Raw genomic sequence first — 56,797 nt, forward strand, 5'->3', positions numbered from 1 at the left:
TAAAGAGTATTCTTTTAAAACAGCCAAAAAGAATGGCGATGTTATTCAAATGAAAGATAAAATTTATAATGTAAAGAAAATGAATAGTTTTATCGATAAATATAATAGTAACAAGGGTGGCTCGGTAAGATTAACAAAGTATAATGAGAAAAGTGAGCCAGTTATCATTGACTTAATGGTAAACCTGGATTCAGATCCACATCGTGTTCATTATGACATTGACTATTCGCATTCTAAAATTAAGGGTAATAATGGAGAAATGCTTTCAAATACCCAATGTAAGAGTATTAAAAAAGTTGAAGATTCAAGTTATATCAACTATTCACTATATGGTTGCAACGAAATTCATGATACTGTTTTATTATTTAAATATCCTAAATAATATAGAGTGAAGTTATAGTTCGATTCTTAGCCGTTCATACTAATTTTTGATAATAAATAAATAATCTATAAAGAAAACAGTTGTTCACTTTGAACAACTGTTTTCTTATGAATACTATTAACTGTATTCAATAACACAATAAATTATAAATTTCAATTGCTTCGCCTATTTAGGTTCATCTAAAGAATTAAGTATTTCTAAAAGCTCTTCAGATGTAAATTCTCCTTCAACTTTTTCGCCAATTAAACAATAAAATAAATTGGTTTTTGGATCATTGAAAGATAGAGTTTGCATTCTATTGTCCGATGCATATGTAGCTTCTACTCCATTTGATAAAATAATTTTTTTTTGGTAAGGTACCCCTTCAAGATCTACTTCAGTTGGTCTATTAATAACATTAAATGTAATTTTTTGTTTACCATCATCACTTTTATATTGATGTCTATAATCTCTAGTTCCAGTTGGTAAAACATCTAATAGAGTCGCCACAAAGTCACTTCTCTTATTAATTCCCGGTGTATTACTTCCATTCTCTTTAAATTTAACTACTTTAGGTAATTTAATATTAGGAGATAATTTTTTATATAACTCTTTGTCAGTAGTAATCGATGTGCCTTCTATAACGTTTTTTTCAGCAAAAGCAGTATTGTTTTTGTTTTTGACTACAAATCCGCCTATTAATCCTGCCGAAATTGCAATAATAATAAGTTTATTTCTCAATTTCATCCGAAAACCTCCTTATTTAAATAATTAATTTAGTATTTAAAAATGGTAACATATCGATATTGAGTCCCAATATCACTACCAGCTTCGGCATAATCAGACATTATATAACAAGTCGTAGACATGATATTACCAAAAGATGGAGAAGGTGTCCAAGTAACAGTAGGATTAGTTTTTAGAAATTTATCATTAAAATAGTAACGAATTACAGCACCTTGAGTGCTCTCTGCAAATAAATGTTGATAGTAGGGTTTTCCGGAATATACTGTAGTTGAAATATATACTTTAGAAAGTTTTTTAGCCCCATACGAATCTACTATAATTGTAGATTTCTTAGATAAATATCCATTACCACCATAGGTCCCAGTAAAACCCTTTGCGTTTTCATAAGTACCACCATACTGACCTACATTAAATTGCTTGTAAGCATCTACATAATCTGCATTAGCAATTGAAAAAGAAGCTAAACCTAAACCAATTGTCATAGTCAAAGTCATCAGTATGGATTTGAATTTTTTGGTGATTTTTAGTTTCATAGTCTTATTCTCCTTTTCTCAAAATATATAAAATGGCACACATGAGTATAAATACTCCATTATTTATTAAAATATTCTAATAATATTTGATGTAGTGAAGACGAATATATTAGGAAACCATAGTTAATTAAGGTATGAATCAGTTTGAACAAGCAATACAACAATGGGGAATCATATGTTTTTAGGTGATTATGTATATACGTTCATTATTTATGGAGTACCAATAATTATATTAATTTCACTGTTTTTCTTTCTTAGAAAAAGAAAAATTAAATAAGGCAATAAAAAGATTGTTCTATGAAATCTTATTATGATTCAACAGAACAATCTTTTTTTATTGCCGGTAATGGTGTTTATGTAAATGGGATATATGTAGGTAAGAGGTTGAGGAAGATCAGTTTTATTTAGGATGTATGGGTAACGTGGTCTTCGTTATCCATGCAGAGAAGATAAAACTTCCAGGCCGTAACGAAGTGGAGGGCTTATGATTTTATAAATATATAAAACCAGTAAAAGGGATATAGGATTGTAAAAAAATGACGTCTGAGATTCAGGTTTTGATGCATTGAAACACAATAGTATCAAGGGTTTATAAATTTATAAAGGCTATAACTTCCAAATTTCCCACCATTTTTTAGTGGTTTTTTGAGTGGCTGCAACTTCTAACATTAATTGTTTTTGCTCTTGGATTGCCCTCATAGTTTCCATAAGTACCTGATCACGATTTGTTGTAGCTTTTCTCTGCTCCACTAATTCTTCCTTGATCTCTTTATTTTCCTTCTCTAGTTGTCCCATACGCTCATTTGTAATTCTTAATTCTTCTAGAATTGTATCAAGCTTATCATTCATTATAGATGGTGTTATAGGATTATAAAGGCTTACTGAATTTTCTTTTATAACTTGTTTTACGGCTTCTTCGACCTTCATAACTCCTTTAAGTGCTATCACTTGCTCAAATCGTTCTAAATCCTTATCAGTAAAGAGTCTAGAACCATTTTCTCCATCTGTTATAAATTTGTAATCATGTTTAACAAACAGTAAAGCGTACAGTCGATTATTTATCTATGGTCCTGCTAAAATGGTCACGGAATATCGCTCCGTTTTTCCGTGACCATTCTTAAAACGCCTCATCAAGAACCAAAACTCTAGCTTTTCACTTTTTACTGCATCATAAACTTCCATCCAAAAGAAGCACTATTTATTGATCATTATTGGACAATGTTTAATCCTCAAACTTGTTTTTCTTAATTAAATTGTCAAAATCTCTTTATAAAATTTTCTTTTTCCTTATGATACACTTTACTAAAAAGGAGGCGTTTTATTTATGGCTAGAGCAGAACAATTGTTAAAGGATAGATTTGTTTGTTCGAAATGTAAACATACACACGCTAAAACGAAAGAAGTATCAATGTCTGGTTCAGGTTTAAGTAAGTTATTAGATATTGATTATAATCATTTTTTATTTGTTTCTTGTTTAAATTGCGGTTTTGTTGAGGTTTACAATCCTTCCATTTTAGAAGGTAAAACACGCGGTGAGTTAACTACCATTCTTGATATTCTTTTTGGATAGAGAGTAGTGGTTCTATTATGATGATTTGGCTTGTTGTAGCTGTTCTTTTTCTTATTTATTTTATTGGAGTTGGCTTATTTTTTACACAACAAGTTTTGTTTATGAAAACTAATTCACTTGAGTTTATTTATCAGCGCGAGTTGGAAAATTTTCGATTTGATGAAGGATTATATCGTTCTGTCCAAAAACACCCCTTTTCTATTCAATCTCGCTATGGGTATGAATTAAGAGGGTACTTGTTTGAGCCTTTTGATACAAATAAATGGGTCATAATTACACATGGTGTTACGGTTAATAAAAATAACTCAATTAAATATGCTGAACTATTTTTAAAGCTTGGTTTTAATGTTCTTACTTATGATCATAGACGACATGGGGAGTCAGGTGGACAGACAACTAGCTATGGCTATTATGAGAAATACGACTTACAATCTGTTGTTCATTATTTAAAGGATTTAAGAGGTGAGATTATTCTTGGCATTCATGGGGAGTCAATGGGAGCATGTACAATGTTACAATATGCTGGTTTTGTTGAGGATTCAGCAGCTTTCTATATTTCAGACTGCGCATTCTCTACATTCGAGGAACAGCTTACATATCGTTTGAAAATGGATTATAAACTTCCTAAATGGGCCATCCTTCCAGTTTCTAGCATTTGGTTAAAACTTCGGAATGGATTTTTCATTAAGGATATTTCACCTTTACTAGCAACACATCATATTAAAAATCCAGTTTTATTTGTTCATAGTAAACCAGACCCATATATTCCGTATACACATACTCTTAAATTATTTGAAGCGAAAAGTCAAAATAAAAGAGAACTATTCATTGCTAAAAATGGTGTACATGCTATGAGTTTGAATGAAAACAAAGATGAATACTATTCGATTGTTTCATCTTTTTTAAATGATATTGGCGTTAATCATCGTTCAATATAAAAAACTGGACAGCGTTATTTTTCTGTCCAGTTTTTATTTATTAAAGAGCTGCCTCTAAAATTTTCAATGCATCTTCTTGATCTAATTTTTTAAAATTACCAAATGGGCCGTATTTAACTGTTTTAGCTGCCATTGCAGGTAGTTGCTCTTTTGTAATGCCGTACTCACTTAAACGACTTGGCGCACCGATTTGGTTCCAGAATGTGCGTAAAGCTTTAATACCAGCTAATGCCCATTCTTCTTTTGACATTGATTCTTGCTTAATATCAAATACTCTATCTGCAAATTGACAGAAACGATCTATATTTTCGCTCATTACATATTCCATCCAATGAGGGAAAATAATTGCTAACCCTCCGCCGTGTGGAATATCTGTTACTGCAGAAACTGCATGCTCAATATTATGTGTAGCCCAATCTCCTTGGACACCCATACTTAAGATTCCATTTAATGCCATCGTTCCACTATATAATAGCGTTTCACGTGCTTCATAATCATCCAATTTCTCCACTGCGATTGGAGCAGTTTCAATAACTGTTTTTAAAATACCTTCACAGAAACGATCTTGAATTTTTGTATTTGTTCCATGGTGGAAATATGATTCAATAACATGTGACATGATATCCACTGATCCATAAACTGTTTGATCACGAGGAACTGTAAACGTATTTTGAGGATCTAGTATTGAAAACGTTGGGTAACTAAATTTACTTCCCCAACCTAATTTTTCATTTGTTTCCCAATTTGTAATAACTGACCCAGCGTTCATTTCTGAACCAGTTGCTGCAAGCGTTAAGACTGTTCCAAATTTTAATGCATCTGTTGGGACTGCTTTACGTGTGATAACATCCCAAATCTCACCATCAAATTTTGCACCTACTGCAATAGCTTTTGTACAGTCAATTACAGAACCACCGCCAACAGCTAAAATAAAGTCAATATTTTGGTCTTTACAAATTTGTATACCTTTATGAACTGTTGATAATTTCGGATTTGGTTCAACTCCGCTTAGTTCATAAACTGTCTTGTCAGCTTCATTAAGAATACCTACTATTTGATCGTATAGGCCATTTCTTTTAATACTTCCACCGCCGTATACAAGTAAAACATTCTTTCCAAAGCTCGTAGCCTTTTCTTTTAACTTTTGTACACTATCTTTACCAAAAATTAATTCAGTCGGATTTGCAAATGTAAAAAATTTCATATGTATCCCTCCTATTGTTCAAACTTAATTTTAACTTAAACAATCGAAAGGATGCATCTTAAACGACTTTTGTTTCGAATATTTTATTATTTAGTGGGAATACTAAATAATCGTATGAATGATCCATTATTAATCTAACTTTCTCATATTTAAATCCTACTTTTTCATATAACTTGCGAGCAGAAGGTTTGTCTTGATCAACATTTAACGAAACTCGTGTAATCCCTTTATTTTTGGCAAAAGAAAGTAATCCTTCTAATAATTCAGTTCCAATTCCTTTGCCTTGATAATCTGGATGCACTGACAATGTATCGATATAAAAATCTTCATCATCTGCTTCCTTATCTACTTTAACATCTTGAATATTTAAATTACGACTTATTATTTCAAGCATTTCACGATCAAGTACTGATAATTCCAAGGGATGGTAGGCTATAATGACTCCTACAATTTTCCCTTCAAATTCTTTCACTAAACAATTACGGTAACTTAGTCTATTTTGTTCAGATTGAACATAATATTCTAAAATTGGTGTTGCTTGTTCATAGGATGATGTCCCTGTTAACATAAATACAATATCTTCAATCGCTTGTACAATTAGAGGGACAATTTGTTTGGCATCTTCTTTTTTGGCTATTCGAATCATGAATTGTCACTCCTTACCTTAAATTCTTCATAGTTGATCATTAACATCTTTTAGTATAAAAAGAATAACTTTATTATTTTACAATAGTTTCATGATAATTTCATGTTAAAAATTAATATTTTATTAAAACATTCCATTTATTTTAACATAAATGTAATATATAATAATTTAAAGATGTGTAGGAGGAAATTTAATATGTCTGATGTTCAAATTAAGGTTTTAGATAATGGTCCTTTACGTGTTACTGGAACTGTTGAGTTAGTTGATGCTGAAGGGAATACATATCCGCAAAAAGCAGCTTTCTCATTATGTCGATGCGGCATGTCAAGTAAGTTACCATATTGTGACGGTACTCATAAAGGAAAATTCGAATCTGTCGTTCGAGCTCCAAAAGAATCAGAATAATTTTATTTTTCTGGCGCCGATTATTGGGTAATTCTAAATAATCGGCTTTCTTATGCCCTCATACCTTTTTTACATCTGAATCATTCATAAAACTGTTCTAATCACATTTCTTTTTGGGAACGCACTATTTAAGGGGGAAAAAGTATGAAAAAGGCATTAGCTTCAGTTGTTTTATCTGCGGCGTTAGTTGTACCAGGTGTAACGGCATATGCTGCGCCAGATGCAAATGAATTAAAAACTTATTTAGTTAGTATCGATCTAACTCAACAGCAATTAGAGGAGTATTTAACCTCTTACTACGGTGAGTCGATTTCTGATTTCGATTCAGTTGATGAGTTAAAAGATACATTAGGTGAAAGACTTACTCAAAAAACATTAGATGCTCTTCTAGATGAATACGGTTACACTGAAGATGAAATAATCGATTTAGCAGTTTACTATGATGATATGGACGAAAATGCATCATTACTAGATACATATTATTTTACTTCTGATATCGAAAACTTAATTTATTTAGATGAAGATGAGTCAGGTAGTGTAGAAGATGAATTCCCTTCTATGGAAGAGATTTATTCTGCCCTTTCAGAGATCGGAATTACTGAAGCAGAGATTAATAATATATCTACACACTTTGAAAAAGTTGTGAATGATGATCCTGCTGTTGAAGCAAAATTAGAAGCATTATCAGAACGTGCATCTGCTTTAGTAGAAAATTATCCTGAATTTTTCTCAATGGATACTGAGGCTACTCCAGAAGAATTACCAGCTGCATTAAAAGTAGAATTAATGAATATCGTAAAAGAGCTTCAATCTACTTTAAAGATTGATATTAAAATTGCAATTGAACAAAATGGCGTTAAAACTCCTTTAACTTTTGCTAAATTACTTACAATGGACGATTCTTTAGAGTCTCTGGAAAATATAAAAGTATATTTAGAGATTGATGATAACGCTGGTAATCTATTATTAGACGCTTTCTTCTCATCAGATGAATTGATTGCTGATGAAGAAATCGTAGAGATCGTTAAAGATACTCAAAAAGCAATTAAAAATCCAAAACCAACTGTTACAGTAAGAACGGAAAATGGCGGTAAACTTCCAAATACTGCAACTCATACAACTGAATGGACAATCGCTGGTATGTTAATGATGTTAACTGCTGTTGTTTTACGTAAAAAGGTAATTGTTAAACGATAAGCTATGAATCGAAAACGAAAAGTTCTACTTATATTATTAGCACTCTTTTTTCTTGTCGGATTATTTTTTGCTTCAACAAATGCTTATTCTTTAATTAAAACCTATGTACTGTACAAACAGTCAAAGGATGATTTCAAAAAAGAAATCAAAACAGAAACTCAAACTAAATTGAAGCAAATGAAAAGAGACGAACCGCTTTACAAGACTTATCCTAAATTTGGCGATGAAATGGGTTCATTAACGATTCCTCGAATTCAAGCAACTCTACCAATCTTCCATGGGACAGATGAGGATGAACTTGCAAAAGGTATAGGTCATTATGCTAAATCTGTGATGCCAGGTGAAAGAGACAATAGTGTTCTTGCTGGACATCGAGATACTGTATTTCGTGGGCTTGGCAAAGTAAAAGTGGGCGATTTATTAATTGTTAAAACTTCGGCTGGTACATTTACTTACAAAGTTCATAAGATTCGTATCGTGGATAAAGATGATCGCACGGTTATTATCCCTAAACCAAGACCAACTTTAACGGTAAGCACTTGTTATCCGTTTAATTTTATTGGACATGCACCACAGCGTTATATACTTGTAGCTAGTTTAGTCAAATCAGAAGTAAATAAATAAACAAAAAATGCTTACTATTTAATAGTGAGCATTTTTTATTAGCGTTTCATATTTTTTATTAAATTTTTAGTGCAGCCCAAAATTTTTCGTTATTTAAATTACGAACACTCCACTTATAGTGTCCATCACTACAAGTTTTGGAAAAGAAATTTGCTGAATAAATACTATAAAAAAGTACGTACAAATGAATTGTACTTCTAACTTCTTCGCCTAATTGATTAACTACTTTATTTAAATATTTTTCTAACTTTATTTCACCCAACTCATCATATAAATCAAATAAAATCCAGCTTAATGCAACATCAAATAACGGGTCCCCATATAATGTCATTAATCCGAAGTCTATGACACCATTAATTTGTCCATCTACATTTACTAATAGATTTGATGGATAAAAATCACCATGTACTAATGCATATTCTCCTTCGTATCCAACTGTAAATGCATCGATTAATCGGTTTAATTTCACTTCGTAATCTGATACATCTCTTTTCAAATAACAATCTACTTCTGTATTCTTTCTTAGTAATGATTGTTTTAAAAACTCGTTCCAATCTTTTGAGGAAATATCATCATAATCACTTAATAATTTAATGCCTTTAAATTGCTTTTTTAATTGAATCCTTTGAATACTTAATAGTGTAGATAGATAGTTTTCAAAGAAAGAATCTAATGCTTGCTCATCATAATATGATAAAGCCTTTTGAATATTTCCGCCCTCAATTCTTTTTTCAATTGTTAAAACAACGTCCTTCTCTTTTATAATCTCGTGAATTTTTGGTAATTCAACATTTACATCACTTGAATTCATTGATTCATAAAATTGCTTTAATATTTCTAGCTTTGAATATTCACTTGGTTTATATAATTTTAAGACTCTCTCTTGATCATAAAAATAAACTTCTGCTTCCTGTCCCTTTCCTAAAAAATTCGCTTCGCTTATATTGTATTTTTTTAAAATGTTACCCCTAACATTTTGTGTGATCATCTTTCGTTCCCCGATTTCCCTTATTTATCTTTTATTTTATTTCCATCTATTTCTACTTCTTTCAAAATAACCTACTATTTCTTATCCGACAATCTAAATGATGTTCCTACTCTTCTGTTGATACCCATGAACCTTGTGCTTTTCGTATGTAGAGGATTTGCCCAATATGATAGGCATTATGAGTACATAGATTAGATAAAGCTCCCCACCAGCTTGCATCTACTGGGAAATTTGGAATTTGTTCATAAAACTTTGATTCATCTGCTTCTTTTATTTCTTGCTGCCATTTCGCTAAATTCTCGTCCAATCGTTCAACAAGCTCTTGCCAATCTTCTTTCGTTAAATTTTTTATCTCCTGAAAAGTTGAAGCATTACTTTCAATCACTTCAGTTGGGTTTTCTCCTTTAAACCTTCTCAACCATCGTTCATTATAGAAATACAGATGATTTACGATTTCACCGATCGTATGAGTAAAATCATTTTGTCTCCAACTTATTTTCTCTAAACTTAAATTTTCCAATGCTACACTTAACGGTTGAATCCAACTTCCAACATTTCGACAGGCTTCTAATTGATCTAATATAAACTCTTTTTTACTCAAGATCATTCTCCCTTTTTAATTTTATAGTTTACGATATGTCTTTCGTGGTTATTAATCTATTTACCTTTATTACTTTATGATTTTAACCTATTAAAAAATGCACTACTTTTTTAAAAGCAGTGCATTCTTGTATCTTTTAAAGAGTGATGGTTAAATCTTGTACTAATGAACTCTGAATAGATTAATTGTTGCTCCAGCGCCTTGTAACAACTTAACATCTCCAACAAAGTCAAACAGTTGAAGTGAAATTGTATCTCCAGCATCTAATGGTAAAATTATTTGACTACTGTAAATGGATCTATTTACTTCATTTACAATTGCTGATGCATTTATCGGTCTACCATTTACTAATATTCTTGTAGATACGTTTAATAGTGCATTTAAATTCACTGTGTAAGTAATAAAGTAATTACCTGGTGCCTCAACTGTTAATCGATCATTTGCTTGATTAATTGTAATCCCTTCACCTATATACTGAAATGATGGAAAACTTACAAGTGTCCCTTCATTGATAACAGAAACTGTTCCACCACTATTCGTAACAAATGCAAAACTTTCGCCAGGAGGTATTGGTGGAAAATGATGTCTTGGCGGTCTTGGATATCTCATACTATCACCTTTTCTTATTATTAGACATAAATCCTCTTAGGAGTAGCGTATTTAAGGCTTGTCTATATTTGTTATATAGTTTATTAATATGATAGTTTTTTCTTTTCGTTACAGCATGTTCATTAGTTTTTTATTTTTTTTAGTAGATTAAAAAAACTTAGTCATCGTCAGACTAAGTTCTTTAAAAATATATTGGATTACGAAAAACTATGACCTTTCAAGTACATTTACAATCCGATTTAATAGTTCATTTTGCTTCTTTAATTCCTCGTTTCGTATTTTACATAATTTATAGAAGTTGGAGATTACTACTATAAGACCTATCGGAATTGCAATGTAAAAAAGCATAAAAATGATTGGAAATATACTTAAGGCTGCATCCATTTTAACACTTCACATCCTTTATAATTTATATTTAGATTATGTTAGCCTATGCTATCTTTATGTCTTTAAAATAGGTCTAAGTAATAGATTGCAAAAAGAAACTATTATCAAATGTTCGAAAATCCTCAATATTTTCCATAAAAAAAGAGAGGTCCAAAATTTTGAACTCCCTCTTTTGCTAGTTATAAACTAAATTTAGCTTTGTTTTAATTTTTGTTTTTGATCTAAAAAATGATAAATTGCATGAGCTACGCCTGCTTCTTCATTTGTTTTTGTCACAAATGTACAGTAGCCTTTTAGCTCTTCTTTCGCATTTCCCATAGCTACTGGAAATCCTACTCGATTAAACATAGAGACATCATTAAAACTATCTCCAATTGCCATGCTCTCTTTTAAATCTACTCCAAGGATTGGTGCAAGCTTTAATAATGCCGCTCCTTTACTTACATTTGCTGCATTAATTTCTACGTTATTGGAGCTTGAAGAAGTAATGAGTAGCCCCTCTTCATGCATTAGTTTTAAACGAATTCGACTAATAACCTCGTCATTTTTGGAAAGAAATAATATTTTATATACATCAAGTTCATTAAAATCTTCAATAGAAGAATAAGTACGAATCTTTCTTAAAGTAGCTGTCAATTTGTGTGTCTTGCCAGTTTGCTTATCAGTAAAAAATTCATCATATAGTGTATCTCGACACTTTGTAAATGACCCTTCACTTGTACTAATAATAAATGTTTTATTTTCCGCTTCACATATACTTAAGGCTTTTGCAAAAATTTCTTTATCCATTGAATCGTTGTGCAAAATTTTCGCCTCATAGTCATAAATTTGAGAGCCGTTTAAACAGATAATCGGACAAGTTAGACCAGCCTCATCTAATACTTCCTTCGCACTTTCATACATTCTACCTGTAGAAATGACAACATGGATTCCTTCTTTTTGTGCTGCTCGGATGCTTTCAATATTTTCCATCGGTATTCCGTTCTTACCATTTACGAGTGTACCATCCATATCAATTGCAATTAATGCCATGTGGTTCTCTCCTTTTCTACTATTCTCTTATAGTCTGAATGCTAACAGTCCCCCAATTCTACTAAAGCACTCTTATTACAATTTAACTATTTTCTATTTTATATTTCATTCTTTATTATTATAACGCAAAAAAAGACCTTCTGCATTTTTAGAAGGTCTTTAGACTGTTGACAAACGCTCGCTTTCTTCGTTGCTTCGCCTGCCTGCGCGGTGCTCATTACCGTCTAAGGTAACTCCGCTCCTCACCAGGCTTCGCGCCTCGAAAGACAAGCGCTTGCAATCAGTCTGAAAATCAGATTTTTTGTACTTTGTCTACACACTGAGACCTTCTGCATTTTTAGAAGGTCTTTGGACTGCCTACAAAACTCTTTTTCTAACCTTAATAGAGCCTATAACTCTATCTCAACAATCTCTTTATTAACCAAGCGTGCGCCTTGTTTGGCTACGATCATTCCACTTGTAGAAGTGAATACATTATTCTCTACAATCTTATCCATTACTTGATTGATTAATGCTGGATCAACTGGAATTGTTGGATTGTCTACTGTTAGTGTAACAACCTTTTCGTTTTCATTTAAAAATTTAAGTTCTAATGTTTGAACCATAACGCTTTCCTCCTTTTTTAGAAACTGCTTAAAAGTAATCCATTGCTTACTACTTCTAGCTCTACTACTGGTAAATCTTGCAATGATGCTAAGGCATTACCAATTTCACTTAGTTTTACTAAATCAACATCAACTCGGACATTTTTATATGCCTTCCTCTTGACTATGATTTTTCCTTGTGCATCTTTTCCTGCATGTAAATTTACATACAATGTTAGTTGTTGAGTAGCAATTTGTGCCATTTTCAACTCCCCCTTTCGATGTATATGTACATAAAAAAGGGGGTGTTTTCGTTAATGGTTAATTATTTTTTCTATTTTCAAGATCCAATCTTCACGTCCACGATATCACTTAATAACAGCTCCATATATCCAGCTTGTTCTTCATAAATGGATAGTCTATTTTGGTGTAAATTAATTTTCCCTATTTTTCCTTTTACATTATGGTGATAGTGATCTTTATAATAAGTAATTTGTACACTTTCATCTTCGTGAATTGCCTGTTGAAGATGACGGTTCATTTCCTCTAATAATTGTTCATCTACATCTTTTTGTTGTTCATAATTTTGTGATACTTTCCAATCACGAAGCATTTTTACATGTTCCGGTAACATCATTGACGTCCATTTAATTGTGCCACGGTCACGAATCATCGGCATTCTTCTCCTTTTCTTCTCTTTTTATCTTAGGTAGGGTAGAACTAGTGGCTTTCACTTGCAGCGGAAAAAGGACAAAAGGAAATTTTTAACCTTTATGTCCACCTACTAGCTTGCTTCGGGCAAGGGCTGTTCCTCCTTCTGCATAAGAAACAGCCCAGAGCAAGGAAGATGATCCGTATTTTTTTCGGACTGCGTCCATCACATATCCTAAATTGCGCTTTTGAGGTTTTTTCTGATCAAACAAATTTAACTGCATGATTTCATCACTTACAATATTTGAAAGAGAAATGAGAATTTGCCGAACTGTCTTCCCTTCATAATATCGATCAAATAATTTTGTACAGGTTTCATATAAATCTGACGTAATATTTGTAGGTTCATCCATTGTATACGCATGGGAAAATCCTCCACCGAATTCCTCACGACTATATCCAATTCCTAATGTAATTGTACGTCCAGCCTTCTTAGCATTACGAGTTCGGCGTGCAACTTCTTCACACATTTCACGAATAACAAATTTAATTTCTTCGACTTTCGTATAATCTCTCATTAATATTTGGCTTTTACCAAAACTAATTTGTCCGTTCATTATAGGCGCACCTAGCTCAGACAGATCTACTCCCCACGCATGATGATATAGTTGATTTCCCATCACTCCGAATTTCTTCTCCAGCAAATGAAGAGGATATTTCGCTAACTGTCCTACGGTAAAAATACCCATTGTATTTAAAGTTCGTTCAGTTCTTTTACCGATTCCCCACATTTCACTAAGAGGACTCACTTGCCATAGTTTTTTTTCTACGTCTTCATAAGTCCACTCTGCTATCCCATCTTTTTTTCCTTCTAAATCTAAGCAGAGCTTCGACAAAAGCATGTTCGGTCCAATCCCAATCGAACAAGGTAATTGAAATCGTGCCATAATCTCTGTACGAATTTTTTCGGCAATCTCCCATGCATCCCCCCATAATCTCTTCACTCCATCCACCTTTAAAAAACATTCATCAACACTGTATACATGTAAGTCCTCTAAGGGTACAAATTCATTTAATAACTTTACTATGTTCGTTGAGATTTCTAGATATTTTGACATTGAAGGATTGACAACTTTGATTCGCGGATCTTTTGGTATTTCAAAAACCCTTGATCCTGTTTTAATCCCAAATTCCTTTTTTAACCGTGGGGAAGCTGCAAGTACAATACTTCCTTCTCTCTCCACATCTCCTACAACTGCTAAATAACATTCTAATGGATCTAATTCGAGCATGACGGCAGAACAACTTGCATAAAAGCTCTTCATATCGATGCATAATATCCGATGATGTGGCAACTCTTCATAACAAATGCTCATACATATCACTCCGATTTCCCAAAAAATAGCAGAACTAATGTTCTTATTTTTATTATAAACATATATTAAACGAATATACGTTCGATTTCAATAAATTTTTTACACTTGGAACAATACAAAATTTTAGCTATACTAAAAATTAACTTAAGAAAGGAAAGACTAAAAGTGGATGGACAGTTTGTAAAGCAAATGATTAAACGAGCGTTAATGCAATATAGAGGAGAGCACGAACAGTGGATTACAGCAAATCTACTAGATGAACTATACGATCAAATCGTTACTAAACAATTAAATGGTGAATATGAATTACATGAATTAGTACAAGATATTGTTTACGAATACATAACAAATTATGCTTAAGCAACCCGAAAAAACCCGAGAAAGAACGGCCAGTTCTCTCTCGGGTTTTATGAATTGATAAATGATATTTCACTCGTAATGCCATCTTCTTCATCAAACCCAATAATGATTTCCATTGCATAGGATGAAAAACGATGAATCTCTTCCAAGTAAAAACCAATTGCGTCAGATATTTGTTGCTCATCATACAATACGTTCCGATGATTTGCCGAAACTTGACAGCTTACCCCGTCATTCTCATCAAATTGAAACTCAATTTGCACACTTTCTGGGCGAATTCTTTCTAAATCAGCCACATATACACAAATTGCATTGGCAACATCTTGTTCATCAAAATAGATTTTCACAATTCACCTCAAAAAGTGGAAAGTTAATAGCGGTTTCTACGAAAAATTTTCTTAATAAACCAAATAATCACTATGATGACTAAAATGTCTAATAGTAATCCGAAAAATGAAAAGCCAAACTGCTGACCACCATAGTAGCCACCAAAGGGGTTTAGCATCGAACCAAAAAGAGAGCCTAACCCAAATGCACCTGCATACCCTAAAAAATTCCTTCCAGGACTTCTATAAGATCGATAACTCGACCTAGGTGCTGTTGGTCGATAACTTCTATTAGAACGATACGATCTCCTAATTGCAAGATGCGTTGATGGTTGTTTGCTAGAAGCAAACGAATTCGTATTCACCTTAATACGTTGATTGTTATACGTATGACTACTTGCATCAACCGGGATTGACAAAGCAAGCATAAAAAACAAAATCGACATGGATAGTAGAGAATTTATTTTTTTCAATATTGACCCTTCTTTCATCATCACATCTTTCTTAGTATGAAACATTTTTCATAAAAAAATGTGAAAATTAAAGAGGTCTATAACCACTTAATACTTTGTTTTGTAAACAACTGATCTGCTAATAAGTGAGAAAAATAACCGACTGTACCAGCTAACCATAATCCATTTATCATCAAGTCTTTTTGCAGTAAATAACAAATTCCACTCCAAAAAGCTAAAAAGTAAAGAGAATGAGTTGGCCCGCGATGCTTTAATCTCGAAGAAACAGCAACAAACAATCCAAACGTAAAGATTGACCAATAACCATAAAAGAAAAACCAACCAATAACTGCTATTAATATGCCCGTTAACATTAAGATTGTTTTTAAATTCCGTAACCAACTAACACAAACAATAAATAAAATGAGAATACCTACTGCATAAATCCATGATCCAGAATAAATTAACTTCCCTGTCTTCACAACAATAAATAATGAAGCAGCTAAAAATAATAAGCTGAAAAGAACTTTTAGCGGCATTGAAACTTTTTTTGTTAATGAACTATTATGATGATCTAAATCAGGAGCCAAACTACTGATTGCACCAACTATAAGTGGGACAGTCATAGAATCATTTTTTGTTACATACATTGTGACACCAGTTGCAAATAATCCTACAATTACATGACTTTTTCCATCCAAAATGGGTACCTTCCTTATGTTACATATTCATACTTTTATTATAGTCGGATAAAGTTCTTTTTCATATGAATAAATTAACAAATGATGGTAATGAAAGAATAATTAAAATCCTTATATTCATTGACGATTGTTCTTTTTTCTGACAAAATATAGGAAGCTCAATATTATAGAAAACTAAGTCGATTGATGAGCCTTTTAGGCGAAGACTAGACGGAGTTGCACTTACACTTTTTTCTTAAGAATTTGCAAACTACACCCGTAATCGACATCGCTTTGCCAACTTATACTTTAAAAGAGTAATAAAATACATTCACAGTTTGCTTTGGGGGAAATTATGCAAGAAAAAGAAATGAGTGTCATTGACCATTTAGATGAGCTTCGAAATCGAATAATAAAAGTTATTGTTGCATTCGTTATTTTTTTAGGGATTGGATTATATTATACGAAAGCTATATTCAATTTCCTTGTTCAAGATTTAGATGGAAAGCTTTTAGCGCTTGGTCCAAGTGATGTCCTTTGGATTTATCTAATGATTGGTGGAGTGTTCGCTATTGCGTGTAGTATCCCTGTAATAGCTTACCAAATATGGGCGTTTGTAAAGCCTGCCTTGCATGTAAAAGAACGAAAAAGCACAATGCTTTACATACCAGCTTTGTTCTTATTGTTCGTTTGCGGATTAGCATTTGGCTATTATTTCATCTTTCCAAACGTTTTAAAATTTTTACAGGATATAGGAGAAGACTTAGTAACAGTTACATTCACAGCTGAACGCTATTTTAGCTTCTTATTTAACTTAGTAGTTCCTTTTGCGTTTTTCTTTGATTTACCAGTCATTATATTATTTTTAACAAGTATCGGTATCGTATCACCGGCATTTTTAAGAAAATCTCGACGATTTGCATATTTTATCCTTATTATTATCGGAACAGCAATTTCACCGCCTGATTTTGTATCTGATATGATGACAAGCTTACCATTGTTAGTGATATACGAATTAAGTATTCTTGTTTCATCCGTCGCATTTAGAAGACGTATTAAACGCCTACAACAAGAATCAGAATAAAAAATAAAAAATGGACAGCATTTAGTATGCTTGTCCATTTTTTTGACTACCTCATAATATGATATGTGATGAATACAAAGTAACAATTAAACCTGAAAAACTATAAATTAACGAAGCTTTAATAGCAATTTTTCTTTGAAAATCTTTATGTAAGTCATTAAATTCTAATCCAGCAGCACGCAACCACTGATACCGCTCCAAGGGAGTATAACTTACTTTTTTAGCTGTTTTCCAATAAAGGAAGACCGTCGTAACGAATCCTACCATAATAGCAATATTACTAGCCGATGAATCCGAAAGAACACTAACAAGGAACGTCAAAATTACTTGTACAATTAAAATAGCAAAAACGTAAATGAACTTTTTCATGTTAATCCTCCTTATTTAAGCTTATTTAAATTATAACAAAGATGTATTTTTCAGAATAGTAAAAATTTTGTAGAAAACATGGGTAATTAGAACTGAATAGACAACAAAAGAATCAGAGAAAGCGTCAAATTATAAGCGAAAAGTTGAAAAGATCTGAAAAAAACCTATTCCCTTCTTCCTATTTAAGTTCGTACGTTCGACATTTAACTTGCCAAAAACGAACGTTAGTTCTATAATAAATATAGAAAAAAGATTCCCATATCTATGCGAATCTTTCAGTTTAATCAATTATTAATTTGAGCTGATTTCATCTTTTGATTTCGGCACGATGATGATTGTTTCTCCTTTTTTAGAGAACATGTATTGATCACGAGCATAGTTTGCTATGAAATCCGGATTATTTAATAGTCTAATCTGTCTGTTTAAATCTTTTTCAGTTTTAGCCACTTTTTTTTGTTCGACTTGTAATGTTGAAAGCTCACGTTGCTTTGCCGATACGATCTTATTTTGACTAAACATATATATTCCAGATACGACAATTAAAGATAAAAACAATGTTGTCAAAATGATTCGATGGATTCGAATTGTTTTTCTTTTTTTAGTCTGTGGAAATTGATTACGAGAAGGCTTGTTTAATTCTTCTCTTTGTAGATTATATAGTTTTTTCGCTTCTGCCTTCACGTTATAAACCTCCCTTTAAAAATATTATTCTACTCTAGTTTAACAATTAATATCTTTTTAGCAAAGAAAAAAAAGGTAAAACAAGTAAAAAATTGACTGTTTTACACAGAAGTTCGTCTTTTTTGTCGAGTTCTGGTACGTAAAATATCAATAAAAAGAATCCATTAATTACCTTTCTTCCCTATTTTTTGAATATTTTAAATTTTTTCAACAAAAGTAGTTGACGAATATTTCAGCATCATGTATATTAAATATAAATTAACTGAATATTTAAACAGTTAAATTTTAGTAATCATGTTATACACATCCCCCCAATCCCTATCACCCAATTAGATAGGGATCTTTTTATGTTCAAAATCACAAGCCAACAAATTACCAATTTAGGGAAAGTTGGATTATAATACTTTTTAAAGGAGGTACGAGAAAATGCAAAAATTAGAAATTAGTGCAGCACAAGATGCACTTCAAAATTATATAAATCAAACAGTCTATTTACATTTAGAAACTACAAATGGTGCATATGCTAATCACTTTAATGAAAAAGTAATGACAGTAAATGCCTTTATCAGAAATACAAAAGTAATCATTAGCCGTGCTACGATTACAGGCAAATACCCATACCGTGTAGGATTAAAGCTTGAAGAGGGCTGGGTTGTTGCAGAAGGATTAACTGATTTTGAAGTTGATGACCAAGGTCGCCTCCTACTAGCAGGTCATAATGAGGATGGAAAGCTTGCAATTGCCATACATTTAAGCCACACGCCATTTTAAGAGAGGAGCACTAAAAATGAGTCAAAAACAAGAAAAAGTATTACTTGTGTTCCCTCACCCTGATGATGAAGCTTTTGGGGCTGCTGGGACGATTTCAAAGTTTACAAATAAAGGGATTCCGGTTACATACGCTTGTTTAACTTTAGGAGAAATGGGACGAAATATGGGAAATCCATTTTTCGCAACAAGAGAGTCACTTCCTGCAATACGTAAAAACGAATTAATCGACGCTTGTAGAGAAATGGGAATCCAAGATTTAAGAATGCTAGGATTCCATGATAAAACAATTGAGTTCGAAGACCCTGAGGATGTAATTCGCCCAATAAAGGAGATCATCGACGAAATCCAGCCAACATTATTAATTACTTTCTATCCAGAACATGGTGTCCATCCAGACCATGATGCAACTGCAAGAGCTGCTGTTGAAGCAGTTCGACGAATGGATAAAGAAGATCGTCCAACAGTATGGTGTATTGCCATTACAAAAGAACGCTTTGAAGTTTTAGGGAAACCAGATATCGTGAATGATGTAATGGATGTTGCAACCCAAAAACTAAGAACGATGAAAGCACACCGTTCTCAAACAGAAGCGATGCTAAAAGACGTTGTAAAAATCGAGAAATTCGAAGATATACCTGATGATCGATTAAAATCATTTTTTGCAAAAGAATCGTTCTATACTTATCAGTTTGAATAAGCACTTGCCAAGACCAATACTTAAGAAGGTAAAAATCTTATATATGTAGAAAGAAAAAGAGATTAAACTATTCTGGAGGTTAATGAAATGTTGAAAATGAGGTATTTAATTTTATATGTTTCAAGTCTAGAAAAATCTCTTACTTTCTATACTGAGTCTTTAGGCCTTCCTATTCGTGGAAATCATGGTACGTATGTAGAATTAGATACTGGCAATACCGTCCTTGCTATGATTGAACGTGGAAATGTCAAAGAGCTTACTGGATTAAATTATAAACAGACTGAAGCATCCTCCCAAACCTTTGAAATCGGATTTGTAACTAATGATGTCCATTCAACAATAGAAGATTTACGATCTAAAGGTGTAACCATCATCAAAGAACCAATTACAAAGCCATGGGGCCAAACAGTAGCATATATAGCAGATCCAGACGGTCATTTTATTGAAATTTGTAGTTCAATGGACGAATAAACTAGCTAAAAAATCCATCTCTAAAAAAAGAGATGGATTTTTTTAATACTTACACAAAATTTCTAGTAGAACTATTACGACTAAACTTATAAATAGCAATTAAGAAAAATGCAGCCGCAAAAACTAGTAGGATTAAAATATTTAAATATAAGCTTCCTAAACTACTTCCTTGTTGCAACTTCGCTAATGTCTCTAACGTCCATCTTTGAGGAAGAAAATCCGCAATTCTTTGTACGGATGGCGGCATAATCTCAATTGGCCAGAAACAACCGGAAATCATGACAGTTGGAACAACGATTAAGTTCTGCAATGCTCCAGATGATTTCGAACTATTAGAGAACGCCACAATCATTAATGAGATTCCGACTGAGACCAAAGCAAAAAGCATCATAACAACCGCTGCTTCCCAAAACGGAATATGAATATCGATATGAAATACTTTCGTCATAAAGAGAAGCGTAATAATTACTTGAATAGTCATGACAATCATATTGACTACAACATTTGAGAAAATATATTTTCTAGCATTAATTGGTGCTGACAAAAGTCTGAAGTAAATTCGATTTTCTTTTTCCTTTAAAATAATTTCAGAAAGATTCCCTGCTGACATTAACATAATCATGATTAAAAAGCCTAGACTATATGTCGTCATATTTTCAGATTGAGACGAATCGGATAATGTTTTTGTTTCTACCTTAAAGCTTGCATTTTGATAGTTGGAATACATTTGATTAAATTTAGTTTGGTCTGTTTTGGCCACTCTACCAATAGCTGAAACATTGTCGATATAATTGTATAAATAAGATTTTACAAAGCTCGTAATTTGAGCGCCTTTTATAGATGATATTTGAATATGATTTGGGTTACCAGAACGTACACTATCTGTAAAACCATCATGGAAAGAAATAACACAATCAAGTGATCCTGAAGCAATCTGATCATTGGCATCAGAATTGTTTAATATTTCAATATGAACATTATCTAAGTGTTTTAAAAACTTGATCGTATCATTTGCAATGTATTGATAATCCTCATTGACAACCCCAATATGAACGATTGTTTTATTGGAACCACCATAAGCAAGAAAGGAAATAAAAATACCAATTAGAGGTACTAAAATATACATAATAATATTTTTCTTATTTTTAAAAGTAGCTCTTAAAGTATTCGAAATTAGCCATAAAACTGTTTGCATCCTATAGACCCTCCCTTCTTTGTAGAGAAATAGATGCAAGAAATAGAAATAATAAAGAAAAACCAATATTAAAGACAAGCGCCGGGATTGCAGCAGATAAGTCATTTGCATAGATAATTTTTGTAATCGCCGTATTAACCCATGTAAGTGGTGAAAGCTGCGTAATGAATTTTAAAATCCCACTAGTCTCGCCTAATTTAAAGTAAGCTCCGCCAAAAAATGAAGATAGCTGCACAACAATCATGATAATTGCTCTAGATGATGCATTTGATTTCGTGATATAGCTTACAACCAAACCTAAACTAATTGATAGAAGAACTTCCGTTAGTAAAACAATAAAGACTACTAATAGATGGCTACCCCAGTTGGCTTTAAAAAAGAATTTACTGAAATAGACAACGACAATAATACACAGAAAATTTGCAACTAAACTTCCAAGTATTTTTCCTATAAAAATCTCAAATTTAGAAATAGGAGAAACGATTAATCGATCAGCAGTTTTTCTAACTCTTTCTCCTGTTATCAATTTACTTGCAGACATGGTTGCATAAAGAGCAATCATCGTCGTCATTGCAATCGCGTAATAATCCATCGAACCTGGCTGTTTATTTGATGCAATGGACGTATCCTTAATATAATCATCATGAGAATTACTTGAAAAGACTTCTTTAACTTGAGTTGGATCGATTTTTGCAACTTCAACCCCGACATTATATTTGTCTACAAAAGAAGTTAACATCCCTTGAATAACACTACCTTCAACACTGTTTCCTTCATTGGTATAAAGCTTTATTCCATTATCTTGAATAGAAATATAGCCGTCATAATGATTTCGTTTCACTTCATATACACCATTTGTATTACCCTGAACTTTTTTAAAATGAATTCCAGACTTTTTCGTACCTTTCATGAATTCATTGAAATAGTGCGAAAACTCACCAGTTGTTGATTGATCTTTATATAGAACGTGAACATCTGTAATCGGGACAGATGTTGAAAAAGCATTTGAAAGTGAAGTACCTAAAACAAGCATTAAAATAATTGGAAATGCTAACATAAAAAATAGGTTCCTTACATCTCGAAAGTCACGCTTAATTTCCATGAAAGCAATATTAAAAATATTCAAGCCAATTGCCTCCTTATAAAATAATTTTCCAAAAAGTTAATCACGTAAATTCCGACCTGTTAATGTAAGGAAAACAGTTTCTAGGTTAGGTGCATTTTCCTGTAATGAACTAATTTCGATTTCATTATTAATAAAATGTTGAATGATTTTATTTAAATTATTCACACCATTATCCGAAGTAATCGTAATAACATTATCGAAAATATGAACATTTTCAACACCATTAATCGATTTAAGCTCCGTAACATCAATAGTTTCAGTCGTTTTAACTTCAATTCGAATATCCTTTGTATTCGTAATAATCGATTTAAGCTGTTCCTTCGTTCCTTCAGCAATGATTTTTCCGTGGTCAATAATCGAAATACGTGTGCAGATTTCTTCAACTTCTTCCATGTAATGGCTCGTATAAATAATTGTACAACCCATTTCATTAAGCTTTCGTACACTATTAAGAATATAGTTTCGTGAATGAGGATCAATCCCAACAGTTGGTTCATCCATAATAATCAGTTTAGGTCGGTGTGCAATTGCACACGCAATATTTAATCGTCTCTTCATTCCACCAGAGAAATTTTTTGGATATTCCTTAAATTTATCTACTAATCCAACAAATTGTAAGGCTTCTTCTACTCTTTCATTTAATTCCGAACCTCTTAAACCATATAGTCCAGCGAAAAATCTAACATTTTCATAGGCAGTTAAATCTTCATAAATTGCTAAGTCTTGAGGTACCATACCAATATTCATTTTTGCGAAATTACTATGTTTCTTACTGTTTTTTCCTAGGATTTCGATTGTACCTTGATTACTTCGAAGTAGCCCAGAAATAATATTAATCGTCGTACTTTTCCCCGCTCCATTTGCTCCAAGAAATCCGAAAATTTCTCCTTCTTCAATTGATAAAGACATATTATCGACCGCTATAAAATCCCCGAACTTTTTAGTTAAATTTTTAATCTCTAAAACTTTCATCCTCTCACCTCTTAAACTTTGTGTATGATGCTATTATAAGCAAAAGGGTGAACTAATATCAGTGTATTAGTTCACCCTTTTCACATGAGAATATTCATGTTTTTATTTAGGCAAAATCATGATGGACATAATAGAAATTCATATCACTAGATGAAATTATTGGATTGGAAGCAGTGTTGTAACTGAAAAACCATCATGACCATCTGCTATTATTTTCCCGTTTATAGCCGCTGTTCTCTCTTCCATCCCAATGATTCCTAAACCTTTTTTGATTTTCACTTTGCCTTTCCCATTGTCTTTTACATTTGTTTTGATCATTTTATTCATGACATGTATTTCAATCGAAACCTCTGTTGCATTTGCATATTTCAACGTATTTGTTAAAGCTTCAACTACATTTTCTTGAATTACTTTCCATTGAATGGGAGTAATAAGATCGAGATTTCCTTTATAAACAAACAAAGTTTTTAAATCATGCTTAGCAGAAAATTCATCTATGAATAATTTCATATGGTGAATTCCCATTTGTTCAGTTGGAGGCTTCATATTTTTCAAAGTGAGTCTTATGTTTTCGATACCATCCTTTGAAATATTAATCGCATTTTGTAGCAATTCTAATGCTTTATCTTGATTAGTACTCATTAAATGTTTAGCTGCTTCCATTTGAAATAGTGCACCTGTCATTGAATGCCCTATTTTATCATGTATTTCTTGAGAAATACGATTTCGTTCCTCCAATTTAAAGGTATATTCTGATTGCTCAATAAACTCATTATGGTTATTTATCTTTTTTGAAAGCTTTTGAATTGTACTCCTCATCTTGTCAATTTGCTCTTCTTTAAACGATAATCTAGTGTTATACAAAGTAACAACCGATAAGACGTTAAAACTAAATAATGAAATTAATCCATAAATAGGCTGTAAAGAATAAGGTACATAGAAAATTGGAAATAGTGCAAGAAAGCAACCAATCCATTTATTTGAAGTAAAAAAAGAAATGAGCTCTAAGATTGACATTGGTAGTAGTAAAAGAAATAATGGCTGAATCTTTAAATTGGAATAGGCAATTAGACAAATTGATATGATTAATAAAAATTTTATCAACGATCTATTTTTTATTAAATAAAGACTAATATTTAAACAAAAATAAACAAGTAATGCAAAAAGAACCCAAGAGAAATTAGGAATTTCGTTTTGAATACAAATATAGGCGATATACAAAATAACTGAGAGCTTATTTAAAATAATCCAACGCTCCATAAGTAACTCCTTTTGCGTTAGTCTACTTTCCCAGTAATATAGAAAATAGCGATTTGTGTTCGATGTTCTAGCCCTGTTTTTCCGAGAATTGAAGTAATATAATTAGCTACCGTTCCTTCAGAAATATAAATTTGTTTAGAAATTTCCTTATTCGAAAACCCTTTTGCGATTAAAGCCATTACATCTAGCTCTCTTTGGGTAAACAAGCTCGTATCTATTTTCGTATCTGGTGTATTCGTATTATTTGTTAAATTGGTTCTAATTTTATCTAGCACTAAATCTTGCATGATTGTATTTCCATGAAAAACACTTTTAATCGCTTCTCGAATACGTTCTGGTTCATTATTTTTTAATAAATAACCTTTTGCACCATTTTTCAAAGCATCAATAATATACTCATCATCATCAAAAGTGGTTAAAATAAGTGGCTTTGTTTTAGTTTGCTCAGAAATATGCTTAGTAGCTTCTACACCATTCATATTTGGCATTCGAACATCTAAAAGCGCAACATCTACTTCATTATTTTGACAATATTTTAACGCTTCATTCCCATCATCTACGGTTTCTAATACTTCAAACTCTTCATAAGAGCTCAATATGATTTTAAGACCTTCTCTAATAAATGAATTATCATCAGCAATAATAATTTTTATTTTCATTCGAATAGAGGGAGAACATTTCTACCTCTTTTTCACATCCTTTATTCCGTGTATTATATTTCCATTATATACCACTAACGACTAAATACCATGAGAAGAACAAGATTAATCTCATTGATTTCACAAACAAAACACTTAACTTCATAATTTTAATGTTTTACGAAGCTGGCGTATTCAATAAAAATGTAAAGAAAACACATAACCTCTCATTTTGCGACTAATTTCACAATTTGTTCAATAGTTAAAGGAAAATATCTCAAAAAATTTAGTAAAATTTAACTGAGCGCTCCATTAAATTTCACTAAAAAATATTTACCATTTAACCTCTTTCTTTATACTTCTACCGTCTCAAAAAAGTTTCAAATAGATTAACAGCTTAATTAACGCCGGCAAAATGAAAAGATAACCTAATTCCTTATTAGTAAGTAAAACATTACAAGTTTTATTACAGGAGAAAAATAAGTTCATGGAAAAGCTTAAGACTAAAAAAATACTTATTACATTTATATTGGTGTTCCTAACTAGTAGTTGTAATTCCTCTAATAAGACATTTTTATTAAGAGGTACATTTGCGTGTAAAGAACTGCCATTTGATTCAATGGTCTTTGATCCAGAAAATGACTATACATTTTATTATTATTACGAGGATTTACAAGGAAATAGCAAATTAGATAAAGGAACATTTTTAAGAAAATCTGAATCCAAATATATAATAAAAAGTTCGGTTTTTAAGAACATAGGGATCACTTATAAAAATAGTGGTTTCAAGATTATGATAAATGAAAAAGCATATTACTTTAAACAAATCGATGCAATCCCAGGTATCCAAACAAATTATGAAAGTAGGAAGTTTAATTATGAAAAAAATAGCAAGTTTACTAGTCTTTTTAAGCATCTTAATTTCTTCAACCTCAATTAATGCACAAGAAATTCCAACTGAAGAGACAAGCCAAGAAGCTTTTGTAATACCTGTATCTCAAGAAGAAATTGATAAAGAAGAACAACAACAATTAGAACAACAAAATAGTAAAGGAAGAACTCCATTGTATGAGTATAAAACTGAACTTGTGGGAACTCAAATAGCAAAAAAGGTCAAAATTGGTTATGCTGAAGGGCAACCGCCAAAGGGGACTATATTTCACTCTCCTGGAAGTTTTTATTGGTCAAATAGTGGAAGTAAAGTTACGGTTACAATATCCGTTGCATATGGTGCTTATTCAATAGGAGTAACTCCAGGAAGTATAAGTGGCACTGGAGTTGTAGTAAAATCGCCATATATGGGACAAGCAGTAAAACTTTTAATTCATAAGGATATAGAAGTTAAAAAGTATAAGCAATATAGAAAAACTGTTATGGGTAGCGGAAAATGGGAATATGTTGGTGACGTATATACAAAGGTACCTGTATTAAATCATTATACAGTCGTAAAAGTATAAATTATAATTAAAACTAATCTCCACAATAAAGATAAATATATAGCTAAAAAACTAGAAAGCTCAGAAATAAATCTGGGCTTTTTTAATTGATTGGTGTGAGTCAGTAATCAAAATCCAAAGATAATTCTATATGAGAATTGAACAAAATAACTTAACTACTTGTCGCTTTACTAAGACTTGCTATCTTTCAAAAATTATATAAAAAAAAATCCCCAAGCATATGCAAAAGGGGATTTAAATAGTTTTTATATATTTTCAATTAATACTTTACCAAATTGTACTTCATTATTTTCAAAGTAATCATGGGCTTCCTTCACTTGATCAAATGTAAAAGATTTTGGATTGATTAGCGGCTTTAGCTTACCTTCATCAACTAAAGTAGCGATTTTATTTAAAATAGTACTATGTTCTTTTCGCCCTTCCTCAGTTTTTTGAGTAAGCAAAATAAAAATAACATGTAAAGATAAAGATTTGTTATGTAAAAGTGTTAAATCATGCGTCGAACGTGCTGCGATTGCTAGAACAGTACCTTTTGGTTTAGCTGCAATAAATGATTTATCTAGATTTTCTTTACCGACAGTATCAAAAACAAGATCAAAGCCTTGCCCATCTGTTAGGCGGTTAACATATTCTTCTGCGGTCTCTTCCTTGTAATTAATGACGTGGTCTGCGCCTAGCTTTTTAACTAAATCAGCTTTTTCCTTCGACGAGACTGTTGTCGAAACAGTAGCTCCAAAAGCTTTCGCTAACTGAATCGCTAAATGACCAACACCACCTGCACCGCCATGAATTAAAATATGATCACCTTGTTTTAAGTTACCTCTGTCAAAAAGTGCCTCCCAAGCAGTAATAGCTGTTAATGGTAAACTTGCCGCTTCTTGAATTGGTAAATTTTTTGGAGCTTTAGCGATTACTGATTCCTCTATTAATAAATAATCTGAAAGAGTACCAGTAAAGACATTTAAACCGAATACAGAATCACCAACTGAAAAACGTGAAACATTTTCACCAACTTCAACAACTTCACCAGAAAAATCACTATGTAAAATCATTGGAAAATTCGGTTGAAACACATTTGGTACAATTCCTTTTCGAATCTTTGTATCAATCGGATTGATACTAGTCGCAGAAACCTTGACTAAAACTTGATGACCAGATGGTTTCGGTATTGAAAGTTCAACATTTTTAAACTCAGAACTATCTCCATATTGATGAATGACAACCGCTTTCATAATAGCCTCCTATTCGAAATAGAAAATATTTTTAAGTCATTGTAGCATACATCTGATCGAAAAAAATACAATTTTAACTCCAAATTGATTCATGAGGTTTTGATTATAATGGTTAAAAATCTATAATTTATATTGTTTTTTCACTTTGATTCCGTATAATCAATAGTAATCTTTTAATCTTATTCATGGAGGAAAAATACTATGGTAAACAAATTAGAGGAATTAAATGAGAGAAATACGTTAAACCATAGAAATATTGTAAAGTATGTAAAACACGTCTTTGATGAGTTAGACTTAAAAGTTAAAAGATTTCGCGAAGAAGCAGCAATCAGAGCAGCTCACCATGCAAAACCAGATTTAGAAGAAGAAAAATTATTTTATAACAATATTCACCATATGAAGACGTTACTAATTGATGTATTAGAACGTACTACTGAAGATCTTGAACATGTTGGCGATAAAAACTGGAATAAAAATTTTAAAGACGGCGTGAACGCATAATAATAAATAAAAACGTATTTTCTCTATAAATCAAGGATAGGAAGGTATTTAAACCTTTCTATCCTTTTGATTATTAATTCATATGCTGCTTTAAATTTCTTACATAATTTTTCAATACAAAAAGTACACTTTCATCAATTGGGATATTTATACCAAACCCATCACTTTTTTCAAGCGAAACAAAACCATGAAGCAAACTTCTTAAGCCTCTAACCGCATGAATAAGTTCAATGTCAGTTAAATGATAAGGTTTTAGTACTTCGTAAATTAAGTTCAATATTTTATTCCCAATCAAACGATACTCATCTCCAGGTGATTGAGACGGAGATAACGTAGCTTTATATAAACCAGGATGTATCCTAGCATAATCGAGATAAGCAAAAGCTAAAGCCAAAACTGCTTTCTCATTATTTTTCCCTTCAACCGATTTACGAAGTTTTTCATAAAGTTGTGTAATCCCATGTACTGCTACACTATTTTTTAGTTCATCCAAATTCTTAATATGGTTATAAATCGATGGTGGTTGAATCGTTAGCTTCTTTGCAAGATAACTAATCGTTAAAGCCTCCCACCCTTCTGTATCAACAATCTTAATTGAAGTACTTAGTAATTGATTATAATTCAATCCAATTCTTGGTGACATTGCTTTTACTCCTTCACATATTACTTTTTAAGAGCACGGTCAATTTCTTCTTGTGGGTGACTTAACATTGTACCATGACCGACTGCCAATAACGTAGGTTTTAATTCACTAATTTTCTTAGCACTATTTAATGCAGCATCCTTGTTCCAAGTTGCCATAGATGGAAAAGGAAATAAAATTTTAAATTGACCAGAAATCGCCAAACCACCTCTTAATGAAAAAGCATCACCAGCTATAATGGCATTTGTCCGTTGATCTAAAAATGCCATTGAACCTGGTGTATGACCGGGAACTTCAACCGCTAGTAAAGACCCAATCGTATCTCCTTCCTGCAGTAAACGATCTGGGATGGTTTGAATATTTTTAGGAACGCCACCTTTTATAGGCGTATTTGGCTCACCCGCATCTAAACTTGTGTCACCTTTTAATAATTTTGCATCTCTTTTTGAAATGGAAACGACTGCATCTGGAAGTAATGATTTTAATTGATCAAGCGATCCAACATGGTCTCCGTGCGCATGTGTTAAAACGATATTCGTAATTTTTTTGCCTATTTGATTAGCCGTATCAATAATTTTAGTTGCACTAAAGGAAAGCGCTGTATCAATTAACGTAAGCTCGTTTTCTTCTTCTACTAAAAAACAATTCACAGGAAAGAAATTTGGTAAAAAGCTCAACTCATAAAGATCATTATTTTTCGTAATTTTCATTTAATATCCTCCTAATGATAAAAACTAATACCTTTAGTTTTATAATACTAAAGGTATTAGTTTTCGTGAACAAAAATTCCAAATTTTACATAAAATTCGTTATATGACTAAAAAAAACCCTTCCATCAAAGATGAAAGGGCTACATTTTATTATTTTCTAGATAAATCCATCTCTTTATAAGAAACAACTTTCGTTTTGTGTTTAAATTTATAACCTAACCAAACAATTAAAAACACAGGAATTCCAATATATGAAACAAGTACGCCTTGCCAATCAATTGCATTACCAGTGAAAGCTTGCCAGTTTTGAGCTAGTACAATAAATAAACAAGCTAAGAATGCTAAAATTGGACCAAGTGGGAACCATTTTGCTCGGTATGGTAAGTCATTCAAATCTAATCCTTGAGCAACATAAGCTTTGCGGAATCGGTAATGAGAAATCGCGATCCCTAACCAAGCAAGGAAACCTGATAATCCTGATAAATTTAATAACCAAGTATACACTTGACCTTCACCGAAGAATGAAGATAAACAAGCAAGTGAACCAACCGCAAGTGTTACATATAAAGCATTTGTAGGAACACCATTTTTATTTACTTTTGTTAAGAATTTAGGAGCTTTGCCTTCAATCGCTAAAGTATATAACATACGAGTAGATGCGTATGTTCCACTATTACCTGCCGATAAAACGGATGTTAAAATAACTGCATTCATTACAGAAGCCGCAAATGCAACTCCTAATTTTTCAAATACTAAAGTAAATGGACTAACAGCTACGTCGTTTTTCATAAGACCAGGATCTGTATAAGGAATTAATAAACCAATTACGATAATAGCTAAAACATAAAATAAAAGGATACGCCAGAAAATTTGACGGATAGCTTTTGGAACATTTTTTTCTGGATGTTCAGTCTCCCCTGCTGCAACACCGATTAATTCAGTACCTTGGAATGAGAAACCTGCAACAATAAAGATTGATAAAACACCTAAAAATCCATTATGAAACGGAGCATCCCCAACAGTAAAGTTTTTGAAACCTGCATGATGTCCACTGATAATGCCAAAAATCATTGCAATCCCAACAACTAAAAAGACAACTACAGTTACAACTTTAATTAATGAAAACCAAAACTCTGATTCACCATAACCTTTAACTGAAAGTAAATTTAAACCTAAAATAATCACTAAGAAGATTCCGCTCCATAAAACAGCTGGAGTATGTGGGAACCAATATTTCATCAGCATTGCCGAAGCTAATAATTCAAAAGCTAGAGTAATTGCCCAGTTATACCAATAATTCCAACCCATAGCAAAACCGAATGCTGGATCAACATAGCGAGATCCATACGTACTAAATGAACCAGAAACAGGTAAATAAGTCGCCATCTCACCTAAACTAGTCATTAAGAAATAAACCATAATACCAATTAATCCGTATGCTAAAATAGCTCCACCAGGACCAGCTTCACTAATTGAAGTTCCACTAGCTAAAAACAAACCTGTACCAATTGAACCACCAATTGAAATCATTGTTAAATGTCTTGCTTTAAGGCCCCTTTTTAAAGAACCATCGTGAGTATTCGATACCACATTATCGTTTTTAGGGTTTGTTAGTCCCATCTTGTTGTGCCTCCTCTTCATTCTTGCAATCTTATCTTTACGCGAGAATATGGGACGGTATAAAAGTGTTGTATGATGTGTATTTTACTCAGTTTTTACAAGCAATATGTAAAGAATGGAAAATCTGGTAAAATACAAAAAAACACGTGAAGCAATGTTCACGTGTTTAAGACTCAATTATATGAATCAAACAGCATCAACATCTCTTCAATAGCCCTCCACAAGAAATCTTGTGACAGTCCTACGCTTATTCAGCAATAGGCCCAGTAATAAATTCAAATGGTAAATTTATTACTTCGGCAGTTTCACCTTTTATTACTTTTCACAGGTACCATAAACCTCAAAGTAACGACTAATCAAAACTGCGCCTCTATCCAAACGAGATAAAGATCATATTAAATTAATTTTTATAAACTCAATATACAATCTATTAATCTAGTTTGTCAATAGAATTTTCGACAAAAATAGACTCTACTTAAGAAATGGTATGCCTGATTTTCGCTTAAAGAATGCTCATGCCTTGTACCTAGCACATCTGTTTCTGTATAATAATTCTATGTAATTAAAGGAGGAATTTTTCACATGACAATTTATAAAGCATTGACACTTGCTGGATCTGATAGTAGTGGTGGTGCAGGATTACAAGCTGATATTAAAACGTTTCAGGAACGTAATGTTTATGGAATGAGTGCAGTTACAACCTTAGTAGCAATGGATCCTCATAATCATTGGCATCATCAAGTATTTCCAATTGATATAGATACAATTGCAGCACAATTAGAAACAATCGTTGTCGGCGTTGGGGTTCAAGCAATGAAAACAGGTATGCTCGGTTCAACTGAAATCATTGAGTTAGCTGCAAAAACAATAAAAAAACATACTATTGATCGAGTTGTCGTAGATCCAGTTATGATTTGTAAAGGAAATGACGAGGCTCTTCACCCAGAGACAAATGATGCATTAAGAGAAATTTTAGTACCACTTTCAACAGTTGTAACGCCAAATTTATTTGAGGCAGCTCAATTAGCTAAAATGCCTCCAATTTGCACAGTTGAACAAATGGAAGAAGCAGCACGCAAAATCCATGAATTAGGGGCTAAATATGTTTTAGTTAAAGGTGGAAGTAAAATTCAGCATGAAAATGCAATAGATGTATTATTTGATGGTGAAAAAATCGAACATCTAGAATCTGACAGAATTGAAACTACATACACACACGGTGCGGGTTGTACTTATTCTGCAGCGATTTGTGCAGAGCTTGCTAAAGGAGCAGAACCAAGAGAAGCAATCCATACTGCAAAGAAATACATTACCGAAGCAATTCGTCACTCATTCCCACTTAATCAATACGTTGGCCCAACAAACCACATGGCCTATCGATTACATGGAGAAGGCTAAAAGCAACTAATAGGGCTGTCATACGTTAGATTAACTAACGTTGACAGCCCTTTTTAATAGTAAAAACTGGTGTTTGTACTCCCTGTTCCCTTTCCCCTAGGTTCCTACTTTTCAACTGAAAATCCCCTTGATTACCCTAAATACATTTCTTCCTTTGTAATAAACAAATCTTTCCCATTTAGCTAATAAGCCTTACCATTTTGCCATTTTCAATCTGAATGACGTGCTGTTTGTGAAACTCCGCAACTCGTTCATTCTGTTTTGTATGCAAACTGTTGAAACGCTTGTGAAGATGTAATGCATGTTTGTTTTGTCCCATATAAATTCTCTACTTCTTTAGTTAATAATTTATCAATACCGCATACAATTTTTCTATCAATTTCTACTTTATTTCCTACATACTTTTACACATTCAATAATTTTGAACATCAAATTGGCTGCAATAAGTGATAAACATGGGGTCGTTAAACAAGTCGATTCCATACCTAATAATGATACAATATTTAATAAAAACTATCATAGAGATAAACTATTTTCTGTTACTTTTAATTGAGATAATCCTGAAGAGAAGATCGTTATCTATATAGATACACAGACAAACAAAAAAGTTGGAATGATTGGTGAGGATTAATTTTTCGATCCAGATCATCCCAAAAAATACTAATCATTTAATCCTTTTCCAGCAAGAATTTGTTCAATGTATTTTTCAACTCTAGACGTACGGGTTTTTGATTGTTTTGGTTGAGAAAAATAATAAAGATACGCTCTTTGACGTCCTGGCGTTAATGCTTCAAAAGCCGTTTTTAAGGCAGGATTTTCATCTAATTTAAGTTGTAATTCTTCGGGAACTGTATAATCTGAAATCTTTTTTAATTCTACTTGCAAACCTGCTTTTTCCACTTCAATAGCTTCTTTAATATAATCCTTCAAAACGTTTTCCATTTCAATGATTTCCTGAATATTGGTAAACCGTATTTGACGTGCTGATTGGACATTTTCTGTTTGTTGAATCAGTATGCCTTTTGGATCTTTTAACAACGCACCTTTGTGAAACAAAAGTGCACAATATTCTTTAAAACCATGTATTAAAACGATATTTTTATTATCAAGTGTGTAACAAGGATGCATCCATTTAAAATCTTCAGTCAGTTCACAATCAATGACGATTTCTCTTAACTTATAAAATTCTTCTTGCCACTTTTTTGCTCTTAATAAAAAAGCTTCAACTTTAGGATGCATATTTGTATTTGTCATCAATAAACACCTCTCATTAATTCTTCCAGACTATTTTTTAGCGGATAATAATAACTTCAGAATTTCATTCAGATCCTACTTAGTACTTCACCAAAATTCTTCCCTTTAATCAGCCATCATTTTTTCTAGTTAGACTGACAATTAGTTCCTTCAAAAGAATTTATTCTTTAAACGAATGCAAATTTCCTTCAAACAAAAAAAGAACAGGTAAAAGGTTTCCCTTATCCCTGCTCTTCTTAATGCTTAGTATTTTTCCCAAGCAACAACTTCATCTAAAGTTAAACGAACTTTTTCAAAGCCTGCTTTGATTCCTTTACCAACTGAAATTAACATAACTGGTTTGAAGTTTGCTGGTACATTGAACGCTTCTACAAACTTCGCTTGGTCAAACCCACCCATTGGAACTGTATCTAAACCTTTTGCTTTTGCTGCAAGCATAAATTGCATTGAAACTAATCCACCATCGACCATCGCAATTTTTGTTGCGATTTCCTCTGGTAAACCACCGTAGTTTTTTACGATTGATCCTACATAGAAGTCTTTCACTCCCTGAGTCATCATACCTTTTTCAACTAACTCATCATAAATACGAGCGGCATTTTTATATGCTTCTGTATCACCTAAAACAGCGATTACCGCAGATGCATCAACAACTTGTTGTTGGTTATTAGCGATTGGTAATAGTTTTTGTTTCGTATCTTGGTCCTTAATGACAAGGAATCTCCATGGTTGTAAATTAGAAGAAGATGGAGCTTGAACCGCAATTTCTAGCAACTCTTTAATTTCATCATCAGACATTTGAAAGTTTGGATCGTAGTGACGAACTGATCTTCTTTCCTTTGCTACAGTGAAGAAATCCGTAGTATCAAGTTCTTTTGGTGCTTCTTTACCAAAATCAATTTCGTTTACTTTATTTAAATACTCTTCTTTTTCAGATTTAACTTTAGACATATTTAATCTCTCCTTAATTAACTGTATTATTTATAAATACAGTATATGACTTTAACTGTATAAAAGTCAACTACAGTTTATTAAAAAATAAAATCGAAACATTTTAGTTTCGATTTTATTTTATCCATTTTCTTTTGGTAATAAGTCTGAAATTGTTTTCTTCGCAAGACCTTCAACAAGCCAGCTTTCCATCTCATCTTTTAAATCATACAAAGCAGATCGTGTAGAAGGCGCAAAACATTCCTTACTATTTACATCTAAAAAGCCTTTTGAATACGGATCAGATCTCATCGCATCATAAACATCTTTTAAAGTAATTTCATTCGCACCTCTGGCTAAAAAATAACCACCATCTCGTCCTTCTTTAGCTGAAATAATGCCTGCTTTTACTAAATTGGCAAGAATTTTTCTTAAAAAAGTAGACTGTGCTTCAAGTTTTTGAGCTAATACTGCGCTTGGACAGATACCATCTTGCTCTGCTAAAATTAATAGAGATTGCAGTGCTAGTCCAAACCATTTCGTACTAGAAACCTTATCTTTCAAGATCATTCACCTCAGTTACTAGTCTAAACTATTTTTTGAAAAAGACAACCTTATCTAAATTATAAAGAGATAATGCTACTTTTTATCCTAAATTCGCATTAACAATTTCCTCTTGTGACAATAAGATTTGTAAAGATCATTGCTTTTGACATTTCACCATCGTAAATTTAAACGGAGGTTTACTTTCCATATTCTTATGTGGCTCAAGAATCTCGGAAACTTCGATGATTCCATAGTCTCCAAACTCTTGTTTGATCGAATCAGAATCATAAAAAAACATTTTTATCCCTTCCATTATTTCGTAATAGTCTTTAGCTAGCCGTTTGCCCTTTCCGAACATTGGTGCATCTTTTGAAATTGTAGTAAATACCATATACCCATTTGGCTTTAACTGATTAAAGCAATCTTGAATAAACTTCTCTCTTTCATGCTTATTCAATAAGTGAATCAGTGCATAACAAAATATACCGTCATACAGCTTTTGATCAAAAGGCATGTCGGTTACTGAACCATGAAAAATAGGAAAATGAATCCCATTTTGTCTTGCCAATTCAATCGCTGTTTTTGATATTTCAATTCCTGTTACGTTTATTCCGTTGTCAGTAAAAATCTTAGCGTTTCTACCATATCCAATACCAGGAATCAATACATCTTTAACGTTCTTTTCAAAGAAAAAGTCCTTTGTTAAAATTGCGGAGTCTGAGGGTTCATATCCCCACATCATTTGATTTTTTTTAAAACTCGATTCCCAAATTTCAGCCATATCTAAATCCCCTTTCAAAATCGTTCAATCTAAATGAGCTATATTATTTTTGTTCAAAAAAAAGAAAGACCCAAAGTCTTCCTTTTTTATTTCTATTTATGATGCGTTGCTTTTAGCCATTTCTTTATCTGATAAACGTTCATTACCCATTAAGAAAATTGAAATCAACGCTAATCCTACTGGAACTAGTGTCCAAAGGAATGTATGAGCAATTGATGTTGAGAACACGTCAGTAATTTTTGTGAGTATTGGTGCTGGAATCATTTTAGCAGCTTCAGGAGTAAAGGCTTGATTAATATTCGAAAAATCCTGTGGTGCGCCACTTTTTGCAAATGCATCAGTAATTTTATCAGTAAATACATTGCGTTGAATAACACCAAAAACAGTAATACCAACCGTCATTCCTAAAGCACGGAGGAATGCGTTAGTCGAACTGGCTGAACCACGATTTTCATTATCAAAATGATGCATCGCAGACATACCAAGTACTGAGAAGGATGCCCCTACCCCTAAACCAACGATGACCATGTAAACGATCACTTGGAATTTAGTCGTATCAGGCGTTAAAGTACCTAGACAAATAATCCCTGCTAAAAGAAGTATAACGGATCCGACCATTATATTACGATAACTAGTTTTATTCGCTAAAGCCCCACCAAATGAAGCAGAAATACTAACACTTACCATCATTGGTAATAGGACTAAACCAGAATTTGTTGCTGTTCCACCTTGAACAAACTGGATAAAGATTGGAATGTAAATTGTTGCAGCAATGAATGCCGCTCCATAAAATAATCCAACAAAGTTACTAGCAGCAAAAAGACGATATTTAAACATATTAAACGAAATAATCGGTTCAACTGCTTTACGTTCAATAAATAAAAAGATAATAAGGAAAACAGCAAATCCAGCAAATAATCCTAAAATTTGAACTGAATCCCAAGCGTATTCTTTACCGCCTAAATCAAGTGCAAACATTAAACAGACGATACTAATAACAAATGTTGTTGCACCCCACCAGTCGATTTGTTGCTTCGTATGATTTTTTGACTCGATATAAAAATAACTAATTAGTCCAAGTGTTAAAAGTCCAAAAGGAATATTAATATAGAAAATATATCTCCAGTTAATATAATCTGTAATATAAGCGCCAATTAATGGTCCAAGAACACTTGATAATCCAAATACGGCACCAAAAATACCACTCATTTTACCACGCTTTTCAACAGGAAACACATCCCAAATAATTGAAAAAGCAATTGGCATTAAAGCACTTCCACCAATCCCTTGAATAGCACGGTAAATACTAAGCTGAATAATCGAATCGGCAGTTCCACAAAGAACTGAACCTAAAATGAATAATATAATCCCTAACATAAAAAATCTTTTCCTACCATACATATCAGAAAGTTTACCGAAAATTGGCATCCCAGCCATTTCTGTAACTAAGTAAGCCGATGTTACCCAAACAAATTTATCATAGCCACCTAAATCTTTTAAGATTGTAGGCATCGCCGTAGAAACGATTGTATTATCAAGAGAAGCGAAAAATATCCCAAGTAATAACGCAATCATAACAGGAACCAGTTTTGTTTCCCTTTTTTGCATGATGATCTCTCCTTTTACATTTCAAGCATAAATTTAAATCATGTATTCATGTCTAACTTAAGTTGTCAAAATCAGTCTCTATTAATGTATAAAATAGCATTACTTAATAGACCTAAACCTATTCCAATTCCAAACCCGAGAAATCCTCCTACGATTAAATGTGATGTAAAATAACCTACACCTAAACCAATCGTTAATCCTAAAATTACAAAAGCAGCATAAAAAATACCTACAGCTTCCTCATGTCTCATACTATATAATCATTCCTTCCATACAATTTAATTTCACATAAAGTAATGAATGTATCTATAAATACTTTAATTAACGTACAGTTAATATAACATTGTTTCGTTACTTAAACAATATATAAATTTAAATTTTATTGTTTTATTTTTATAAAAACAGTACTTTACATGTAAATATATTACTACTTATTCATTAACTTTATTGTATAAAAAGGAATAAAACAACGTTACGCATAAAAACCCAACAAAAAACAAAACATTGTTGTGTTACCCTGGAATTAAATCTTTCACTTTATTATTTAGGACCAGTCTGAACCTTGCTCGTTAACATTTTATAGCAAAGACCAATTGCACTTATTATGAAAAGCCAAGCCGCTAGATGAAACATAAATTGAATGTCAATCGATTCAAGTAAAGTGCCTACACCTATAATACAGATAGCAGTTACAAAAGACGTCCAAAATAAGTAACTTCTATAAAAATCAGATGAAGCGTTCATAAATAATTTCTTTTCAGCAATTTTGAATAACGCAGTAAATCCTCCAAATAAAACTTGCCCAATATAGACGATTTTAATATTATCGATCAAAGGCAGTGAAAAAAACAATAAACAGCAAAATAATGAGTGGAATATCATTAATAAAAATGGTGAAACCCGGTCAACGAATCGGCCTCCAAAGTATACTACCACACTTAAACTTAATGAAAAAAGTCCATATAATAAACTAAATACATCATATGCATCTCCTATATTCCTTAAGAAGAGGACATAATATGGAAATACTAAAGAACTGCTAAATCCAATAATACTTAGTAATGCGATTAAAAAACGGTTCATAGGATTACTCCCCATAGTTTTCATAAAATGTATTGATAAATACATTATTTGGATCAAACTCTCTTTTCTTATTGAAAAAATCTTGCGTTTTAGGGTATGCCCTTATCATTTGTTGCTTAGACTGATAAGGATAATACGGTAAATAATAAGTTCCTTTATGCGCCAAAGTTAGATCAGTCCACTTTTGGATTACTTCTTTTGCATATTGAACAGAATCCTTATCTTTACCGTGTTGAATCAATACAACGAAAGCAAACATATCATCTTTCGCATAATTCATGACTGTTTCATGATCTTTTTCAACGTAACGAATCGTTATATTTAATATATTTAAATTTTCATATTGTAAATATTCTCTAACATCATCAATGAAGCGAGTAAATTCATTTACAGGTACAAAAAATTCCTGTAATACTTGTGTATCTTGACGGTCATCGAATTCCATAAACTTACTTTCAGAGCGCATGACATTATTACGAGTTTCGTAGTTTCCATTTAGCGAGTGAATAAAGCGATATTGGAAATCCCAAAAAAGATTTTTACCCATGTCCGAAGTTCTGGACATACCAAGTGCAAACTTCGGTAAAAAAGTGGAATGATCTTCCTTCAGCTCTTGATCTGAATCGGACATTTTACGGGATGTTGCCATATAATTAATTGCATAAACCTTATTAAAAAAACTATCTGGCGCAACTGAAATTCTAGCTATATGCATTCTTGCCTCTTCGTTTTCTAAAACGTTCTTGTTAAAATAATTTGGATACTTCTTATAGTCCATCGTTTTTGTTTCTACTCGATATAATTCATTATCTGTTAATTGGAACTCTACTTCTAAAATAATTCCAAATAATCCATATCCTCCTAATACATAAGGAAATAATTCCTTATTCTCCGTGCGGCTTACTTTTATTACTTTTCCTTCTGGTGTTAATAATGTAAACCAATTAACAGTACTAGCTAATGAGTGATTCCGAATGTCCCGACCATGTGCGTTCACACTTAATGAACCACCTACTGAGAAGATTTCTTGTGACTGAGTTACTTTTAATGCGAGATGATACGGATTAATCGCTTTTTGTATATCTCCCCATGTAGCACCACTTTGAACGATCACCGTCTTTTGAATAGGATCCACTTTTTTAACTTTATTAAATGTTTTTAAATCAATGACCACACCATCTTTATAATATGTATGCCCCCCTTGACTATGTCGCTCTCCCGCAATGGATACCGTCTTGCCTTGTTTTTTTGCATCGATTACAATTTTCTTTAATTGCTCTACTTCCTTTCCTTTCACAATACGATCAATTTTAGTAGGAAGAAGATGGCCAACATCATCAATCACTCCATGCTTTAGAGGGGAAGGTTTATTCCAAAGCGTATGTAAAACTGTCACAAACACGGTTAAGAGGAGTATTCCTACAAATATTCTTTTCCCCATGTTCTTTTCCTCCTAATAAAAAAAATAAATTTAAGCGTTAAAAAAGACGTGCTTACACTAATGTATAATACACGTCTTATTTTAACGATCTGTGCTTATTTAATATGATATTAACTAAACCAACCAATCATTCGATTTACGTCTTTTTCATCTAAATGTCTTACTTGATAAGTACGTCCAAATTGGCTCGAAAGAATCGTAATATAGATCGATTTTAGTTTGACTCTTTTTTGCAGGAAACTTTGTTCACCGATCAATACTTGTATTCTCTCTTTTGGTAAAATCGCGGTTGTTCTAGAGAAATAACCAGACTGAACGATCACAGTTCGATCTAATAATGTATAGCCTGCATTTCTAAATCCTAATTCCCCTATAAATAGACCGAAAAATACAATGCCATAAACCCAGAAGTGAATAAATGGAAGAAATACAATTCCACTTGCTAGTAGAAGAAATGTAATCGTCATTCTTGAATAATACGTTTTTCGAGCTCTTTTCGGTGCTCTGTTTGATATTTCATCATAGTTAATAGAAGGAATAAAATTTTTTAAAAATAATTGGACATCCTTCGTTTTTATAAACGGATGTAGAACATGTCTACCTTGTTCCTGCTTATCCCCCATGCCAACAGCTTCTACGTATACAGTCGAATAGCCAAATAATTGACGAATAATCCCTTCTTTTACAACTACTCCTTGAATTCGTTTTAAAGAAACCGTAAATTCATTTTTTTCGAATAACCCTCTTGTAATAATAATTCGATCATCTTTTCTTTGGACAGTAAAGTTTGCAAACTTTAATATGTATCGAATGGTTGAAAAAATTAGGGCAAGTAATAAACTACCTAAAAATACAATAAAGAACATCATGTAAGTGAATGTTTGTATTTGATTATATATTGACACATAAATACTATGAGGCAGTAAATCCTCGATTTGTGAAAATAATGATGCTAACACGGCAAAAGCTAGTCCGACTTCAAAGGAAGTAATTCCAGCTAAAAAAAGTTTTCTCGTTTCAATTGTTAAACTTATATCTACTAATGGCACTGCTTGTACACTATTTTCCTCAGCTACAACCAAACCTACTTTTTTCTTTTTAGAGTTTAATACTTCATTTTTTAATGAAAGTGCCACTTCTTTAGGTATTGCATTTAATATACCTTCAGCTTTTTTTCCACCAGCTGTTTCAATTCGTACGCTCACCACATTAAAAAACTGTTGAATAAATCCAGCATTAATTGAAAAAGATTGAATGCGTTCTTTTTGAATAAATGTATTCTCTATTACAAATAATCCTGAACGAATTCTAAATTCATCTTCCGTTATATAGTAAGTAAATCGATACCATTTTATGATTGCTGAAGCAACTGGAAAAATAATCAGAACTGCAGCAAACAAATATTGAAACATTGACCCTTTACCACCTGAAAGTAAAAGTATAATAAGTGGTATTAGTACGTTTTTAATTTGTTCTAAAAATACGGTAAGGATATAAGCTGGATGTTGTCTTTTCGGCTCATACATCGTCATCACTGATCCTTGCTAAGTAGATAATTTTATCTCTAAGCTTTTCTGCATCGTGGTGTTCTAAGCCTTCAATTTCATGTGTGGTAGCTGCCGTGGAAATATTCACTGTAGATAAACCGTATCGACGCAGTATTGGTCCTACTTCTGTCGTCACGTGTTGAACTCTGACCATAGGAATGACAATTCGTTTAATAACAAATATTCCTTTTTGAATTTCTAACTCATTTTCATAAATCTCATATGCGGTATATTTCATTTTTAGTCTTGGTAAAAATAAAGTTAAAAAAATAATTAACGTTATAACGACACATATCATCATCATTAAAATAAAGAAGGGAAGTGAAAAAGATCTCATAAGAAAATAATAGATAATTGGTAAAGTAACTAAAGAGATACTGCTTAATAGTGATGTAATTCTCCATACCGACCTCATTTTAGGTGATGGTCTTTGTGATGGATTTGCTCTCATTTAATCACCTTTTCTATCTCATTAATCTATCACTTACTATATCATACCATGAGACAAACTATTCACAAACCTCCTATTTATCGACAAAGTTAAAAAAAGGTAATTTTCCCCATAAATTGAAGTGAAAATATCATTTATTTAAGCAATTTAAACAGATTGATTGAAAACTTTATTAATAAAAAAAGGCTATACCATAAAGTCCAACGTACAATGACCTATTTAGAAACCCCATTTCATTTTTGATAATTTGTTACAGATTCTCTAAAATTTACAATTACCTTAGCCTGCCCTTCTACAATCTTAGCAAATTCATCCATAGTAGTGTCATACTTAATATAAATTCTTGGTAAAAGATAGTTTTCATTCTTTGTACCTTTTTCTATAAAATATTCCGGATCTGTTGCTACTGCAAAAGAATAGTACTTTTTTGTTTCCTCAATTACTTTATCATTATGATAACCATAAGGATACGAGAGAGCTATCACAGCTTTTCCAGTAATCGATTGAATCTTCTCTTTGGAATCTTTCAATTCATGCTTATAATCATTGATCTTCCTTAAATCTGGATGAGTTGCAGTATGTGATTGGATTGAGAACATCCCTGAATCAGCCATCTTTTTTAAGTCCGTGCTAGAAAGACGATCTGGCCATCCAATATAGTCGGATATTGCAAAAATAGATGCTTTTGGTGTAAACGTATCCGATTTCAATTTTTGAAAGATTTTTACTACATTTAAGTTATTTTTATAACCGTCATCAATCGTAATAAATATAGGTTTCTTTACTTTATTACGGTCTTTCCATTGCTCAAAAGTTAAAAGCGTAAATCCATGATCACGTAAATAGATCATTTGCTTTTCAAAATTCTCTGATGAGACAAACAAAGCTCTTACTCCGTGGCCAGTAAACTCATCAATGGAATGATAAATTAAAATTGGAATTTTATCTGCAGCATGTGTTTTTTCTGGCAACTGGATCCACAAAAATAGACATAGAAACAATAAAAATATCTTTCGCATAAAAATCCTCTCTTTACCTTTTTATTCTTTAGTGTTCCAATTTCCATTTTAACTATCATTTTTTCTAGCAATTTTATAGGATTGATTCGATCTGTTACCTACGCGTTAGATAATTCAATCATGCTTACCTTAACTAGTAATAAATGAAAGCCCGTTACTCATATGTAGTAACGGGCCTCTCTATTTAATGTTTTTTTAGATGAGTCAATTTGATCGAACTTCCCATGATAAGATAAAAGTTCATATTATTTCCGTGAAAATATTTTTGGTTTCTTTTCAACTTTAATCTACTTATTTTGATAAATTACTTCATTATTCATCTACGCCACACCAATCTAGTAAAGTGTATGCAATTACTTTTGCACAATGAATACATTCATCTAGATCAATGTATTCATTTGGGTAATGTGCAACTTTCGTTTCCCCTGGTCCAAAAACAATAGTAGGTATTTGTTTTATTTGTGTAAATAATCCACCGTCTGTGCCCCATGGAGAGGCTTCAATAATCGGTTCTTTTTTATAAACAGTTTGATATGATTTCTTCAGCGATTCCATAAATGGATGCAAAGGATCGATACTACCTGGTAACCATCTTGCTCCAAAAAATTCAACCTCAACCGGATTTTCAATAAACCAATCATCAATTAATGAGAGTGTTTTAAGCCACTTCGTTATTTCAAGTTTAGCCTCTTCGATTGTTTCATTTGGTGAAACACCTAATCTTCCTTCTAGCGTAACCAGATCTGAGACAGAGGAGGGCCAAGTACCCCCATTTATTTTTCCAATATTAATTGGAATTGGGATTGGCACATTTTTGTAAAGTGGATCATCTAGTAATCTTGTATTTCGAACTTTTTCTAATTGATTGATATGATTAATAACCATCATACTTTTTTCAATTGCACTAACGCCTTCATACCTCGTTCCACCGTGGGCAACTTTACCTTTTACTTTTATTCGAAACCAAACACTACCTTGCTGTTTTGGAAATATTTTCATTTTAGTAGGTTCTGGGATAAGGACTGCATCTGCTTCGTATCCTCTTAAGATCGTTGCTAGCGTCCCTGCCCCTCCGCTTTCTTCCTCAATAACACTTTCAAAATAGATATCGCCTTTAATCGGAATATTTAATTTTTTGATTGCCTCAATCGCAAATAGTGCTGCAACATTTCCGCCCTTCATATCTGTTGTTCCCCTGCCATATAAGCGATTTCCTACAATTGCACCACTATACGGATGAAGATCCCAACTACTTAATTCACCCTCAGGAACTACATCAATATGACCATTTAAAATAATCGATCTACCATTTCCTGTTCCCTTAAAAATTGCAACGATATTCGGACTATCTTTAAATGAAGTTCGTTCTGAAATAAAATAAGATGATTTCGTTAATTCCTCAATTGACGGTTCAAAGACATCAATCACTAATCCAAGATTTCGTAAATAATTTGAGATAATATTTTGTGCTCCTGCTTCATTGCCTGAAACACTTTTTTCACGAACGAGATGCTGAAGTAATTCAATTGCCTTGTTTTTATTTTTATGAATGTAGTCATTAATTTTAGCTTTCAAATCCAATTTTGATCACTCCCAACGATGAACAATTACATTTGGGTTCACAAATAGTGGAGCACCAGTTTTCTCTATCACATCGCTGACTAAAAATGGAGACATTACTTCATTTAACCAAAGCTCTCCATTTTCTTTTTTAACTTCGATTACAGCCATTTCAGTAATAATTAAGTCTACACAACTTGGAGATGTAAGCGGAAGTGTACATTCAGAGACTATTTTAGGATCACCATTTTTATTAGTATGGTTCATTAAAACAATTACTTTTTTTGATTTTTGAGCTAAGTCCATTGCGCCTCCAATTCCAGGTACTCTTTTACCAGGAACAATCCAATTTGCTAAATCGCCGTTTTTACTGACTTCAAGAGCACCTAGTACGGTTAAATCTAATAAGCCTTTTCGAATAATCGCAAAAGCTATGCTACTATCAAAATAACTGGAACCTGGAATTAGTGTTACAGGTAATCCTGCAGCATTACATAAATTCTCGTCTTCTTCACCTTTTTGTGGAGTTGGCCCTAAACCTAACACACCATTTTCTGCATGAAACATTACTTGGCAATCATCTGGTAAGTAATTTGGGATCAGTGAAGGAATTCCAATCCCAAGGTTCACAATCATACCGCTCTTTACTTCTTTAGCTGCACGCTTTGCCATCATTTCCCTAGGATTTATTTTTCCCAAACCCACTTCCAATCCACTCCTTCCGATTGAACGACGTGGTTTACAAAAGCTCCTGGTACGATAATTTCTTCAGGGTCCAATGCGCCTAAAGGAACAATTTCATCAACTTCCGCAATCGTGATTTTTCCGGCCATTGCTACATAAGGATTCGTATTGCGAGCACTCTTATCAAAAACTAAATTCCCAAAAGGATCTGCTTTCTTCGCATATACAATTGAAACATCTGAAATGAGAGGTGTTTCAACTAAATACTCTTTTCCAAATACATTCACCCTCTGCTTATCAACATCTATTACACTATCAATCCCGATATCTACTAAAACGCCACCTAATCCAACCCCACCCGCTCGAATCCGTTCAATAAATGTACCTTGAGGGCTGAACTCTATTTCTAAAGTACCATCCGTCATTTGCTTTCCAGCATTCGGATTTGATCCAATATGCGTTGTAATCATTTTTTTAACTCTTTTAGCTGTCACTAATTGCCCGATCCCAACATCAGGAAAACCCGTATCATTTCCTATTAGAGTAAGATCTTTAACACCTTTTTCTAAAATGCCCCTAATTAATGTTGGTGGGTTACCAATTCCTCCAAAACCACCAAACATTAACACCATATCATCTTTAAAATAAAGCAAAGCTTCTTCAATACTAATGATTTTACCGAAAGTATTGATGGCCATTATTCAATCTCCTTTGCTTCTTGATTTAGCTTTTTAAATACTTCCTTCAATAAAATTAGCAATTCATTTACTTGTGCATCAGTAATGACTAAAGGCGGGGAAAGCAAGAAACTATTTTCAGATCTTCCATATGGGCCACTAACAGATGGATAAAGTAATAATCCAAGGTTTTTAGCGATCTCAATCACACGATTTGTTACACTTTTACAATTAAAGAATTCTTCATTTATTTCGATTCCAATCAGTAGACCTTCACCTCTGACATCGAATAGAAACGGATACTCTTTCTGCCATTCTTTTAGTTTTAATTTAATCTTTTCACCTTGTATTTTAGAATTTTGTACTAATCCATTTTTTTCGACATAGTTTAAAACAGCTAAAGCTATACTTGTAGAAAGAGGATTCGCACTAAATGTATGCCCACTCATCACAAGCCGACTACCTTCTAAAATAGGTTGCATTACACGATCACTTGCGATTGCCACTGCAATTGGCGTATAACCAGCAGCCAATCCTTTGCCGAGGACTAATAAATCCGGCACACAATTCCAATGATTCATTCCGAACATTTCACCAGTTCTACCTATTCCAGTCATTACTTCGTCCGCAATAAGTAGTACATCGTGTTTATCACAAATTTCTTTAATTTTTTCATAATATCCTTTTGGAGGAGTTAAAGCTGCTCCTGCCGCACCAACAATCGGTTCAGCTATAAAAGCTGCCACATTTTCCGAGCCTAATTTCAAAATTGTACGATCAAGTGCAGTAGCGCAAAGTAAACCACAATTTCCAGGCTCTAATTCAAATGGGCATCTTTTACAATACGGCGCTTCAACCATAGGATAATCCTCTAGTAGACTAGTAAAACGTTTCCTTCTTGAAGGATGACCTGACATTGATAAAGATCCGATTGTAATACCATGGTAGCTCATACTTCTTGATATAATCTTCGTTTTCGTATGAATTCCTCTTTCTTGAAAATGCTGAATTGCCATTTTCATAGCTGTTTCAGTTGCTTCTGTACCACTATTAACAAAAAAACTCCAGTTTAGATCACCGGGAGCTAGCTGAGCTATTTTTTCAGCTAATTGTTCTGCCGCCTCACTCGTAAACTGTGATCGATAAACAAACGCCACTTTAGACGCCTGCTTTACCATTTCATCAATTATTTCCTTTACACCATGCCCAATACTTGCAGCAACTGCACCTGATGAACCATCAATATATTTCTTTCCTTGCTTGTCCCATAGGTAGATTGTTTCTCCTTTATCAATTATTGGATAACGATCACCTACAAGTGGTTTTATTAAATAATCTCTTTTAGCCATACTCCCTCACCATCTTTCACTCAGATCTCATTACTATATATATAGTAGAAAGCGCATGAAGTTAGACTAATGAAAAACAATAGGGTTTACTTCAAATAAATGTATGAGATGTATGGATGAAATAAGGTTAAGCAAATTCAAATGTTCATTTCAACACGAAAAAGACCACAAAGTTGTGGTCTCAGTCTGAAAATCAAGCTTTCTTTATTTAGCCTATAAAATCCTATTCTATTTAAAACCGAAATTATCTCTAAATAAAAAAGCTTCGAGAAGATTCCTCTCAAAGCTTTTTTTGAACATCATCAAAGCTGTCTTTATTTAGCAGCTTCTGTTATTTTTTATTTCCGAATTTCGTCATAAAATAATAACTAACTCTAGGGAATACAGAGTAAAGTTTAGCTCCAAATCCCATCCATGAAGGTAGGTCAATTTCATGTACATTATTTCCGATTATAGAGATAACTTTCGAAGCAACTTTTTCAGGATCTAGCATCATTTTCCGAACGGACTTGGCATACGCCCCTGACTCATCTGCAATCTCAAAAAATGGTGTATCCATCGGACCTGGATTTATATTCGTTATATAGATACCATCTTTTTCAACTTCTTGTCGCAAAGCATTACTGAATCCTAGCACTGCATGCTTAGTAGCTGCATATGCTGCAGCCTTCGATGTGGCAATTTTACCAGCTAAAGAAGCGATATTAATAATATGGCCCTTCCCTTTCAGCTTCATAGACGTAAGGGCAAGCTTTGAACAAATCATAACGCCAAATACATTCACATCGAACATTTGCTTCATATCTTGAAAAGACATATGCTCAACGGTTTGAAATAAGCCAAAACCTGCATTATTTATTAAAACATCGATTCCATCAAATTGCTCTTCGATTTGGTGAAATGCATCATATACTGCTTTTTCATCTGTCACATCTACAACAAAATAATGACATTTAACTGGAAAATCTTCTTGTATTTTAGCCTTTAAGTTTTTTAGCTCTGTTTCTCTTCTAGCAATTAAGACGATATTAGCGCCTTGTTTTGCTGCAATTAAGGCCAAATCTTTCCCAAGACCACTCGAAGCACCTGTTATGACTACCGTTTGGTTACTTAACCTCAAAAATTCCCACCTCTATTATTGACTGACTGAATGCTCATTCGTTTTATACTCAAGTATACCATCATTTCGTTCATTTAAACTAATAAAACCTAAGTTTTCCAGATAGTCTAACTGACCAATTGTTTCAGATAAAGTAAGTGAAAGTTGTTTTTGATAAACCTTTGGAAATAACATTTGGCAAACTTCATATGCAGTTAACGGTTGTTTTTTAATCATTTCATACACTTTTTCAGCTCTAGCTTTTTGCTTTTCTAATCTGATTTTTACTAATCCTTTAATATCTGTAACTGGTTCACCATGTCCAGTATATAATTTTTTAATAGGAAGTTCTGCTATTCTCTGTAAAGATTGATTGTATTGAAGCAATGGCTTTACTCTTTTTGTTTCACCATTTAATGGTGGCTCAATGATCGGGTTAGACGAAACCTTATCTAACAATAAATCTCCTCCAAATGCAATGCCATCATCCTCACTAATCAAGGAAATATGAGAAGTTGCATGACCAGGTGTGTACAATACTTTCAATCCAAAAATACTGTCAATGATATCGCCTTCATCAATAATATGAGTTAATGAACGCTTGCTAGTATATGGCATTTTCTCAGTCGTACGTGGCATTCTTTGAACATATTCAGCTGGAACACCGTATAATATTGCATTTTCAATAAAATACTCATTATAGTAATTTAAGAAAGATTGATCTTGAGTTAAATACGGAATATTTCGTTCATGACCTAAAATTTTCACATCTTCATTAAACTCTTCTAATAATCCTGCATGGTCTGGATGATGATGCGTTAAAACAACTTGTTCAATATCTTCTAATTTATAACCTATTTTATCTAATTCGCTTTTTAATGCCTCTAACGTATCCTTAGTATTCGTTCCTGTATCAATTAAAGTTAATAAATCTCCTTCAACTAAAAAAACATTTACTGTATTCATATCATAAGGTACCGGGAGTGTAATTTGGTGAATCTTATTTTCAGGGATCATACTGATTCCTCCTTATCTGAATCTTCTTACAGTTAATTCTAATATACATTTAAAAAAATACAAACAAAGATGATTAGAATTTTACTTTAATTTGATATCAGAATCTAGAAAGGGCAAGAGAACACAAAGATAAATAAGGAAAAAATTTCCCATTTACTTCTTTTCCTGCTTTAAATTTTGCCTGAACCTAAATATTATTTAAAAATATTTTTAAGAAAATAGATAAAAGTAATATGTCAACAAGGAATATAACATTTATTTCTCTAATATAAATATCTATTACAATAAAGGTGAGGTGAATGTAATGTTTCTAGGAAAAGTTGCGTTTATTGGAGCAGGTAGCATCGCAGAAGCATTAATAGCAGGATTAATTGATAGTGGATATATTGAAGGTGATCAAATTGCAATCACAAATAGAGAGGATTTAGAACGTTTAGATAGTTTACATAGTAAATATGGTGTATTAGCTACTACTAACCGTCAGTTAGCAATCTCTGGTTCAAGTGTAGTTTTTTTAGCGATGAAGCCTAAAGATGTTACAGTCGCTCTTGATCAAATTAAAAGCTTTTTCAATGAAAAACAATTAATTATATCCTTAATAGCAGGAGTTTCTATCAGTACAATTAAACAGTTGCTAGGAAACGAAAATCTAAATATTGTTCGTGCAATGCCAACTACGTCTTCACTCGTTAGAAAATCTGCTACAGCACTTGCTTATACCGAGGAAGTACCTTTTGAAAAAGTGCAAATAGCAAAAAGATTATTTGAGCGTGTTGGGATTGTCGCTAAAGTTGAAGAAGACGAATTACATGCGATGACTGGATTATTTGGTAGTGGTCCAGCCTATATATATTATGTCATCGAACAATTTGAACGAGCTGCAATGGCACTAGGGATCCATCGAGATATTGCCAAACCATTTATTCAACAAACGTTAATGGGTTCAATTTCTATGCTTCAGGAAACGAATAAATCTCCATTGACATTGAGGAAAAAAGTTACAAGCCCAAATGGCACTACTCAAGCTGGAATATCCGTTCTTGAAGATCGTGAAGTTGCTAATTCATTTTTAAATTGCTTTATTGAAGCAACAGTTCGATCACGTGAGATCCAAGAGGAATATGAAAAAATTAATAAAATTTAATTAGCTTGTCATGACTCTCTCCTTTAGATAATAAAATGATACAGGTAACTGTGTTGTCCTAAGGGGGAGAGTTTTATTGATGAAAATAACAAACAGTCGAGTATTACGAGCAAGTATTAAGCGTATTCTCATCACAATTGCTTTAATCGTTACATTAGTTTTAATTGTTGGCTTTCTTACAATCAGTTATGTTGTTGGTAATTCAATGGTAGAAGCAAAGGGCAAACCACTTAGCTACCCTCAAAAAGTATCAACTCTCCTACAATTAAAATTCGATTCATTAAAGAAAAAAGAAAATCATGAAGTACATAAGAAGCAAAATTAAGGGTTTAAATGAGTAAATGCCTACTAAATGTAAAATGACAAAACAAAAAAAAGAGTAAGGGACTAATTAAAGACCCCTTGCTCTTCTTTTTTAATCATTTTTGAGCGGCATGTCTTGTTGACACTTCTTCATGCATAATATGAAACTCTTTTTTAATAATCTCTCTTTTCAACTTATTATAATCATCTTCACTAATAGTTGGTGGTAACGTAATTAATATTCTTCGATAAACTGAATCACTATCTAGTGTAATGCAGCTCTTCAAATTAGAATATTTATTTACTAACTTAGCTAATCTTGCTAATGCACCTTCATGTTCCATCGTACTAACTGTTAATGAGTATCCGCCGTCCTTCAGTCCCCATGCCTCTTCTAATAATTCAAACACTGTTTTATGCGTTAAAATTCCTACAAATTCATTTAGATCGTTTACAACTGCTAAATAAGGAAAACGTTTAATCGTAAAGAATACTTTGAAAAATGGTGAATCCTCCTGTATTGGTGGACATTCTTTGCGAACAAAATCATTTACTGTTTTACCTTGCAAAGAATCGTTATCTACTAAATACTCAGCTAAATCAACACGATAAAGATTTCCAACATACTCTTTATCGTTTTCACTTAAAACTGGAATGCATCGATACTTTGTTTTCTTTAAAAGATCCCATGCAAACTGCGCCTCAGTTGAAACCATACAGTGAACTACATCATGTTTTTTTACGATATTACCTTTAATTCTCAATAATAACCCTACTTTCAAAATTTATTTTACTAATTTGCAAAAAACTCCATAAGTCGGATAATTTGATTAAAAGCAATGTTAACATTAAATAAATTCGATTTTTTGCCGCTATCCCAAAGATCGTAACTCTAAAACCTCCTTATACACTACTAAACATAGGATCTTTTGATTTTTTAATGTGGGAATCATTCGGATCTTACCTTAATAATTAACACTGATTTTAAAAAAATCCTGAAGCCTTTCATAAATAATTCGCTCTTTCTCAAAATGTCCCTTTTTTTGTTTTGTGACGAATTCTAAATTTTCTAACAATTATACAATACTATTTAAAGTCAACATCTTATATATACTTTAAAAAGAGAAATTCATTCCTAAATAATCATAGTAATATAGAAAATTTGTTCATGCGGAACTATACAACATTTATCTTCTTCCCACTTATCCACAAAAAAAGAAGAGATTCTTGTGATCTCTTCTTCTCGAATACGATTATGCTTCTTGCTTTTCTTTATTTGTTAGTTCTTTTTTTAATAAGTCAATTTTGTAATCAAATGATTGAAGATCAAATTCCGAACGAACTCTTAGCTCTAAATCACGAATTTGTTTTTCAAAGTAGTTGAAGTCAATTGATGGCATTTTACTATTAAGTAAATGGTGAGTTTCATTTATTTTTTTTGTAGCGTGAGCCATGTTTTGGCGAGACATTAAGTCATATTTTTTCGTATGAAGCTCTTTTAACTTTTTTTCAATTTGATTAACTTGCTCATGCATAAAGCTAATTTCTTCTTCTGTTTTAGCGATTAATGTAACGAACTTTTCAGCTTGTTCTTTATAAAATGCTAGATCTTCAGTTGCACGTTTGATTAGTTCTTCGGCACCAGCTTCATTTGCGATCTTTAATTGTTCTTCACGTTTTTGCACCATTTGAAGTGCACCCTCGCGTTCCACTTGGAATTTCGTACGTAGTGAATAATGTCTTTCTAGTAATCCCCTTACTTTTCCTAATTCACTTTCAGATTGTTTAATGAAGTAATTCAATTGTGAGATTGGATTTTGTTGTTCTTTTTCATCTAATAAGCCATGTAAATCCGCTGAGATTTGATTTTTAATACGAGTAAATAAGTTTTTCATAGTTATACACTCCTCTTATTTTATAGGGTTGAAATTTTCATCATAAATATTAAATTCATCATCTTTAAGTTTTTTTTGATTGTTATAATCTTTATATAGGTAATAAAGCAAAATTGCTGCTGCTGCACCTATTAAAGAAGGAAGACCACTTATTGCAATCGTTAAGCCGATTAATCCAATAATTGTCCAGATGATTTTCATAAACAACGAATCTGTTTTCATAAACTTTTTAAAACTGAAATATGTGATGATTAACCCAAGTGCTAAAGTAATCAAGCCACCTAAATTCGCTAAAGCAACTCCAATTAATATTAGTACGAGGATAAAAGTTAAGAACTTCTTCATGACCTCGTCGCCTCCTTTCAACTTATACTCTTATCTTATACAAGTTTTTATATCGGAATAATGGCCTGAGGAATGGTTTTCTATCAGACTTAAGTAGTAGATAAACAAGAACAAAAAAACCAGATCATTTGGATAATCCATTGATCTGGTTTTGACTAGAAATTAAGAAGTTTAACTCCGGCTTTTAATTGTATTAGTTGAGATACCGTTACAAACTGGTAGCCTTGCTTTTGAAGAGCCGGTAAGATTTGTTTTAGTGCTTCGATTGTTTGACTACGGTCTCCTCCGTGATCATGAAAAAGAATAATATCTCCTTTTCTAGTATCTTTTAATACATTTGAGACAATTTTAAATACTCCAGGATTTTTCCAATCAAATGTATCTTGATGCCAAGACCACATAACCGTTAAATAGCCAAGATCGTGCACAGTATTTATTGACCGCTCACTATAGTATCCAAATGGAGGTCTAAATAATACAGGTGAGACATGAGTTGCAGCGATAATAGCATCGTGCGTTTTATGTAATTGATCTCTTATTTGTTCATCAGTTAAATACTGTAGTCTAGCATGCGTATATGTATGATTTGCAACTTCATGACCTTCTTCTATTTCTCTTTTTACTACTTCGGGAAATTTCGCAACTCGCTCACCTACTAAAAAAAATGTCGCTTTGGCATTATACTTCTTTAATAAGTCTAAAACTTCTGGGGTGTATTCAGCATTTGGCCCATCATCAAATGTAATTGCGATTACTTTCTCTTTTACTGGTACCTCCCAAATAGCAGTACCTTGTTTTTCGTAATAATATCGATTTTTACTTTCAGCTGATGCATTATTTGTACCGTAAAAAATAAATTGAAAACTAAAAATAAATAAAAGGATAACTTTTAGCAGTTTCAAAGCCATGACCTTCCTTTTACACAGAATATTTATATCATGTCTCTAAACTATTCTTTTATGTACACTTCTCAACTTTTAATTGCACTGTATTTAACCGAAATATTAATTTAATCGTTTCTGGTGATTTCGTATTCATCGAAATCATTCGCTATAAATGTATGAGCAAATATTTGACGTGCTTCATCTAATAATTTCTTTGAAGCGTCTCCTTGATATCTTGCACTTATATGAGTTAAATAGAGGGTTTTAATTCCCTCGCATTTAGCAACATTTGCAATTTGAGTACTTGTCGTATGGAAATAATCATATGCAAGAGTAGTTTCATCATGTGCAAAGGTTGATTCATGAACTAATACATCCATACCACTTGCAAGCAATTTACTTTTATCTGTTATACGAGTATCCCCTGCTATTGCAATGCGTCGTCCTTTTTTTGAAGGTCCAATAAAATCGTTACCATTTAACACTCTTCCATCTTCTAAGGTTACTGTTTTCCCCTCTTTTAAGAATTTATAAACTGGTCCGGGTTTTACACCAATCTTCTTTAATTCCTCTACATTCAATTCTCCAGGTAAATCCTTTTCAATAATTTGATAACCAAATGATTGAATTCCATGTTCAAGTTCTACTGCTTGAACAATAAATTGGTCATCTTCAAAAATGATCCCTTCAGACGTTTCAACATATTGAATTGGATATTTCAAATAAGTACCACTAATTTTAAAACTAGTCTCTACAAAATCCTTTAATCCTTTAGGTCCATAAATTGTTAATAAATCTTCTCCGCCTAAAAAAGTTCTGCTACTTAATAATCCAGGCAATCCAAAGATATGATCGCCATGGCAATGTGTAATAAAAATTTTTTCGATTCGTCGTGGCCTAATTGATGTATGTAATATTTGGTGCTGTGTTGCTTCACCACAATCGAAAAGCCAAGTCGCACCTCTTTCCTCTAAAAGCTGTAACGCAATACTTGTTACATTCCTACCCTTTGATGGCATTCCTGCTCCCGTTCCTAAAAATACAAGCTTCACCTTAATGCCTCCATCTTAATCATTTCTAATTGTTACAGTACCACTTGTATCGTAAATTGCCAACACTTTGAAGAATGATTTATGAATTGATTGGGAAATTTACACAATAGAGTTTAGTTTTTTAAATATATTATATGGAGGAAAACAATGCGAAGACGTTTTTTCCAAATCGCCACGATTTCATTAATTGCCAGCCTTACATTGACCAGCTGTACTAGTCAAAATAATAATATAAGTGCGTCAGAGAAAGAAAAAGAAAAAGATTTTAAAATTGGAATTGTTATGGGGAAAACTGAAATAAATGATAAAGGATTTAACCAAGCAGTTTGGGATGGAATAAAAAAAACTGGCAAGAAACATGATTGGCAGGAAAATAAAAATTATGTAAAAACGGATATCAAAACAGACAAAGCAGCAAAAAAAGAATTATTGAAGTATGCAAAGAAAAATTATGATTTAACATTTGGAGTCGGTTATTCATTTCAAAAAGCTATCTCTGAAGTTGCAAGTAAAGCAAAAAAATCCGACTTTGTCATAATTGACGGGATTGTTGAAAAACCAAATGTTGTAAGTGTTATTTATCGTGAAGAACAATCAGCATTCCTCGCTGGTGTTGCAGCAGCAATGAACACAAAAACTCATAAAATTGGATTTATAGGTGGTACAAAAGATAAATTTTTAAAAAAATTTGAATATGGATTTAAAGCAGGTGTTATGTCCGTCGATCCAAAAATAAAAGTATTGACCAAATTTGCAGATTCATTTAATAAACCTGCTGATGGAAGTAAGTTAGCAAAAGCCTTATACAATGAAAAGGGTGTTGATATCATTTTCCAAGTAGCAGGAAAAACAGGATTAGGTGTATTTACTGAAGCCAAAAAATTAAAGAAAAATGGTAAAAAGGTTTGGGTAATTGGTGTTGACCGGGATCAATATAAACAAGGATTACCGGAAAATGTCACTTTAACATCAGCAATTAAACGAATTGATAAAGGTGTAGATGAAGTTATCACAAAAAAATTAAAAGGGAAC

The 56,797-nt window shown here is 32.5% G+C and carries 67 protein-coding genes and 1 riboswitch (2 of these 68 cut by a window edge); of the genes, 18 read left to right on the forward strand and 49 right to left on the reverse strand.

The genetic code is table 11. The features are described from left to right. Positions 1–382 carry the 3' portion of a DUF4362 domain-containing protein gene (locus CN925_RS05910; protein ID WP_098845328.1) on the forward strand. The gene continues 92 nt to the left of window position 1, outside the view, so the window shows 382 of its 474 coding nt (coding positions 93–474); its start codon lies off the left edge, out of view; the stop codon is at positions 380–382. Between the two features lie 165 nt (positions 383–547). On the opposite strand, the gene CN925_RS05915 is transcribed toward CN925_RS05910, so the two are convergent. The 3 genes from CN925_RS05915 to CN925_RS05925 all read right to left on the reverse strand — a co-directional run bounded on the left by CN925_RS05915 (position 548) and on the right by CN925_RS05925 (position 2,568). After that, the gene (locus tag CN925_RS05915; protein WP_098845329.1) at positions 548–1,108 is read right to left on the reverse strand and encodes a DUF4367 domain-containing protein; all 561 of its coding nucleotides are present in this window, start codon (positions 1,106–1,108) and stop codon (positions 548–550) included. Between the two features lie 29 nt (positions 1,109–1,137). Then, positions 1,138–1,590 carry a hypothetical protein gene (locus CN925_RS05920; RefSeq protein ID WP_142339194.1) on the reverse strand — a complete coding sequence of 151 codons (453 nt, stop codon included), beginning with the start codon at positions 1,588–1,590 and terminating at the stop codon, positions 1,138–1,140. Positions 1,591–2,247: 657 nt separating this feature from the next. Further along, positions 2,248–2,568: a DUF3967 domain-containing protein gene (locus tag CN925_RS05925; RefSeq protein ID WP_098845331.1), complete on the reverse strand. Its 321-nt coding sequence runs from the start codon at positions 2,566–2,568 to the stop codon at positions 2,248–2,250. A 397-nt stretch (positions 2,569–2,965) separates the two neighbouring features. Here CN925_RS05925 and CN925_RS05930 point away from each other — a divergent pair, with 397 nt between their 5' ends. Together CN925_RS05930 and CN925_RS05935 are read left to right on the forward strand one after the other, a co-directional pair. Beyond that, the gene (locus CN925_RS05930) at positions 2,966–3,211 is read left to right on the forward strand and encodes a zinc ribbon domain-containing protein (RefSeq protein ID WP_098845332.1); all 246 of its coding nucleotides are present in this window, start codon (positions 2,966–2,968) and stop codon (positions 3,209–3,211) included. Positions 3,212–3,231: 20 nt separating this feature from the next. Then, on the forward strand, positions 3,232–4,149 hold the full coding sequence (locus CN925_RS05935; RefSeq protein ID WP_483295170.1) for an alpha/beta hydrolase: 918 nt from the start codon (positions 3,232–3,234) through the stop codon (positions 4,147–4,149). A 40-nt stretch (positions 4,150–4,189) separates the two neighbouring features. On the opposite strand, the gene CN925_RS05940 is transcribed toward CN925_RS05935, so the two are convergent. Both CN925_RS05940 and CN925_RS05945 read right to left on the reverse strand, forming a co-directional pair. After that, the gene (locus CN925_RS05940) at positions 4,190–5,353 is read right to left on the reverse strand and encodes an iron-containing alcohol dehydrogenase (protein ID WP_098845334.1); all 1,164 of its coding nucleotides are present in this window, start codon (positions 5,351–5,353) and stop codon (positions 4,190–4,192) included. 58 nt (positions 5,354–5,411) lie between these two features. Continuing rightward, positions 5,412–5,999 carry a GNAT family N-acetyltransferase gene (locus CN925_RS05945; protein WP_098845335.1) on the reverse strand — a complete coding sequence of 196 codons (588 nt, stop codon included), beginning with the start codon at positions 5,997–5,999 and terminating at the stop codon, positions 5,412–5,414. A gap of 195 nt (positions 6,000–6,194) precedes the next feature. Here CN925_RS05945 and CN925_RS05950 point away from each other — a divergent pair, with 195 nt between their 5' ends. The 3 genes from CN925_RS05950 (at position 6,195) to CN925_RS05960 (ending at position 8,225) form a co-directional block, all read left to right on the forward strand. Next, on the forward strand, positions 6,195–6,404 hold the full coding sequence (locus CN925_RS05950) for a CDGSH iron-sulfur domain-containing protein (protein ID WP_069033382.1): 210 nt from the start codon (positions 6,195–6,197) through the stop codon (positions 6,402–6,404). Positions 6,405–6,548: 144 nt separating this feature from the next. After that, positions 6,549–7,601 carry a processed acidic surface protein gene (locus tag CN925_RS05955; protein WP_098845336.1) on the forward strand — a complete coding sequence of 351 codons (1,053 nt, stop codon included), beginning with the start codon at positions 6,549–6,551 and terminating at the stop codon, positions 7,599–7,601. A 3-nt stretch (positions 7,602–7,604) separates the two neighbouring features. Beyond that, the gene (locus tag CN925_RS05960; protein ID WP_098845337.1) at positions 7,605–8,225 is read left to right on the forward strand and encodes a class D sortase; all 621 of its coding nucleotides are present in this window, start codon (positions 7,605–7,607) and stop codon (positions 8,223–8,225) included. Between the two features lie 58 nt (positions 8,226–8,283). On the opposite strand, the gene CN925_RS05965 is transcribed toward CN925_RS05960, so the two are convergent. From CN925_RS05965 to CN925_RS06000, 8 genes are all read right to left on the reverse strand, one after another. Continuing rightward, positions 8,284–9,213, reverse strand: coding sequence for an aminoglycoside phosphotransferase family protein (locus tag CN925_RS05965; protein WP_098845338.1), 930 nt, complete (start codon positions 9,211–9,213; stop codon positions 8,284–8,286). A 106-nt stretch (positions 9,214–9,319) separates the two neighbouring features. Next, positions 9,320–9,814 carry a DinB family protein gene (locus tag CN925_RS05970; protein ID WP_180232868.1) on the reverse strand — a complete coding sequence of 165 codons (495 nt, stop codon included), beginning with the start codon at positions 9,812–9,814 and terminating at the stop codon, positions 9,320–9,322. A 162-nt stretch (positions 9,815–9,976) separates the two neighbouring features. Continuing rightward, on the reverse strand, positions 9,977–10,423 hold the full coding sequence (locus tag CN925_RS05975; protein ID WP_098845340.1) for a BclA C-terminal domain-containing protein: 447 nt from the start codon (positions 10,421–10,423) through the stop codon (positions 9,977–9,979). Between the two features lie 579 nt (positions 10,424–11,002). Then, on the reverse strand, positions 11,003–11,842 hold the full coding sequence (locus CN925_RS05980) for a Cof-type HAD-IIB family hydrolase (protein ID WP_098845341.1): 840 nt from the start codon (positions 11,840–11,842) through the stop codon (positions 11,003–11,005). Positions 11,843–12,231: 389 nt separating this feature from the next. Then, on the reverse strand, positions 12,232–12,447 hold the full coding sequence (locus tag CN925_RS05985) for a DUF2922 domain-containing protein (RefSeq protein WP_098845342.1): 216 nt from the start codon (positions 12,445–12,447) through the stop codon (positions 12,232–12,234). A 17-nt stretch (positions 12,448–12,464) separates the two neighbouring features. Then, positions 12,465–12,689 (reverse strand): DUF1659 domain-containing protein, encoded by a 225-nt coding sequence (locus tag CN925_RS05990; protein ID WP_098845343.1) that lies wholly within the window; start codon positions 12,687–12,689, stop codon positions 12,465–12,467. A gap of 77 nt (positions 12,690–12,766) precedes the next feature. Further along, entirely contained in the window at positions 12,767–13,099 is a 333-nt protein-coding gene (locus tag CN925_RS05995; RefSeq protein ID WP_056475525.1) for a YolD-like family protein, read from the reverse strand. 91 nt (positions 13,100–13,190) lie between these two features. After that, on the reverse strand, positions 13,191–14,453 hold the full coding sequence (locus CN925_RS06000; RefSeq protein ID WP_098845344.1) for a Y-family DNA polymerase: 1,263 nt from the start codon (positions 14,451–14,453) through the stop codon (positions 13,191–13,193). A gap of 165 nt (positions 14,454–14,618) precedes the next feature. Here CN925_RS06000 and CN925_RS06005 point away from each other — a divergent pair, with 165 nt between their 5' ends. Further along, the gene (locus tag CN925_RS06005; RefSeq protein WP_098845345.1) at positions 14,619–14,813 is read left to right on the forward strand and encodes a YqzH family protein; all 195 of its coding nucleotides are present in this window, start codon (positions 14,619–14,621) and stop codon (positions 14,811–14,813) included. A 47-nt stretch (positions 14,814–14,860) separates the two neighbouring features. Here the strand turns inward: CN925_RS06005 and CN925_RS06010 are convergent, their stop codons facing one another. From CN925_RS06010 to CN925_RS06020, 3 genes are all read right to left on the reverse strand, one after another. Then, entirely contained in the window at positions 14,861–15,160 is a 300-nt protein-coding gene (locus CN925_RS06010; RefSeq protein WP_180232869.1) for a DUF2653 family protein, read from the reverse strand. A gap of 23 nt (positions 15,161–15,183) precedes the next feature. Further along, positions 15,184–15,612, reverse strand: a complete 429-nt coding sequence (locus CN925_RS06015; protein WP_098845347.1) for a hypothetical protein — start codon at positions 15,610–15,612, stop codon at positions 15,184–15,186. Positions 15,613–15,689: 77 nt separating this feature from the next. Beyond that, on the reverse strand, positions 15,690–16,292 hold the full coding sequence (locus CN925_RS06020) for a metal-dependent hydrolase (RefSeq protein WP_180232870.1): 603 nt from the start codon (positions 16,290–16,292) through the stop codon (positions 15,690–15,692). A gap of 334 nt (positions 16,293–16,626) precedes the next feature. Here CN925_RS06020 and tatC point away from each other — a divergent pair, with 334 nt between their 5' ends. Continuing rightward, entirely contained in the window at positions 16,627–17,355 is a 729-nt protein-coding gene (gene tatC, locus CN925_RS06025) for a twin-arginine translocase subunit TatC (RefSeq protein WP_098845349.1), read from the forward strand. Positions 17,356–17,406: 51 nt separating this feature from the next. On the opposite strand, the gene CN925_RS06030 is transcribed toward tatC, so the two are convergent. Next, positions 17,407–17,724, reverse strand: a complete 318-nt coding sequence (locus tag CN925_RS06030) for a hypothetical protein (protein WP_098845350.1) — start codon at positions 17,722–17,724, stop codon at positions 17,407–17,409. A gap of 291 nt (positions 17,725–18,015) precedes the next feature. Continuing rightward, positions 18,016–18,405 (reverse strand): FtsB family cell division protein, encoded by a 390-nt coding sequence (locus CN925_RS06035; protein WP_098845351.1) that lies wholly within the window; start codon positions 18,403–18,405, stop codon positions 18,016–18,018. A 426-nt stretch (positions 18,406–18,831) separates the two neighbouring features. Here CN925_RS06035 and CN925_RS06040 point away from each other — a divergent pair, with 426 nt between their 5' ends. From CN925_RS06040 to CN925_RS06050, 3 genes are all read left to right on the forward strand, one after another. After that, positions 18,832–19,176, forward strand: coding sequence for a YojF family protein (locus CN925_RS06040; protein ID WP_098845352.1), 345 nt, complete (start codon positions 18,832–18,834; stop codon positions 19,174–19,176). 16 nt (positions 19,177–19,192) lie between these two features. Then, complete coding sequence (gene bshB2, locus CN925_RS06045; protein WP_098845353.1) at positions 19,193–19,873, forward strand: bacillithiol biosynthesis deacetylase BshB2; 681 nt, start codon at positions 19,193–19,195, stop codon at positions 19,871–19,873. 87 nt (positions 19,874–19,960) lie between these two features. Beyond that, positions 19,961–20,344, forward strand: coding sequence for a VOC family protein (locus CN925_RS06050; RefSeq protein WP_098845354.1), 384 nt, complete (start codon positions 19,961–19,963; stop codon positions 20,342–20,344). A 49-nt stretch (positions 20,345–20,393) separates the two neighbouring features. Here CN925_RS06050 and CN925_RS06055 read toward each other — a convergent pair whose 3' ends face one another. The 5 genes from CN925_RS06055 to CN925_RS06075 all read right to left on the reverse strand — a co-directional run bounded on the left by CN925_RS06055 (position 20,394) and on the right by CN925_RS06075 (position 25,556). After that, on the reverse strand, positions 20,394–21,539 hold the full coding sequence (locus CN925_RS06055) for an ABC transporter permease (RefSeq protein WP_098845355.1): 1,146 nt from the start codon (positions 21,537–21,539) through the stop codon (positions 20,394–20,396). 1 nt (position 21,540) lies between these two features. After that, entirely contained in the window at positions 21,541–22,665 is a 1,125-nt protein-coding gene (locus CN925_RS06060) for an ABC transporter permease (protein ID WP_098845356.1), read from the reverse strand. Positions 22,666–22,701: 36 nt separating this feature from the next. Next, the gene (locus tag CN925_RS06065; protein ID WP_098845357.1) at positions 22,702–23,637 is read right to left on the reverse strand and encodes an ABC transporter ATP-binding protein; all 936 of its coding nucleotides are present in this window, start codon (positions 23,635–23,637) and stop codon (positions 22,702–22,704) included. Between the two features lie 156 nt (positions 23,638–23,793). Further along, positions 23,794–24,897, reverse strand: coding sequence for a sensor histidine kinase (locus tag CN925_RS06070; RefSeq protein ID WP_098845358.1), 1,104 nt, complete (start codon positions 24,895–24,897; stop codon positions 23,794–23,796). 17 nt (positions 24,898–24,914) lie between these two features. Continuing rightward, on the reverse strand, positions 24,915–25,556 hold the full coding sequence (locus CN925_RS06075; protein WP_098845359.1) for a response regulator transcription factor: 642 nt from the start codon (positions 25,554–25,556) through the stop codon (positions 24,915–24,917). Positions 25,557–26,022: 466 nt separating this feature from the next. Between CN925_RS06075 and CN925_RS06080 the strand changes: the two genes are divergently transcribed. Both CN925_RS06080 and CN925_RS06085 read left to right on the forward strand, forming a co-directional pair. Beyond that, positions 26,023–26,475, forward strand: coding sequence for a hypothetical protein (locus tag CN925_RS06080; RefSeq protein ID WP_098845360.1), 453 nt, complete (start codon positions 26,023–26,025; stop codon positions 26,473–26,475). Then, positions 26,414–26,992 (forward strand): hypothetical protein, encoded by a 579-nt coding sequence (locus tag CN925_RS06085; RefSeq protein ID WP_098845361.1) that lies wholly within the window; start codon positions 26,414–26,416, stop codon positions 26,990–26,992. The genes CN925_RS06080 and CN925_RS06085 overlap by 62 nt, the downstream gene beginning before the upstream one ends. A 245-nt stretch (positions 26,993–27,237) precedes the next feature. On the opposite strand, the gene CN925_RS06090 is transcribed toward CN925_RS06085, so the two are convergent. Beyond that, positions 27,238–28,224: a zinc-dependent alcohol dehydrogenase family protein gene (locus CN925_RS06090; RefSeq protein WP_098845362.1), complete on the reverse strand. Its 987-nt coding sequence runs from the start codon at positions 28,222–28,224 to the stop codon at positions 27,238–27,240. Positions 28,225–28,425: 201 nt separating this feature from the next. On the opposite strand from CN925_RS06090, the gene CN925_RS06095 reads away from it, so the two are divergent. After that, entirely contained in the window at positions 28,426–28,725 is a 300-nt protein-coding gene (locus tag CN925_RS06095) for a hypothetical protein (RefSeq protein WP_098845363.1), read from the forward strand. A 73-nt stretch (positions 28,726–28,798) separates the two neighbouring features. On the opposite strand, the gene CN925_RS06100 is transcribed toward CN925_RS06095, so the two are convergent. The 3 genes from CN925_RS06100 to CN925_RS06110 form a co-directional block, all read right to left on the reverse strand. Then, a complete protein-coding gene (locus tag CN925_RS06100) occupies positions 28,799–29,368 on the reverse strand; it encodes a TetR/AcrR family transcriptional regulator (protein ID WP_098845364.1) in 570 nt (189 codons plus the stop codon). Positions 29,369–29,388: 20 nt separating this feature from the next. After that, a complete protein-coding gene (locus tag CN925_RS06105) occupies positions 29,389–30,078 on the reverse strand; it encodes an MBL fold metallo-hydrolase (protein ID WP_098845365.1) in 690 nt (229 codons plus the stop codon). A 150-nt stretch (positions 30,079–30,228) separates the two neighbouring features. Next, entirely contained in the window at positions 30,229–31,698 is a 1,470-nt protein-coding gene (locus tag CN925_RS06110) for an amino acid permease (RefSeq protein ID WP_098845366.1), read from the reverse strand. 203 nt (positions 31,699–31,901) lie between these two features. Further along, positions 31,902–32,079: riboswitch (Lysine riboswitch) on the reverse strand. 201 nt (positions 32,080–32,280) lie between these two features. Here CN925_RS06110 and pdxK point away from each other — a divergent pair. Then, positions 32,281–33,096 (forward strand): pyridoxine/pyridoxal/pyridoxamine kinase, encoded by an 816-nt coding sequence (pdxK, locus tag CN925_RS06115; protein WP_098845367.1) that lies wholly within the window; start codon positions 32,281–32,283, stop codon positions 33,094–33,096. Positions 33,097–33,756: 660 nt separating this feature from the next. Here the strand turns inward: pdxK and CN925_RS06120 are convergent. The 17 genes from CN925_RS06120 to CN925_RS06200 all read right to left on the reverse strand — a co-directional run bounded on the left by CN925_RS06120 (position 33,757) and on the right by CN925_RS06200 (position 50,142). After that, a complete protein-coding gene (locus CN925_RS06120; RefSeq protein ID WP_098845368.1) occupies positions 33,757–34,350 on the reverse strand; it encodes a YdeI/OmpD-associated family protein in 594 nt (197 codons plus the stop codon). A 243-nt stretch (positions 34,351–34,593) separates the two neighbouring features. Further along, a complete protein-coding gene (locus tag CN925_RS06125; protein ID WP_098845369.1) occupies positions 34,594–35,301 on the reverse strand; it encodes a nitroreductase family protein in 708 nt (235 codons plus the stop codon). A gap of 120 nt (positions 35,302–35,421) precedes the next feature. Further along, entirely contained in the window at positions 35,422–35,844 is a 423-nt protein-coding gene (locus tag CN925_RS06130) for an RrF2 family transcriptional regulator (protein ID WP_286138276.1), read from the reverse strand. Positions 35,845–35,980: 136 nt separating this feature from the next. Continuing rightward, complete coding sequence (locus tag CN925_RS06135; protein ID WP_098845371.1) at positions 35,981–36,607, reverse strand: class I SAM-dependent methyltransferase; 627 nt, start codon at positions 36,605–36,607, stop codon at positions 35,981–35,983. A 96-nt stretch (positions 36,608–36,703) separates the two neighbouring features. After that, a complete protein-coding gene (locus tag CN925_RS06140) occupies positions 36,704–38,215 on the reverse strand; it encodes an MDR family MFS transporter (protein WP_098845372.1) in 1,512 nt (503 codons plus the stop codon). Positions 38,216–38,286: 71 nt separating this feature from the next. Beyond that, a complete protein-coding gene (locus tag CN925_RS06145; RefSeq protein ID WP_069033425.1) occupies positions 38,287–38,466 on the reverse strand; it encodes a hypothetical protein in 180 nt (59 codons plus the stop codon). 289 nt (positions 38,467–38,755) lie between these two features. Further along, positions 38,756–39,298: an MFS transporter gene (locus tag CN925_RS06150; RefSeq protein ID WP_098845373.1), complete on the reverse strand. Its 543-nt coding sequence runs from the start codon at positions 39,296–39,298 to the stop codon at positions 38,756–38,758. Between the two features lie 4 nt (positions 39,299–39,302). After that, positions 39,303–40,739 (reverse strand): FAD-binding oxidoreductase, encoded by a 1,437-nt coding sequence (locus CN925_RS06155; protein WP_098845374.1) that lies wholly within the window; start codon positions 40,737–40,739, stop codon positions 39,303–39,305. A 110-nt stretch (positions 40,740–40,849) separates the two neighbouring features. After that, positions 40,850–42,265 (reverse strand): PH domain-containing protein, encoded by a 1,416-nt coding sequence (locus CN925_RS06160; protein WP_180232871.1) that lies wholly within the window; start codon positions 42,263–42,265, stop codon positions 40,850–40,852. Beyond that, on the reverse strand, positions 42,258–42,737 hold the full coding sequence (locus CN925_RS06165; protein WP_098845376.1) for a PH domain-containing protein: 480 nt from the start codon (positions 42,735–42,737) through the stop codon (positions 42,258–42,260). Before CN925_RS06165 ends, CN925_RS06160 begins: the two co-directional genes overlap by 8 nt. Before the next feature lie 233 nt (positions 42,738–42,970). After that, entirely contained in the window at positions 42,971–43,756 is a 786-nt protein-coding gene (locus CN925_RS06170) for a polysaccharide deacetylase family protein (protein WP_098845377.1), read from the reverse strand. 312 nt (positions 43,757–44,068) lie between these two features. Further along, complete coding sequence (locus CN925_RS06175; protein ID WP_098845378.1) at positions 44,069–45,337, reverse strand: peptidase; 1,269 nt, start codon at positions 45,335–45,337, stop codon at positions 44,069–44,071. Positions 45,338–45,343: 6 nt separating this feature from the next. Next, positions 45,344–46,021: a 3-oxoacid CoA-transferase subunit B gene (locus tag CN925_RS06180; protein ID WP_098845379.1), complete on the reverse strand. Its 678-nt coding sequence runs from the start codon at positions 46,019–46,021 to the stop codon at positions 45,344–45,346. Beyond that, positions 46,003–46,632: a CoA transferase subunit A gene (locus tag CN925_RS06185; RefSeq protein ID WP_483295171.1), complete on the reverse strand. Its 630-nt coding sequence runs from the start codon at positions 46,630–46,632 to the stop codon at positions 46,003–46,005. Before CN925_RS06185 ends, CN925_RS06180 begins: the two co-directional genes overlap by 19 nt. A gap of 65 nt (positions 46,633–46,697) precedes the next feature. Beyond that, on the reverse strand, positions 46,698–48,026 hold the full coding sequence (locus tag CN925_RS06190; protein WP_098845381.1) for an aspartate aminotransferase family protein: 1,329 nt from the start codon (positions 48,024–48,026) through the stop codon (positions 46,698–46,700). Positions 48,027–48,357: 331 nt separating this feature from the next. Further along, positions 48,358–49,146: an SDR family NAD(P)-dependent oxidoreductase gene (locus tag CN925_RS06195; protein WP_098845382.1), complete on the reverse strand. Its 789-nt coding sequence runs from the start codon at positions 49,144–49,146 to the stop codon at positions 48,358–48,360. A 15-nt stretch (positions 49,147–49,161) separates the two neighbouring features. Next, positions 49,162–50,142, reverse strand: coding sequence for an MBL fold metallo-hydrolase (locus CN925_RS06200; RefSeq protein WP_098845383.1), 981 nt, complete (start codon positions 50,140–50,142; stop codon positions 49,162–49,164). A 304-nt stretch (positions 50,143–50,446) separates the two neighbouring features. On the opposite strand from CN925_RS06200, the gene proC reads away from it, so the two are divergent. Further along, positions 50,447–51,286 (forward strand): pyrroline-5-carboxylate reductase, encoded by an 840-nt coding sequence (gene proC, locus CN925_RS06205; protein WP_098845384.1) that lies wholly within the window; start codon positions 50,447–50,449, stop codon positions 51,284–51,286. A 76-nt stretch (positions 51,287–51,362) separates the two neighbouring features. Further along, the gene (locus tag CN925_RS06210; protein ID WP_098845385.1) at positions 51,363–51,611 is read left to right on the forward strand and encodes a hypothetical protein; all 249 of its coding nucleotides are present in this window, start codon (positions 51,363–51,365) and stop codon (positions 51,609–51,611) included. A 94-nt stretch (positions 51,612–51,705) separates the two neighbouring features. Here CN925_RS06210 and cbpA read toward each other — a convergent pair whose 3' ends face one another. The 5 genes from cbpA to rnz all read right to left on the reverse strand — a co-directional run bounded on the left by cbpA (position 51,706) and on the right by rnz (position 55,765). Further along, a complete protein-coding gene (gene cbpA, locus CN925_RS06215) occupies positions 51,706–52,353 on the reverse strand; it encodes a cyclic di-AMP binding protein CbpA (protein ID WP_098845386.1) in 648 nt (215 codons plus the stop codon). Positions 52,354–52,842: 489 nt separating this feature from the next. After that, positions 52,843–53,484 (reverse strand): PspA/IM30 family protein, encoded by a 642-nt coding sequence (locus CN925_RS06220; RefSeq protein WP_098845387.1) that lies wholly within the window; start codon positions 53,482–53,484, stop codon positions 52,843–52,845. A 15-nt stretch (positions 53,485–53,499) separates the two neighbouring features. Beyond that, a complete protein-coding gene (locus CN925_RS06225) occupies positions 53,500–53,829 on the reverse strand; it encodes a lmo0954 family membrane protein (protein ID WP_098845388.1) in 330 nt (109 codons plus the stop codon). A 155-nt stretch (positions 53,830–53,984) separates the two neighbouring features. After that, a complete protein-coding gene (locus CN925_RS06230) occupies positions 53,985–54,737 on the reverse strand; it encodes a polysaccharide deacetylase family protein (RefSeq protein ID WP_098845389.1) in 753 nt (250 codons plus the stop codon). Positions 54,738–54,838: 101 nt separating this feature from the next. Beyond that, positions 54,839–55,765: a ribonuclease Z gene (gene rnz / locus CN925_RS06235; RefSeq protein WP_098845390.1), complete on the reverse strand. Its 927-nt coding sequence runs from the start codon at positions 55,763–55,765 to the stop codon at positions 54,839–54,841. Between the two features lie 147 nt (positions 55,766–55,912). On the opposite strand from rnz, the gene CN925_RS06240 reads away from it, so the two are divergent. After that, positions 55,913–56,797 carry the 5' portion of a BMP family lipoprotein gene (locus CN925_RS06240; RefSeq protein WP_098845391.1) on the forward strand. 231 nt of this gene lie beyond the right edge of the window, so only the first 885 of its 1,116 coding nucleotides appear in the window; the start codon lies at positions 55,913–55,915; its stop codon lies beyond the right edge, outside the window.

This window comes from Bacillus sp. AFS055030 (assembly GCF_002574545.1).
Classification (GTDB): domain Bacteria; phylum Bacillota; class Bacilli; order Bacillales; family Bacillaceae_G; genus Gottfriedia.

What these genes read in the sequence shown, in the direction of transcription:
- CN925_RS06220 (WP_098845387.1), bottom strand. Translation starts at nt 53,484, where the DNA reads ATGAAAAACTTATTTACTCGTATTAAAAATCAAATCTCAGCGGATTTA.
- CN925_RS05960 (WP_098845337.1), top strand. Translation starts at nt 7,605, where the DNA reads ATGAATCGAAAACGAAAAGTTCTACTTATATTATTAGCACTCTTTTTT.
- CN925_RS06000 (WP_098845344.1), bottom strand. Translation starts at nt 14,453, where the DNA reads ATGAGCATTTGTTATGAAGAGTTGCCACATCATCGGATATTATGCATC.
- CN925_RS06140 (WP_098845372.1), bottom strand. Translation starts at nt 38,215, where the DNA reads ATGCAAAAAAGGGAAACAAAACTGGTTCCTGTTATGATTGCGTTATTA.
- CN925_RS06225 (WP_098845388.1), bottom strand. Translation starts at nt 53,829, where the DNA reads ATGAAGAAGTTCTTAACTTTTATCCTCGTACTAATATTAATTGGAGTT.
- CN925_RS06070 (WP_098845358.1), bottom strand. Translation starts at nt 24,897, where the DNA reads ATGGAGCGTTGGATTATTTTAAATAAGCTCTCAGTTATTTTGTATATC.
- CN925_RS05965 (WP_098845338.1), bottom strand. Translation starts at nt 9,213, where the DNA reads ATGATCACACAAAATGTTAGGGGTAACATTTTAAAAAAATACAATATA.
- CN925_RS05940 (WP_098845334.1), bottom strand. Translation starts at nt 5,353, where the DNA reads ATGAAATTTTTTACATTTGCAAATCCGACTGAATTAATTTTTGGTAAA.
- proC (WP_098845384.1), top strand. Translation starts at nt 50,447, where the DNA reads ATGTTTCTAGGAAAAGTTGCGTTTATTGGAGCAGGTAGCATCGCAGAA.
- CN925_RS06135 (WP_098845371.1), bottom strand. Translation starts at nt 36,607, where the DNA reads ATGGCTGAAATTTGGGAATCGAGTTTTAAAAAAAATCAAATGATGTGG.
- CN925_RS05950 (WP_069033382.1), top strand. Translation starts at nt 6,195, where the DNA reads ATGTCTGATGTTCAAATTAAGGTTTTAGATAATGGTCCTTTACGTGTT.
- CN925_RS05985 (WP_098845342.1), bottom strand. Translation starts at nt 12,447, where the DNA reads ATGGTTCAAACATTAGAACTTAAATTTTTAAATGAAAACGAAAAGGTT.
- CN925_RS06080 (WP_098845360.1), top strand. Translation starts at nt 26,023, where the DNA reads ATGGAAAAGCTTAAGACTAAAAAAATACTTATTACATTTATATTGGTG.
- CN925_RS06190 (WP_098845381.1), bottom strand. Translation starts at nt 48,026, where the DNA reads ATGGCTAAAAGAGATTATTTAATAAAACCACTTGTAGGTGATCGTTAT.
- CN925_RS06165 (WP_098845376.1), bottom strand. Translation starts at nt 42,737, where the DNA reads ATGAGAGCAAATCCATCACAAAGACCATCACCTAAAATGAGGTCGGTA.
- CN925_RS06170 (WP_098845377.1), bottom strand. Translation starts at nt 43,756, where the DNA reads ATGCGAAAGATATTTTTATTGTTTCTATGTCTATTTTTGTGGATCCAG.
- CN925_RS06185 (WP_483295171.1), bottom strand. Translation starts at nt 46,632, where the DNA reads ATGGTGTTAATGTTTGGTGGTTTTGGAGGAATTGGTAACCCACCAACA.
- CN925_RS05990 (WP_098845343.1), bottom strand. Translation starts at nt 12,689, where the DNA reads ATGGCACAAATTGCTACTCAACAACTAACATTGTATGTAAATTTACAT.
- CN925_RS06075 (WP_098845359.1), bottom strand. Translation starts at nt 25,556, where the DNA reads ATGAAAATAAAAATTATTATTGCTGATGATAATTCATTTATTAGAGAA.
- CN925_RS06105 (WP_098845365.1), bottom strand. Translation starts at nt 30,078, where the DNA reads ATGAAAATTACGAAAAATAATGATCTTTATGAGTTGAGCTTTTTACCA.
- CN925_RS06065 (WP_098845357.1), bottom strand. Translation starts at nt 23,637, where the DNA reads ATGAAAGTTTTAGAGATTAAAAATTTAACTAAAAAGTTCGGGGATTTT.
- CN925_RS06085 (WP_098845361.1), top strand. Translation starts at nt 26,414, where the DNA reads ATGAAAAAAATAGCAAGTTTACTAGTCTTTTTAAGCATCTTAATTTCT.
- CN925_RS05955 (WP_098845336.1), top strand. Translation starts at nt 6,549, where the DNA reads ATGAAAAAGGCATTAGCTTCAGTTGTTTTATCTGCGGCGTTAGTTGTA.
- CN925_RS06040 (WP_098845352.1), top strand. Translation starts at nt 18,832, where the DNA reads ATGCAAAAATTAGAAATTAGTGCAGCACAAGATGCACTTCAAAATTAT.
- CN925_RS06150 (WP_098845373.1), bottom strand. Translation starts at nt 39,298, where the DNA reads ATGAACCGTTTTTTAATCGCATTACTAAGTATTATTGGATTTAGCAGT.
- CN925_RS06120 (WP_098845368.1), bottom strand. Translation starts at nt 34,350, where the DNA reads ATGACAAATACAAATATGCATCCTAAAGTTGAAGCTTTTTTATTAAGA.
- CN925_RS05975 (WP_098845340.1), bottom strand. Translation starts at nt 10,423, where the DNA reads ATGAGATATCCAAGACCGCCAAGACATCATTTTCCACCAATACCTCCT.
- CN925_RS05935 (WP_483295170.1), top strand. Translation starts at nt 3,232, where the DNA reads ATGATTTGGCTTGTTGTAGCTGTTCTTTTTCTTATTTATTTTATTGGA.
- CN925_RS06160 (WP_180232871.1), bottom strand. Translation starts at nt 42,265, where the DNA reads ATGTATGAGCCGAAAAGACAACATCCAGCTTATATCCTTACCGTATTT.
- CN925_RS06155 (WP_098845374.1), bottom strand. Translation starts at nt 40,739, where the DNA reads ATGGGGAAAAGAATATTTGTAGGAATACTCCTCTTAACCGTGTTTGTG.
- CN925_RS06125 (WP_098845369.1), bottom strand. Translation starts at nt 35,301, where the DNA reads ATGTCTAAAGTTAAATCTGAAAAAGAAGAGTATTTAAATAAAGTAAAC.
- pdxK (WP_098845367.1), top strand. Translation starts at nt 32,281, where the DNA reads ATGACAATTTATAAAGCATTGACACTTGCTGGATCTGATAGTAGTGGT.
- tatC (WP_098845349.1), top strand. Translation starts at nt 16,627, where the DNA reads ATGCAAGAAAAAGAAATGAGTGTCATTGACCATTTAGATGAGCTTCGA.
- CN925_RS06230 (WP_098845389.1), bottom strand. Translation starts at nt 54,737, where the DNA reads ATGGCTTTGAAACTGCTAAAAGTTATCCTTTTATTTATTTTTAGTTTT.
- CN925_RS06145 (WP_069033425.1), bottom strand. Translation starts at nt 38,466, where the DNA reads ATGAGACATGAGGAAGCTGTAGGTATTTTTTATGCTGCTTTTGTAATT.
- CN925_RS06100 (WP_098845364.1), bottom strand. Translation starts at nt 29,368, where the DNA reads ATGTCACCAAGAATTGGATTGAATTATAATCAATTACTAAGTACTTCA.
- CN925_RS06095 (WP_098845363.1), top strand. Translation starts at nt 28,426, where the DNA reads ATGGTAAACAAATTAGAGGAATTAAATGAGAGAAATACGTTAAACCAT.
- CN925_RS05925 (WP_098845331.1), bottom strand. Translation starts at nt 2,568, where the DNA reads ATGAAGGTCGAAGAAGCCGTAAAACAAGTTATAAAAGAAAATTCAGTA.
- CN925_RS05995 (WP_056475525.1), bottom strand. Translation starts at nt 13,099, where the DNA reads ATGATTCGTGACCGTGGCACAATTAAATGGACGTCAATGATGTTACCG.
- bshB2 (WP_098845353.1), top strand. Translation starts at nt 19,193, where the DNA reads ATGAGTCAAAAACAAGAAAAAGTATTACTTGTGTTCCCTCACCCTGAT.
- CN925_RS06030 (WP_098845350.1), bottom strand. Translation starts at nt 17,724, where the DNA reads ATGAAAAAGTTCATTTACGTTTTTGCTATTTTAATTGTACAAGTAATT.
- CN925_RS05945 (WP_098845335.1), bottom strand. Translation starts at nt 5,999, where the DNA reads ATGATTCGAATAGCCAAAAAAGAAGATGCCAAACAAATTGTCCCTCTA.
- CN925_RS05920 (WP_142339194.1), bottom strand. Translation starts at nt 1,590, where the DNA reads ATGACAATTGGTTTAGGTTTAGCTTCTTTTTCAATTGCTAATGCAGAT.
- CN925_RS05915 (WP_098845329.1), bottom strand. Translation starts at nt 1,108, where the DNA reads ATGAAATTGAGAAATAAACTTATTATTATTGCAATTTCGGCAGGATTA.
- CN925_RS06090 (WP_098845362.1), bottom strand. Translation starts at nt 28,224, where the DNA reads ATGAAAGCGGTTGTCATTCATCAATATGGAGATAGTTCTGAGTTTAAA.
- CN925_RS06050 (WP_098845354.1), top strand. Translation starts at nt 19,961, where the DNA reads ATGTTGAAAATGAGGTATTTAATTTTATATGTTTCAAGTCTAGAAAAA.
- CN925_RS06055 (WP_098845355.1), bottom strand. Translation starts at nt 21,539, where the DNA reads ATGCAAACAGTTTTATGGCTAATTTCGAATACTTTAAGAGCTACTTTT.
- CN925_RS05980 (WP_098845341.1), bottom strand. Translation starts at nt 11,842, where the DNA reads ATGGCATTAATTGCAATTGATATGGATGGTACACTCGTAAATGGTAAG.
- CN925_RS05930 (WP_098845332.1), top strand. Translation starts at nt 2,966, where the DNA reads ATGGCTAGAGCAGAACAATTGTTAAAGGATAGATTTGTTTGTTCGAAA.
- CN925_RS06200 (WP_098845383.1), bottom strand. Translation starts at nt 50,142, where the DNA reads ATGATCCCTGAAAATAAGATTCACCAAATTACACTCCCGGTACCTTAT.
- CN925_RS06110 (WP_098845366.1), bottom strand. Translation starts at nt 31,698, where the DNA reads ATGGGACTAACAAACCCTAAAAACGATAATGTGGTATCGAATACTCAC.